The organism is Clostridium sp. Marseille-Q5894 (assembly GCF_946902305.1).
Lineage (GTDB): Bacteria > Bacillota_I > Bacilli_A > Erysipelotrichales > Coprobacillaceae > Thomasclavelia.
This window is the reverse complement of the sequence record NZ_CAMPPT010000010.1, coordinates 1-57,671: the sequence shown is the minus strand read 5'-3', so window position 1 is coordinate 57,671 and position 57,671 is coordinate 1. Positions and strand designations below refer to the sequence as shown.

49 protein-coding genes, 10 tRNA genes and 1 other RNA gene (1 of these 60 running past the window's edge) are annotated in these 57,671 nt (G+C 30.4%); 6 read left to right on the top strand and 54 right to left on the bottom strand.

The window, feature by feature from the left end; translation table 11 throughout:
- The 3 genes in view from OC535_RS13355 to OC535_RS13345 are tightly spaced (at most 2 nt apart) and all read right to left on the bottom strand, a layout consistent with a single transcriptional unit that may run on beyond the window.
- Window positions 1-1,561, bottom strand: partial view of a transglutaminase-like domain-containing protein gene (locus OC535_RS13355; protein ID WP_498824041.1) — the 5' portion only. It extends 476 nt beyond the left edge of the window; 1,561 of the gene's 2,037 nt are visible here — the first part of the coding sequence; its start codon is at window positions 1,559-1,561; the stop codon falls past the left edge of the window.
- Window positions 1,558-2,466: a DUF58 domain-containing protein gene (locus OC535_RS13350; RefSeq protein ID WP_227053684.1), complete on the bottom strand. Its 909-nt coding sequence runs from the start codon at window positions 2,464-2,466 to the stop codon at window positions 1,558-1,560. Before OC535_RS13350 ends, OC535_RS13355 begins: the two co-directional genes overlap by 4 nt.
- 2 nt (window positions 2,467-2,468) lie before the next feature.
- Window positions 2,469-3,401: an AAA family ATPase gene (locus OC535_RS13345; RefSeq protein WP_498824040.1), complete on the bottom strand. Its 933-nt coding sequence runs from the start codon at window positions 3,399-3,401 to the stop codon at window positions 2,469-2,471.
- 298 nt (window positions 3,402-3,699) lie between these two features.
- Here OC535_RS13345 and OC535_RS13340 point away from each other — a divergent pair, with 298 nt between their 5' ends.
- The gene (locus OC535_RS13340) at window positions 3,700-4,647 is read left to right on the top strand and encodes a magnesium transporter CorA family protein (protein ID WP_024721099.1); all 948 of its coding nucleotides are present in this window, start codon (window positions 3,700-3,702) and stop codon (window positions 4,645-4,647) included.
- A gap of 102 nt (window positions 4,648-4,749) precedes the next feature.
- Here OC535_RS13340 and OC535_RS13335 read toward each other — a convergent pair whose 3' ends face one another.
- From OC535_RS13335 to OC535_RS13210, 26 genes are all read right to left on the bottom strand, one after another.
- Window positions 4,750-9,774: an alpha-N-acetylglucosaminidase TIM-barrel domain-containing protein gene (locus OC535_RS13335; RefSeq protein WP_498824039.1), complete on the bottom strand. Its 5,025-nt coding sequence runs from the start codon at window positions 9,772-9,774 to the stop codon at window positions 4,750-4,752.
- A gap of 477 nt (window positions 9,775-10,251) precedes the next feature.
- Window positions 10,252-11,007: a prepilin peptidase gene (locus tag OC535_RS13330; protein ID WP_498824038.1), complete on the bottom strand. Its 756-nt coding sequence runs from the start codon at window positions 11,005-11,007 to the stop codon at window positions 10,252-10,254.
- 140 nt (window positions 11,008-11,147) lie between these two features.
- Window positions 11,148-12,518, bottom strand: coding sequence for a sodium-dependent transporter (locus OC535_RS13325; RefSeq protein ID WP_024721094.1), 1,371 nt, complete (start codon window positions 12,516-12,518; stop codon window positions 11,148-11,150).
- A gap of 288 nt (window positions 12,519-12,806) precedes the next feature.
- Window positions 12,807-13,226, bottom strand: a complete 420-nt coding sequence (locus OC535_RS13320) for a hypothetical protein (RefSeq protein ID WP_024721093.1) — start codon at window positions 13,224-13,226, stop codon at window positions 12,807-12,809.
- Window positions 13,223-14,731: a Y-family DNA polymerase gene (locus tag OC535_RS13315; RefSeq protein WP_498824048.1), complete on the bottom strand. Its 1,509-nt coding sequence runs from the start codon at window positions 14,729-14,731 to the stop codon at window positions 13,223-13,225. Before OC535_RS13315 ends, OC535_RS13320 begins: the two co-directional genes overlap by 4 nt.
- Before the next feature lie 80 nt (window positions 14,732-14,811).
- Entirely contained in the window at window positions 14,812-15,486 is a 675-nt protein-coding gene (locus OC535_RS13310; protein ID WP_498824037.1) for a LytR/AlgR family response regulator transcription factor, read from the bottom strand.
- Window positions 15,487-15,889: 403 nt separating this feature from the next.
- A complete protein-coding gene (locus tag OC535_RS13305; RefSeq protein WP_498824036.1) occupies window positions 15,890-16,900 on the bottom strand; it encodes a HipA domain-containing protein in 1,011 nt (336 codons plus the stop codon).
- Window positions 16,901-17,152: 252 nt separating this feature from the next.
- A complete protein-coding gene (locus OC535_RS13300) occupies window positions 17,153-17,836 on the bottom strand; it encodes a Fic family protein (RefSeq protein ID WP_498824035.1) in 684 nt (227 codons plus the stop codon).
- 488 nt (window positions 17,837-18,324) lie between these two features.
- On the bottom strand, window positions 18,325-18,462 hold the full coding sequence (locus tag OC535_RS13295; RefSeq protein ID WP_498824034.1) for a hypothetical protein: 138 nt from the start codon (window positions 18,460-18,462) through the stop codon (window positions 18,325-18,327).
- Window positions 18,463-18,769: 307 nt separating this feature from the next.
- Window positions 18,770-19,201: a restriction endonuclease gene (locus OC535_RS13290; RefSeq protein WP_498824033.1), complete on the bottom strand. Its 432-nt coding sequence runs from the start codon at window positions 19,199-19,201 to the stop codon at window positions 18,770-18,772.
- Between the two features lie 582 nt (window positions 19,202-19,783).
- Complete coding sequence (locus OC535_RS13285) at window positions 19,784-20,323, bottom strand: serine acetyltransferase (RefSeq protein ID WP_024721091.1); 540 nt, start codon at window positions 20,321-20,323, stop codon at window positions 19,784-19,786.
- A gap of 48 nt (window positions 20,324-20,371) precedes the next feature.
- A complete protein-coding gene (locus tag OC535_RS13280) occupies window positions 20,372-20,608 on the bottom strand; it encodes an alpha/beta hydrolase (RefSeq protein WP_498824047.1) in 237 nt (78 codons plus the stop codon).
- 10 nt (window positions 20,609-20,618) lie between these two features.
- On the bottom strand, window positions 20,619-21,068 hold the full coding sequence (locus OC535_RS13275; RefSeq protein WP_498824046.1) for an alpha/beta hydrolase fold domain-containing protein: 450 nt from the start codon (window positions 21,066-21,068) through the stop codon (window positions 20,619-20,621).
- A gap of 529 nt (window positions 21,069-21,597) precedes the next feature.
- Window positions 21,598-22,284 (bottom strand): Fic family protein, encoded by a 687-nt coding sequence (locus OC535_RS13270; protein ID WP_498824031.1) that lies wholly within the window; start codon window positions 22,282-22,284, stop codon window positions 21,598-21,600.
- A 69-nt stretch (window positions 22,285-22,353) separates the two neighbouring features.
- Window positions 22,354-22,706, bottom strand: a transfer-messenger RNA (tmRNA) gene (gene ssrA / locus OC535_RS13265).
- A gap of 3 nt (window positions 22,707-22,709) precedes the next feature.
- Window positions 22,710-23,156, bottom strand: coding sequence for an SsrA-binding protein SmpB (gene smpB / locus OC535_RS13260; protein WP_024721087.1), 447 nt, complete (start codon window positions 23,154-23,156; stop codon window positions 22,710-22,712).
- 19 nt (window positions 23,157-23,175) lie between these two features.
- A complete protein-coding gene (gene rnr / locus OC535_RS13255; RefSeq protein WP_498824030.1) occupies window positions 23,176-25,434 on the bottom strand; it encodes a ribonuclease R in 2,259 nt (752 codons plus the stop codon).
- Window positions 25,435-25,483: 49 nt separating this feature from the next.
- The gene (gene secG, locus OC535_RS13250; RefSeq protein ID WP_024721085.1) at window positions 25,484-25,714 is read right to left on the bottom strand and encodes a preprotein translocase subunit SecG; all 231 of its coding nucleotides are present in this window, start codon (window positions 25,712-25,714) and stop codon (window positions 25,484-25,486) included.
- Window positions 25,715-25,812: 98 nt separating this feature from the next.
- Complete coding sequence (locus OC535_RS13245) at window positions 25,813-26,292, bottom strand: GNAT family N-acetyltransferase (protein WP_498824029.1); 480 nt, start codon at window positions 26,290-26,292, stop codon at window positions 25,813-25,815.
- Complete coding sequence (locus OC535_RS13240; protein WP_024721083.1) at window positions 26,285-27,961, bottom strand: MraY family glycosyltransferase; 1,677 nt, start codon at window positions 27,959-27,961, stop codon at window positions 26,285-26,287. The genes OC535_RS13245 and OC535_RS13240 overlap by 8 nt, the downstream gene beginning before the upstream one ends.
- A 154-nt stretch (window positions 27,962-28,115) precedes the next feature.
- The gene (locus tag OC535_RS13235; protein WP_498824028.1) at window positions 28,116-28,940 is read right to left on the bottom strand and encodes a MerR family transcriptional regulator; all 825 of its coding nucleotides are present in this window, start codon (window positions 28,938-28,940) and stop codon (window positions 28,116-28,118) included.
- 224 nt (window positions 28,941-29,164) lie between these two features.
- Window positions 29,165-29,677 carry an IS200/IS605 family transposase gene (tnpA, locus tag OC535_RS13230; protein WP_024722880.1) on the bottom strand — a complete coding sequence of 171 codons (513 nt, stop codon included), beginning with the start codon at window positions 29,675-29,677 and terminating at the stop codon, window positions 29,165-29,167.
- Between the two features lie 210 nt (window positions 29,678-29,887).
- A complete protein-coding gene (locus OC535_RS13225) occupies window positions 29,888-30,877 on the bottom strand; it encodes a rod shape-determining protein (RefSeq protein WP_004609485.1) in 990 nt (329 codons plus the stop codon).
- A 114-nt stretch (window positions 30,878-30,991) separates the two neighbouring features.
- On the bottom strand, window positions 30,992-31,636 hold the full coding sequence (locus tag OC535_RS13220; RefSeq protein ID WP_227053273.1) for a M23 family metallopeptidase: 645 nt from the start codon (window positions 31,634-31,636) through the stop codon (window positions 30,992-30,994).
- A gap of 44 nt (window positions 31,637-31,680) precedes the next feature.
- Window positions 31,681-32,571, bottom strand: coding sequence for a stage II sporulation protein D (gene spoIID / locus OC535_RS13215; protein WP_227053272.1), 891 nt, complete (start codon window positions 32,569-32,571; stop codon window positions 31,681-31,683).
- A gap of 43 nt (window positions 32,572-32,614) precedes the next feature.
- Window positions 32,615-32,815 (bottom strand): DUF1146 domain-containing protein, encoded by a 201-nt coding sequence (locus OC535_RS13210; RefSeq protein ID WP_024721080.1) that lies wholly within the window; start codon window positions 32,813-32,815, stop codon window positions 32,615-32,617.
- Window positions 32,816-33,041: 226 nt separating this feature from the next.
- On the opposite strand from OC535_RS13210, the gene OC535_RS13205 reads away from it, so the two are divergent.
- Entirely contained in the window at window positions 33,042-33,437 is a 396-nt protein-coding gene (locus OC535_RS13205; RefSeq protein WP_498824027.1) for a hypothetical protein, read from the top strand.
- Window positions 33,438-33,500: 63 nt separating this feature from the next.
- On the opposite strand, the gene OC535_RS13200 is transcribed toward OC535_RS13205, so the two are convergent.
- The 15 genes from OC535_RS13200 to OC535_RS13130 all read right to left on the bottom strand — a co-directional run bounded on the left by OC535_RS13200 (window position 33,501) and on the right by OC535_RS13130 (window position 38,980).
- A tRNA-Glu gene (locus tag OC535_RS13200) sits at window positions 33,501-33,576 on the bottom strand.
- A gap of 1 nt (window position 33,577) precedes the next feature.
- Window positions 33,578-33,653 (bottom strand) — tRNA-Asn (locus OC535_RS13195).
- Between the two features lie 2 nt (window positions 33,654-33,655).
- Window positions 33,656-33,729, bottom strand: a tRNA-Gly gene (locus tag OC535_RS13190).
- A 208-nt stretch (window positions 33,730-33,937) separates the two neighbouring features.
- Window positions 33,938-34,477: a hypothetical protein gene (locus OC535_RS13185; RefSeq protein WP_498824026.1), complete on the bottom strand. Its 540-nt coding sequence runs from the start codon at window positions 34,475-34,477 to the stop codon at window positions 33,938-33,940.
- A 54-nt stretch (window positions 34,478-34,531) separates the two neighbouring features.
- On the bottom strand, window positions 34,532-35,230 hold the full coding sequence (locus tag OC535_RS13180) for a M15 family metallopeptidase (RefSeq protein ID WP_498824025.1): 699 nt from the start codon (window positions 35,228-35,230) through the stop codon (window positions 34,532-34,534).
- A gap of 71 nt (window positions 35,231-35,301) precedes the next feature.
- Window positions 35,302-35,970, bottom strand: a complete 669-nt coding sequence (locus OC535_RS13175) for a hypothetical protein (protein WP_227053268.1) — start codon at window positions 35,968-35,970, stop codon at window positions 35,302-35,304.
- Window positions 35,957-37,402 (bottom strand): sensor histidine kinase, encoded by a 1,446-nt coding sequence (locus OC535_RS13170; protein WP_227053267.1) that lies wholly within the window; start codon window positions 37,400-37,402, stop codon window positions 35,957-35,959. The genes OC535_RS13175 and OC535_RS13170 overlap by 14 nt, the downstream gene beginning before the upstream one ends.
- Complete coding sequence (locus OC535_RS13165; protein WP_227053266.1) at window positions 37,399-38,058, bottom strand: response regulator transcription factor; 660 nt, start codon at window positions 38,056-38,058, stop codon at window positions 37,399-37,401. Before OC535_RS13165 ends, OC535_RS13170 begins: the two co-directional genes overlap by 4 nt.
- Before the next feature lie 327 nt (window positions 38,059-38,385).
- Window positions 38,386-38,459: transfer RNA gene (locus OC535_RS13160), tRNA-Gly, on the bottom strand.
- 5 nt (window positions 38,460-38,464) lie between these two features.
- Window positions 38,465-38,553 (bottom strand) — tRNA-Leu (locus OC535_RS13155).
- 13 nt (window positions 38,554-38,566) lie between these two features.
- Window positions 38,567-38,642 (bottom strand) — tRNA-Lys (locus OC535_RS13150).
- A gap of 4 nt (window positions 38,643-38,646) precedes the next feature.
- Window positions 38,647-38,722, bottom strand: a tRNA-Gln gene (locus tag OC535_RS13145).
- A gap of 6 nt (window positions 38,723-38,728) precedes the next feature.
- A tRNA-Tyr gene (locus OC535_RS13140) sits at window positions 38,729-38,811 on the bottom strand.
- Window positions 38,812-38,815: 4 nt separating this feature from the next.
- Window positions 38,816-38,891, bottom strand: a tRNA-Thr gene (locus OC535_RS13135).
- Between the two features lie 13 nt (window positions 38,892-38,904).
- Window positions 38,905-38,980 (bottom strand) — tRNA-Val (locus tag OC535_RS13130).
- A 277-nt stretch (window positions 38,981-39,257) separates the two neighbouring features.
- Between OC535_RS13130 and OC535_RS13125 the strand changes: the two genes are divergently transcribed.
- From OC535_RS13125 to OC535_RS13115, 3 genes are all read left to right on the top strand, one after another.
- Window positions 39,258-41,309 (top strand): elongation factor G, encoded by a 2,052-nt coding sequence (locus OC535_RS13125; protein ID WP_498824024.1) that lies wholly within the window; start codon window positions 39,258-39,260, stop codon window positions 41,307-41,309.
- 254 nt (window positions 41,310-41,563) lie between these two features.
- Entirely contained in the window at window positions 41,564-42,562 is a 999-nt protein-coding gene (gene galE / locus OC535_RS13120; protein ID WP_024721074.1) for a UDP-glucose 4-epimerase GalE, read from the top strand.
- Between the two features lie 216 nt (window positions 42,563-42,778).
- Window positions 42,779-43,198, top strand: coding sequence for a hypothetical protein (locus OC535_RS13115; protein ID WP_024721073.1), 420 nt, complete (start codon window positions 42,779-42,781; stop codon window positions 43,196-43,198).
- A gap of 20 nt (window positions 43,199-43,218) precedes the next feature.
- On the opposite strand, the gene alr is transcribed toward OC535_RS13115, so the two are convergent.
- Window positions 43,219-44,292, bottom strand: coding sequence for an alanine racemase (alr, locus tag OC535_RS13110; protein WP_498824023.1), 1,074 nt, complete (start codon window positions 44,290-44,292; stop codon window positions 43,219-43,221).
- A gap of 97 nt (window positions 44,293-44,389) precedes the next feature.
- Complete coding sequence (locus OC535_RS13105) at window positions 44,390-45,376, bottom strand: LolA family protein (protein WP_227053111.1); 987 nt, start codon at window positions 45,374-45,376, stop codon at window positions 44,390-44,392.
- A gap of 83 nt (window positions 45,377-45,459) precedes the next feature.
- On the opposite strand from OC535_RS13105, the gene OC535_RS13100 reads away from it, so the two are divergent.
- Window positions 45,460-45,669: a DUF378 domain-containing protein gene (locus tag OC535_RS13100; protein ID WP_498824022.1), complete on the top strand. Its 210-nt coding sequence runs from the start codon at window positions 45,460-45,462 to the stop codon at window positions 45,667-45,669.
- Window positions 45,670-45,680: 11 nt separating this feature from the next.
- Here the strand turns inward: OC535_RS13100 and OC535_RS13095 are convergent, their stop codons facing one another.
- The 8 genes from OC535_RS13095 to OC535_RS13060 form a co-directional block, all read right to left on the bottom strand.
- A complete protein-coding gene (locus tag OC535_RS13095) occupies window positions 45,681-46,304 on the bottom strand; it encodes an HAD family hydrolase (RefSeq protein ID WP_498824021.1) in 624 nt (207 codons plus the stop codon).
- Window positions 46,304-47,005, bottom strand: coding sequence for a purine-nucleoside phosphorylase (gene deoD, locus OC535_RS13090; protein ID WP_024721070.1), 702 nt, complete (start codon window positions 47,003-47,005; stop codon window positions 46,304-46,306). Before deoD ends, OC535_RS13095 begins: the two co-directional genes overlap by 1 nt.
- 2 nt (window positions 47,006-47,007) lie before the next feature.
- Window positions 47,008-47,475, bottom strand: a complete 468-nt coding sequence (locus OC535_RS13085; protein ID WP_024721069.1) for a hypothetical protein — start codon at window positions 47,473-47,475, stop codon at window positions 47,008-47,010.
- Between the two features lie 130 nt (window positions 47,476-47,605).
- The gene (locus OC535_RS13080) at window positions 47,606-53,260 is read right to left on the bottom strand and encodes a discoidin domain-containing protein (protein ID WP_498824020.1); all 5,655 of its coding nucleotides are present in this window, start codon (window positions 53,258-53,260) and stop codon (window positions 47,606-47,608) included.
- Between the two features lie 135 nt (window positions 53,261-53,395).
- A complete protein-coding gene (locus tag OC535_RS13075) occupies window positions 53,396-53,734 on the bottom strand; it encodes a DUF6618 family protein (RefSeq protein ID WP_498823073.1) in 339 nt (112 codons plus the stop codon).
- 12 nt (window positions 53,735-53,746) lie between these two features.
- Window positions 53,747-54,553 (bottom strand): ExeA family protein, encoded by an 807-nt coding sequence (locus tag OC535_RS13070; protein WP_051592760.1) that lies wholly within the window; start codon window positions 54,551-54,553, stop codon window positions 53,747-53,749.
- Window positions 54,553-55,851: a TnsB C-terminal domain-containing protein gene (locus OC535_RS13065; RefSeq protein ID WP_027089463.1), complete on the bottom strand. Its 1,299-nt coding sequence runs from the start codon at window positions 55,849-55,851 to the stop codon at window positions 54,553-54,555. The genes OC535_RS13070 and OC535_RS13065 overlap by 1 nt, the downstream gene beginning before the upstream one ends.
- 840 nt (window positions 55,852-56,691) lie before the next feature.
- A partial coding sequence (locus tag OC535_RS13060) for a hypothetical protein (RefSeq protein WP_498824019.1) occupies window positions 56,692-57,671 on the bottom strand: 980 nt, incomplete at its 5' end.

The window sequence follows — 57,671 nt, the reverse complement described above, 5'->3', positions numbered from 1 at the left end:
TAGGAATCCAGCCTAAATAATCATCAAAAATTTCAACCCAGGCATGTTCGTTACGATCTCTGATAATCAACTTACCATCAGCATCTTTGCTGCCATCAGCTTGATATCCTAAAACAAATCGCGCAGCTATCCCATTTCTTCTTAACATTAAAGCTAATGCTGAAGCATAATGAACGCAATATCCTTGTTTGTGTACATTTAAAAAGTAATCTAAATAATTTACACCACTAGGCAAATCACCTGGTTTAAGAGTATATGTAGTTTGATTTGCTAAAGCATTTTTACATTGGTCAATCAAATTATAGACATCACCATTATAAACAATATTATTTTCTAATAGAAACTGGTCAATAATCTTAGCATCCTCATCAGAAACAGCTGTTAAAATATCTTTATTTTGATAACGATAAGTCTGCATATTTTTTATATCTTCCAGAGTTCCATTTCTAGCAGCTATCTCTTGAAGTTTTTCTTTTTTTACACTAGCATCAACACTTGATAATAATTCATTAAAATCATTATTTGGGACGATCATTTCATATGTTTCTGGATTTTCACCCATAAAATAATTATTATAATAAGTTAAATTATCGTTTGAAAAATAATATGGTGCATAATTACGATATGTATAACCACTTAATTGTTTGATTCTAATATTTTGAATCGATACTTTAGTTACTTTATTAATTATATCCAAATTCCGATAAACCCAGTCAATATAAGTTCGCTCATCATCAACAATGCTCCATTTACCATTATCGTACTGATCGTAACCAATTCCGCGGATTTTAAAATTCGTTAACTCACTAGCTCCCTCAACAACAAAATCTATTGAATTACGATAATATCGATTTCCTTGTTCTTTTATATCATATTCTTTTTTAAAACTTCCCCCTGCTGTAGTTAGTGGTGTTTTAGCATTATTAAATAAATTTATTGGTGAAACCTGATATGTATGCGGTGAAAAAACTAAATATGTAAAAGTCATCGAAAATAAACAAAGTCCAATTACAGCTATTTTTATCTTATTTCCTTTTTGTAATCCATTAATGAATAAAACTAAAAAATATAGTAAAAAACTGCCAATATAATACCATGGTGGAGTAATTGTAAATAATAATTCAATAAACACTCCTGGCAATAGAGCGAATATCGCTAAAAAGTGTTTGTTTTTATCAATCGCTATTAAAGCTAAAATATACATAGGAATAAACAATAACAAAAACGCACAAATACAAGCAAAAGGGTCATCAAAATAATTTACCATGCTTTGATAACTTAGCTGATAAACCGATACTTCCCGATACTTATGCACGACAACAGAAACTAAATATGAAAAACAAGTTATTGTTTTAGGAAGAATCAATAACCCACCTTCAAAAATCAATCCACCCACTATGAATTTATTTTTATTTTTTATATTCATATAACCAAAATAAATAAACAAACCTACCATAATACAAAAAACAAAAATCAAGTGGGGACTAGTATTAAAATTAAACGAATAAATTAATGATCCAGTTGAACCAATAATTCCCAAGATATAAATCAATAGTTTCATCGTCGATCACCCTCTATTCTTTTAATCCCATGATAATCAATAACAAATTCATAATTACGTTTCATCATAGCCAAATCATAATCTTTATGCCATAACAAATATTCAAATTTTTCTTCATACTCCTGATAACTTGTAATCTCTTTATTTGAAAGAATAAAATCAAGTTTTTTACTCAACATATATTTACAAAAACCCTCAAGATAACTAAAAACTAAATCATTATGACTATCATCATTATCAAATATACAATATATATTAACGATTTCACTGACCGCCAAGGCATTTTCTTTAACTAAGAGGGCATCATATTTAGCACTTAGCTTCCAATGAATATTTTTCAACAAATCCCCTTCTTGATATTTATGAATATCATATATTTCTGTAGGATCATTACCTTTTTGATTAACCGTATATGCTTCTTGTTCATATTTTGGTAAAAATCTTTGATATATTTCAAAATCAAAATCTGTCTCTTTAGGATAGATCGTTATCGGTATTTGATAATTACAGCGTTTTTTTAAACAAAATAAATTTAAACTATCATACTGATAATATTCCTTGATTATCAAATTTCTACCACCACAATGCTTAAATATCAAATCAAGATCCTCATTACTACCTCTTAAAAAATATTTTTTATTATCAATCTTAAACTTGATCGCCCCTAAACCAAGATTATCACGCTTTACAAATATTTTAACTTGTTCATTTTGTCTAACGATTCCCTTATTCACTTTAAATTCTAATTTTATAAATTTCCAAGCTAATAATAAATAAATTACGGAAATAATCGGTAAGAGTAAAACAACTAATAAAAAGTAATAAGAAAAATAACCTATAAAAGTGAAATAGAAAAATACACCAAATCCAATCAACAATAAATAAATTAAACGATATCGAAACATAATCACTTATAAGTAACTGGCGAAATCCGTATCATGATTTCTTCCATTATAATCTGAAAAGCCTTACGATTTTTTTTCATGCCAGGAATAAAAAAGATTCGGTGATTAAGTACTTCATATAAATTCTCATTAATGTCTTCAACAATAACATAATCACGACCATACAAATAAGCGGTCGCCTGAGCTGCTTTTAATAAAGCAATCGAAGCTCGTGGTGAAGCTCCCTGCTCAATTTTTTCATGTTCACGCGTCTGTTGGACTATTTGAACGATGTATCGAACCAAACTTTCCTCAACATAAACATCTTTTATTTCTTCTTGCATTAAAATTAATTCTTCTGGTGTTAAAACAGCATTAATTTTATCAAGGGGATTACCATTTTTCTTACGGTTTAAAATTTCAATCTCGCTTACTTCGTCAGGATAACCTATTGATAAACGCATCATAAAACGATCCAGTTGTGAGTCCGGCAGCATTTGCGTCCCAGCACTTCCAAAAGGATTTTGTGTCGCAATAACAACAAAAGGTTTATTAACAGGATATGTATTACCATCAACACTGATCATCCCCTCTTCCATAACCTGCAATAAAGCTGATTGTGTTTTACTAGATGTACGATTAATTTCATCAGCTAAAAATGTATTTGTAAAAAGTGGTCCTTTTTTAAAACTCATCTCTTTTTTATCAAAATCAAAAGTTGAATAGCCTAGTAGATCACTTGGCAATACATCTGAGGTCAACTGCACCCGCTGATAGTTTAAGGATAAAGCTTTGGTAAAAGCTACCGCTAAATTTGTTTTACCGACCCCAGGGATATCTTCCAATAAAATATGTCCTTGAGCTAGAATAGCTACTACCATTCTTTTAATAACTTCGTCTTTTCCTAAAACTGCCTTTTTAACCTCTTTAATTAAAAGTTCTAATTTATCATTCATAGAGCAACTCCTTTATTATTATCAAAATATTATTAGATATTTTTATTTTATCATAAAGTCGTGTAGTTTCTGTGTAATATTTCTTAATTTGCATTAATTTTTTTCAATTAAAATAAATAACAAAAATATTTACCAAAAATTTAATTATTTTTTAGAAAACTATTTTAATCTATGGTATAATATGGAAGTTGAAAGAAGGTGTTATTATGTCCCCTGAGCCCGAGCAGGTGTATATCAAACAATTAAATAAAAAAATACAGGAGACATAATTAATTAGTCTCCTGGGATGGAGGCTAAGATGTTAGAATATTACAAAACATATGGAACAGTAACAAAAAAAATCGATGCTCCCGAGTTAGGATGTTGGATCAATGTTGTTGCTCCTAGTGAAGAAGAAAAAAATTTTTTAACAGAGAAAATTGGTATTTTACCAGAATTTGTTAAATCATCATTGGACCCTGAAGAAAGTTCGCATATTGATTACGATGAAGATTACAACCAAAGATTAGTCATCATCGATTATCCTAGTGCTGACGAAAATGCTGAAGGTTATGATAAAAATATGCTTCAATATACCACATTACCTTTAGGTATTATTATTATGAAGGGTCATATTGTAACAATATCTTTATATGAAAATCTAAATATTGATGATATGGCGCAAGGAAAAGTTAAGGGTATCAATACTCATTTAAAAACAAGATTTTTATTACTATTGTTACTTAGAATTTCTCAGCGTTATTTGATATATTTACGTCAAATCGATCGAATTTCATCACGTACAGAACAAAGTTTGCATAAGTCTATGCAAAATAAAGAATTGATTCAAATGTTAGGATTAGAGAAATCACTAGTTTATTTTTCTACTTCTTTAAAAACTGATGAAATCACTTTAAATAAAATTATGCGTGGTAAAATCATTAAATTATACGATGAAGATCAAGATTTATTAGAAGATGTGTTAATCGAAATTAAGCAGGCAATAGAGATGTGTAACATCTACTCTAATATTCTTTCAGGAACTATGGATGCGTTTGCTTCCGTTATTTCCAACAATTTAAATATTGTTATGAAAGTATTAACGGTTATTACGATCGTAATGTCAATTCCAAACATCATTTTTAGTTTTTATGGAATGAATGTTACTGGTTTGCCTATTGCTCACTGGTGGTTTCCAACTTTAATCGCCGTTATTGCTTGTATTATTGCAACAATTATATTTATGAAAAAAGATATGTTTCATTAAAAGAATCATTAATTTGATTCTTTTTTATCTTGTTGTAACATTATGACAAAATATTAAATAAGGGAATTATTGATGCAAAACATCAAAATTCCCTTTTTATCATTACTTATCTTTTTTTCTTAATAAACTTAATCCCGCAAAACTTAAAACTGATAAACTAGCAAAGATTCCAATTAAACCATTATCTCCAGTAGCTACACTTGCTGTTGCATCACTGGCTTTTACTGGATTACTTGCTTCAATCATTTCTAATCCAGCCATTGCTTTCGTTAATACTTCTTTAGCATTATCTACTTCTGCCTGGCTTGCTTCTGGATCATTGAATACTGCTTTAGCTTCATCTAAGGCTTTTGTCATCACTGACCATGTCTTAGCACTGTAATTTGTGGCATTTAATGTCTCAGCTTTATTGATCAACCCTTGTAATAGATCCTTATTTGGAATTAATCTTAAGTCTAAGTATGCTCTGATCAATGCTTCATATGCGGCATCTACCTCAGCTTGTGTTGCATCTGGATCATCTAATACGGCCTTAGCAGCTACCATTGGCTCAACTAATCCCGCTACACTGTTTTCAGTATATAGACTCTTATCTAAGCCATCTACTTTGTCATATGCTTCTTGTAATCTTGTTTTATCAGCTCTTAAGACTAAATTTCCAATTGCTTCTGTTAAGTTATTTAACGCTTCATTAACATCACTTTCTAAAGCATTTTCATCATTCATGACATCTCTAGCGGCTTCTATTGCTTCTTTAAATGCTGTCCATGAATCAGTCGTATAATTTCCTTCTTCATATTTTTCGGCTTCATTGATCAAGGCTTCTAAAGCACTCTTATCACCTTTTACAAATTCCAACATATGAATTGCATTAGCTAAACGATAGAAAGCACTGTCAACTGTAGTTTGGTCAGCACCAGTGTCTACTAAAACATCTGCTGCTTCAGTTAACGCAGTTTCAAATTCAGCTGCTACAGCTGGTACGACATTATCCAAAGCCCCTTGAGCTTTTAATATATTTGCTGTATCTACAGCTATTTGTAAGGCTGTTTTGCTTATTTCTATCTCATTACCATAAACCCTAATTTCCTTAATATGGAACGATTCATTTGCTGAATTATATTTACCACTTAATTTTAAATAACGTGCTTGTAAGCCATCATCATATGTGTAAGTATCACCTTCATTTGTCCCAATAGTTTGATCTGTTTTATGCTCAATTTGAATCCAATTTTCGCCATCGTTACTAATATAAAGATCATATAAATAATATCGATTTGCAACATATGGTAAAATATTTATTTTTTCAATTATATATGTTTTTTCCAAATCAATAATGATCCATGGGTCATTTGTTTCCCATTCGCCACCATCCCAATATGTATCAGGATTTCCATCATTTGCATGAGACGCATATCCACCACTTGAACCTGGCGAATTTCTTTCCTCATTTGCCCATATTTTCTTATCAAGTGCAATATTTCCTACATTCTCAGGACGTTCAATAATCACTGAACAATCACTTAATACTCTTTGAGCCACTTCATAGATTTGTTGCGGAGAATCATTTGCTTCTCTCGTATATTCAGGTGTATTCATCACCCATTCCCAATAAAAATGGAAATATTGTGATTGATTTAGTCGATCTACAGGTGTGCTATCAATCAAATATTGTTCTTCTTTATCTAAAAACGTTTGCCATCTTGCTTTATATACATCTATCATCATTCCTTGATAATTACGATATGCATAATCTGGTAGTGCACTTGCACTAGCTGCACCAGCCCAAGTAGTTATTAATGCCTTAGCATTCATTGGTAAAACATTTTTAGAAAAATCATCATCATTTTCAGCCCAATCTTCTGCTTTTCCGATCCATTCTCCAACTAATTGATCTACCTGGGTACCTTCTACTGCATCACATATATCAAAAGCATTTAAAAACTTTTCTTTTTCAATACGGAATTTTTCTAAGTTTTTTTCATTATATGCGGCAATAACATTATTGTATTGAGTAACTGCATAATTATTTACACATTGCCTCATAATTTCTGTCAAATCATACAAATATGCTTCACTTGAACTTAAAATATCAAAATCTTCTAATAAAAGCATTAAAGCTCGCTCAAGCTTTTCAGTATTATAACCAACAGATTGTGTACCTACATTTTCTGGTAATCGTGCCAATGTATATGTAGTATTCCCACTTCTTCGATATACCGATTCTTCTAATAGATCCCAAGCTTTTCTAGCACTTGTACTTTCACTACCGTATCGTCTAACTACATAATCATCTAACCAATCATCTATATCAACCGGTTCACTTTCCCAAGCCATATCCCAAATCAAATCATAAATAACTGGATTATCATATTGAGCTTCAGCAATGATACCAATTCCCTTCATATGCTCTGCCTGTTTATAAGCATTTGGAATATCATTGGCCATTTTAGCTAGCTGTCCATCCATAGATGGATTACCGCCATAATTTTCTAACATACACCATACCCAGTCTGTACCATTAAATTCTGGAGCATCTAACTCGGTACTGCCATAACTTGTTTTATCCCATTTAGGTGCTTCTAATCCTGTCAAATCAAGAATCATCACATGGTCTTGACGATATTCACCCATTCCATTTAATAAATCATTCGTTGGATTACTCCACCAGGCTTGTACCATCCATACTGCATCTTCATCATATTCCAACAATGAGTCAAGTACTTCTGAAGCAATCGTTGTATCAGATAAATCACTTGGTCGAATACCACCTTCATGGAATGGATCTGCAGCATAGTAATTACTAGTTTCACCAAAGGCCCATTCTTGTGCTTTGTAGAAAGTTGCAGCATATTCATCATAAAGTGCACCATCGGTACGAATCATGTCAGGACGATTTAAGCCACACCAGCCACCTTGTTTTAAAATTTCAACATCCGGCTGATGATTTGCAAAATCTGTAGGTATCATTCCTGCATATCCCTGCAAAACTGTATCGATTCCCAAAGAACGTTTCCAGCGCTGATTTTCTCGAGCCATCTCCAACCGTCCCTTTACCCAGCGATCAGATACCGGACCACCAAATATCTCAAGATTATCCATAAATTGCCAAGCATAATAAGAAGGTCCTGCTAACCAGTCTTTTGCTTCATCAAAAGAATAGTTATAATTCATTAAAAAGTTGATCCATACAGCTTCTTGACCAGCTAGATCAAGTACTACATTAACGCCATTTAGCGCTAACCAATCATATTCTTTTTGGAAATCTTCTGCTCCAAAAAATGCAAATGTATAATCCATTGTACAATAATTAAATGCATAACGAACTTTATAAGGTGTTGTTCTTCGTGTTGGCATAACCGCTACAATTGATTCAGGCATTTTATTTTGGATCGTTTGCTCAGAAATGTTTACATTACAATAATTTTTATAGTAATAATTTAACCCTGCTGAAAGCATTACACCTTCATTACCACTTATATGAACTTTACCGTTTTTCATTGTTAGTTCATAAAAATCATCTTCATTTTCTAAATTATCTACCAATTCAAAACTAAACCAGTCCCGATATTGACTACCCACAGTACGATCTATGATACCATATACATTTTCAATCGTTTCATCTTCTGTAATCAATGCAGCATACTCTGTTTCATTAAATGGTTTAATTTCTAAAATATCTTCAATTGATCCTGTTCGTAACTCGCCGGTATTTTCTCCAGTTGGCGTTCCAAAGGCTCTAATCTCACTAACTCGAGCACTACCTCCATCATTACAATACTCAAGATACAAACGAATAAAGCGATATGATTTATTTTTTAAGCCTTCTATAGCTGATAAATCAATAATATCACCATCTAATGTTGTCGATGTTTTATCTCTTTTTTGATAAAGTTCATCAAAAACAGAATAATCATTACTTCCGTATATCGTATAGTAATAATATCTACCTTCCTTTACAGGAAAATTAAGAATTAATTTATTTAAATCATACTCCTCCATCAAATCAACATCAATTGCTGCTGGATAAAATTCTCCAACATAATAAGTCGCATCAGAACCATCTGTCACTCTTTCTATTCCTTCATTTGAAACATGACATCTTGCTGGCTTTCCATAAGCAATATTATCCGGATACTTAGTATCAGAAGTAGCTGGTTCTGGTTCTTTATAATCTGGATCAGGATAACCCCAAGCTTCAAATTCTTTCATATGTACAGATGGATTTGCGGAATTATATGTCATTATAACCTGAATATAACGAATATTTGCTATTTCATCCAACTCATAAATTTCACCACTACTACTAGCTATGTTGTTATTATCCTTTTTAGCTAATAATTCATAATTTAATCCGTCCAAACTACCATAAATTTCGTAATGATAATATCTATTATCGCCATAATATGTTAAAGCTTTAAACCTAGAAATAAAATGACCTGTTCCTAAATCAATAATAAATTCTGCTGGTGCTGCGCCACCGTCCCAAAAGGCACCTGTAGCACCATCTGTTATAACTGCTCCATTAGTGCCAGCACTTACTTCAACCGGCTTATTTAATGCAACATTGGAAATTTCATTTTCATGATTTCCTACATTATCTACTGCATATATTTCAATTTCAGAAACAGCAGGCCAAATAGTTGTCCCTTCAAGTCTTTCTGTAATCGTTACTTTGATATCATCTGTTTTTACTGGTATATCAAAAACAAATTCTGTATCATAGGTATTTGTTTCTTCATTTAGATTTAATCCTTCATAAAATTCTATATATTCTTTTGTAACATTATCTAAATAAGAAAGCGTAAAACGAATTTTTTGGTTAACATCTCTTTGCTTTTCAAAATAAATTTTAACACTGTTAACATCATAAATCCCATCTAATTTAATTCCAGCACTAGCTGGACATGATGAACTAGCAGCAATCCAAAGATTACTAGTATTCCCGTCATTTAAAAAACTTGCTGGATTATTTTCTGAGTCAGCATAAGCTATACCATATTTTGCTACATTTACTAATTCTTCAGCAAAGACACTCGTGCCCATTTTAAAACAGCAGCTGATAGCAAGTAAAAAACTCAAAAAATATAATCCTATACATTTTAATTTAATTCTTATTTTTTTCATAATCTTCTCCTTTCGCATCATATTATCTATCTAAATGCCAAAAAATAATAATTAAGACCTCCTCTCTATTTTTTGTTTAGGCATTGTAAATCCACGTATATTTCCCTTTTAAAACGTACTAAAATATTTTAGTTTATTATAATAATATAATTAGTAACTACCACAAATAGATATGAAAATATCATCAAATATATAATTTTATTACGAAAAACCTAAAGATATGCTATTGAAATATTATGTTTATTATTTTTACGATCATGTGTATCATAAACACTGCTTAAAATAATGTAATTACTATCAAAAATATGATAATATTATCTTTATTTATTTATAGAAATCAAATATTTAAATTAATAATAGCAAATTTATAATTTATATTTATATTATATCATAAAAAAATAGTAAAATAATACAACTTATAGCAAAATAATACACATAAACTCATACTTATTTAAATTTATAAGCATAAATATATATTTATCTTTTATAAAAACTAAATAAGTACCAATTTGCCAATTCAGTTTTATACAACAGTACAATTATTATTCCCACTACAAGAAATAACCCAAAAGCGATATGCTCGCCTATTTTCACTTTATCTCTAAATAATAGATATCCAGCATATATTCCTCCGATAATAAATGCAATAAAAACAGCAAAAATATTACCTTTCCAGCCTAAGAGCATTCCTGAAACAGTTACTAATTGAATATCCCCAAAGCCAAAACTATCAGGAATAATTAAATTAATCATAATCATCGGTATGCTTATACATAACATTCCTGCTAAAAGATCACCAGGATTCATTTGCATGATCAACTGATAAACAATTACTAATATAAACAAAAATAAAATTGTGGATAAATAAATATTCATTGTTTGCTGATCAATAACTGCAATTACAACTAATCCCATTATAATAAAAAACACAATTATCATTTCTACTGTCAATTTCAACTGTTGAAAACACAAAAGCAATAATAAACCTCCTAAACATTCAAATAAAAAATGATTTTTGGATATTCGTTCATTGCAATAACGGCATCTTCCTTTTAAAAAAAGATAACTAATCAATGGCAATAAATCATACCAATGAAGAGTATGATGACACTTTTCACAATAACTCCTTCCTTTTAAAATTGAAATATTTTTAGGCAAGCGGTAAATTACAGCATTTGCAAAACTAGCTACACAACTCCCTACAACAAATAAATAAAAATAAATTAATTTCAAGACTTTTTCCTCCCTTTAAAATTATTAACTTATTATTATTTACTCCATAATTTTTTCAATTACTTCTAAATTTTCTATAAAAAAATAGTAATTCAAAATATTACATTTCAAATTACTATCATCTAAGATAAATTGTTTAATTACATAAATAATTTTTCCCATAATCCAAATAAAAATATAAAAATCACGATCAATGGTAAAATCCAACTAACATAAAATCTAGCTCTTTCAGGAAAGCTCAAGCCTTCACCTGCATTAGCTTCAGTTATAAAATTCTTCCATCCCCAACCTGATTTTCGTGTACAAAAGAATAAAAATACTAATGATCCTAGTGGCATAATTACATTAGAAACTAAAAAGTCTAATAAATCCAACACCGCACTTCCTGCTCCTAAAGGCTGAAATCCAGATAAAATACTAAATCCAATGGCACATGGAATACTACCAATAACAATAATAATAAAATTTAAAATAACACTCTTTTTTCTTGACCATTGAAATAGATCGATCGTAAAAGAAACAATATTTTCAAAAACAGCAATGATCGTTGATAATGCCGCAAAATTCATAAAAACAAAAAATAATGTTCCCCAAATTTGTCCACCATCCATGGCATTAAAAATATTTGGTAATGTAACAAATACTAAACCAGGTCCACTACCAGCATCAACGTTAAATGACATACATGCTGGAAATATGATCAATCCTGCCATAACTGCTACAAAAGTATCTAATATCAACACTCTTAAGCCTTCACCAGTCAATGAATGTTTCTTATCGATATAACTACCAAAAATAGCCATACCACCCATACCGATACTCAAAGTAAAAAATGCTTGACCCATAGCTCCATAAATAGCATTAAAGATTCCATTTTCTTTTAAAACATTAAAATCCGGGATCAAATAAAACTCAACACCCTTCATAGCATCATCTAAACTTAATGATTTTACAACTAATAAAATCATTACACCAAGCAATAATCCCATCATTACCTTAGTTACTTTTTCAACACCGCGCTGTAATCCAACAGCACAGATCCCACAGCCAATAATAACGATCAATATCATCCAAAAAACACTAGCAGCTGGATCTGCTTGTAAAGTTGTAAAAACATTACCTACTTCATTTGGTGACAAACCAATAAAATCTCCTTTTAACATTTTTACAAAATAAGCTAGCATCCACCCTGCAATAGTCGTATAAAACATTACTAATAAATAATTTCCTGCCATGGCAACATATGAAAATAAATGCCATTTTTGTCCCTTTTTCTCTAACACGTGAAAGCTTTGTGCAACACTTTTCTGAGATCCCCGACCAACTGAATATTCCATAACAATAATTGGCAGGCCTAAAATAATTAAAAAGAACAAATAAACTAATACAAATGCTCCTCCACCATATTTACCTACCATATATGGAAACCGCCAAATATTTCCTAAACCAATTGCACAACCCGCGGATAATAAAATAAATCCTAAACGTGAAGATAATTTTTCTCTTTTCATAAATTGTCTCCTTCTTAATTGGTAACTTTATTGTAAAGGATATTATTACTACCGTCAATCAATAAGAAAAAAATGTATCGAAATAAACACATTTAGCATAAATCAACTTTTATTTAAGTAATATCAATAATTCCATTTCATAATAAATCAAAACTAAACTATTTTTATCAAAATCATGTATTATTGATTGCAAAAATTTAAGGATACTAAATATAAGTATCCTTGCTATACAAAATTTGAGCATTCATCTTAAATCGATTAAATTAAAATTAATAAAAAATATACTTCTTAATCCTTAGTTCTAATATCATCAATACTATAAATATCTTCAAATAAAATCTTTATATCATTTTCTAAGATAAGCAATCGTTTATAATCGTTAATTTTTATAACTCTATTACAACCGGTTATATAAGCACCACCGGTTTTTTTATGATCCTGTTGAAAATAAGTAATAGTTATTTCTGGATGTTCTTCAATATATTCTTTGATATAGTTTAGCTGATTATTAATAATAACTATTTGGCTTTCATCTAAATCTAATTTCTGATCAACAAGTCTAGCAGTTTCTTTCACAGCTTCGCTATGCCCAGTTAAAGCTGCAAATGGTGAAAATTGAGCAGCTCGCTCATTCATTGTCATTTTTGGATGAATTTTTGATACATGATGAGGAAGATCAATAATATCACTATAATCTTTTTTTATCATGCTTTATGTCCCCCTATTTGCTTATTTCTATCTATAGTCGTTGCATCTTCTTCAAGATCCATCCCTTTTAAAACACTATTTTTCCCAAATCTCTTTTTAATTTTTATAATAGCTTTTTGCAATTGCTGTTCTTCCTCGAGTTTTACTTTTTCTTTTTCTATTTTTTCTTTATTAATATCAGAATATGAAAAAATATCTAACTGTTCATGAAATTCTTTATTTTCAACAGATTTACTATCAACAAGATGATTTGCTGAAATATTTATTCTTCTTATAAGTAAACTACTATCAATAATACGATCATATAACTTTAAAACAGCTTCTGTTATTAACTTCGTCGATGAAGTTGGAAACTTTAAATTAGCAGTTCCATGCCCATGTTTAGGTAATTTTCTACCATAGCGATCAGTCCCAATTTCACCACGATATGATTCTTTTGTAAGATTTTTAATATCATAGCCAACAGTTAAAACAATTTGATCCGTAACTAGATTTTTATCTACTAAATCTAAAGCTAGCAAATCAATCATTTCTTTAACGACCAGCCTTGCTCTATCATAAGTGTACGGTTCATGTAAGACCTGACCAGAGCCGATACTTTTATCTTGCGGTTTATAAGCTTTAACATCTTTAATAGTACATGATTCATAACCCCAAGCATGATCAATTAGTAATTCAGCATTGACACCAAACATTTTATACAATAATTCTTCATTATAATAATCTTTTTCATCACCTAATGAACATCTTGCAATATCGCCCATAGTATATAATTGTTCCTTTTCCAACCTTTGGGCATAGCCTTTACCAACTCGCCAAAAATCAGTAATTGGTCGATGATTCCATAATAATTTTCGATAAGACATCTCATCAAGTTCAGCAATTCTTACTCCATCTTTATCAGGCATCGTATGTTTAGCTACAATATCCATAGCCACTTTACATAAATACATATTAGTTCCTATACCAGCAGCAGCTGTAATACCTGTTGTTATCAAAACATCTTTAATAATTGTTTTTGCTAATTCATGGGCTGTCATTTTATATGTTTTTAAATAACTTGTTGCATCGATAAAAACTTCGTCAATAGAATAAACATGAATATCTTCTGGAGCAATATATTTTAAATAAACATCATAAATTTTAGTACTATACTCAATGTAATATGCCATTCTTGGTACTGCTGCTATAAATGATACAGAAAGATTAGGATCTTGTTTTAATTTTTCATCATCAAATGATTTAGCAGTTAGTTTTCTTCTAACTTTTCTTTGTCTTTGATAATTAACTTCTTTAACTTTTTGAATGACTTCAAAAAGTCTAGCACGTCCTGAAATGCCATAAGCTTTTAATGAAGGAGAAACAGCAAGACAAATCGTTTTTTCTGTTCGACTAGCATCAGCGACAACAAGATTTGTTGTTAAAGGATTTAAGTGGCGCTCAACACATTCAACTGATGCATAAAATGATTTTAAATCAATTGCAATATAAATACGATCATCCATCATTTATATCCTCCTTCCTTAATTTATTTATATTTTAACAATAATCAATAGTCTTTTCATTATTAAAAATAACATATATTTTACTCAAATCTATATTTTCTATATTCTTTAAATACCTCATCACGATATGCTTTACTAACAGGAATAATGATATTATTTTCTAAAAACACCTGTTTATCATCAATGCCTTTAATATACTTAACATTTATCATGTATAATAAATGACATCTAACAAAATTATACTTTTTTAATTCCGTATTAATTAAAGAAAAATTGTTTTTTTTCTTATATTTTTTATTATCTTTTGTATAGTAATAAGCATGATTCAATCTTAATTTTATATACATAACATCAGTTATCTTGCCTAATTTATCATCAATTATAATTTCTGATCTTTTCCCTTCATTTTTTTGCTTAAGTTCTTTTATACATTTTGCTAGATCATCCTCTAAATCCATTTTTGTGATATAATATACAGGATATTTAATATAAACAAAGTAGTCAAATCCATCATATGGCGAAATAAAAACAACATCTAATTTATCATCTTCCTGATCACGATATTCATTAATAAGAGCAACACCATCTTTACCATTTAATTCCATAGCTAAAAAAAGAATTTCTATGTCGTTATTAACTAAAAATTCATAATCAAAATCCGTTAATATTTTTATCTTATTACTATCATAATATCTTAATAATTTATGTTTCAAAATAGTTGCAAATTGATAATCATCATCAATTACTAGAATCAAAAAAATTCATCCTTTCTTTTATTTCAAAAAAATAAAATTATACTCAACTATATTTTTAACAAATCAAATATAATTATCCTAAAACTTTGAATTTTTTGATTATGCTACGATAATATTATAGATATTAAAAAACTTTTTATATTTATTCATTGATTTCTACTACTGCAACAAATATATTTATCAATATCAAAAGATCAATAACAAGGTAGCAAAGAATATTGATTTTCATCTGCTGATTGTAAATAGCTATCATTAAGATGTTGGCACTTTTAGCATAAACTTATTAAATAATAATTTGCTCAAATTCAAACAAAAAGACTTAGAACTTAATCATTTCATTAATTCTAAGTCTTTTATATTTATTTCCACACAATATTATTTTATTGATCTTACTGAAAAATCATTAATCCAGAAAACTCCTAGCCTGTTTTTGAATCATTTTTTCTAATTGTTTTAATCGTTTATTTGGTAATTCATATCTTACTTTCCTTTCAAAATGAAAATCCAAAAGTTTTCTTACCTTATCTTTTTGTCTATGTGACATTAATGGTTTTACAAATTCTATAAATTCAGTATACGTTGCTGGTTGACGTGTTTCAATGTATCGGCTTTCTTCATCAAAATCACTCTCCATTGCATAACATAATAATGACAAACCGTTATCAAATATTGGTGCAGGAGCAATGATTTTATTTGTATGATTATCTATTAACAATCCAAAGATTCCAAAATGATGATCTTCATTCAAAATAATTGCATCAAAAACCAATATATCAATAAATTCTTGATAATATTCTTCACCTAATTCTCTATAAAATTCTAAAACAGCTTCTATTCCCCCTGTTCTTATTAATCTACCAATAGGAATAAATGATTGATTCAAACTTGTAAATAACTCACAAGTTGAACATAGTTTTCCTTTCCATTTTGATAGATCATATGGAACATAATGAAGTTCCATTACCTTGGCAATTTGACTTGCATAATATTCTGAATATGACTCTAAACCACTATTTGCAAAACCTTCTATTCCACTTTTATAAAGTAAAATTCTCCCTTTTATTCTGCGCCATGATTTTGCTAACATCCCGTTTGTTGTAAACTCTGGTGAAGAACAAAATGTACTTCTTGTATAACTTCCATATCCAGTAAAAGCAATAGAAGCTATATTTGTATTAAATGAATTCATGTATAAATTTTTGTCTTTAAATAAATCTTTGCAATCAGCTTTAACCACCCAATAACAATCATTTAAAGATAATCCTTGACAAATATCTATAATACCTTTCGTATCTTTTTCATTTAATCCTAATCTTGATAAGAAATTTGACACATAAGCTCTATTTCTAGAAACTGTTCTATTTTTTAACCATTTTACCAAAGATTCGTTCGTAAGATCTAAATCTAATGGCAATAGATACTTTTTTTCTTCATTAACAGATTGAATTTGAACAGTTAATCAATTTATTGTATTTTCCATAGAAAAATACAATAAATTGTTTTAATATATAATCCATGGAAAACACCCTCTTTCTCATTTTATTAAAAACGCTTTTCAAAATAAATATTTTTGAAAAACGTACTCTTTTTTATTGGTGGAGCAACAAAACTTATAGAGAACATATCATAATTTTATATATTGATACAAATACTCTATATTTATTAACTACATTTGACTGAAATCACTTATTCGTTCTATTTCCTCTTTTTGCAATTCTTCAAATAATTGAGACAATAAATCAATACTATCATTTTCCATATAATCTAAATATTCTTTTCTTTTTGAAATAGGTACAACGATTGGACACTGATTTTTAATTAATAATAAATAATTAATCAAAAGTCTTCCTGTTCTTCCATTTCCATCGGGGAATGGATGAATATTTTCATATTGAATATGCATTTTTGCAATATCAGTTATTGTTATATCTTTTTCTACTAATTCATTATATTCTAAAATAAATTTACTCATGTAATCATTTAATTCATTTGGATAAGGAAACTTTTTTTGAGATCCAATAATACGTATAGGACCTAATCTATATCCTCCAGTATAGATTATATTTTCATTAATGATTTGATTGATTTGAACAAGTAAATCATGCGATAATCGTTCTTTATCTGTTATTTTATCTAAAAGAATTGTTAATATTTTCTTATGATTAATTGCTTCATAAATCTCCCTAGGTGATGCGTTTTTAATATTACAATGTTGACTATCAAATAATAGAGCATAGGTTTCATGCATACTTAAAGTACTCCCTTCAATTGCATTACTATGATAAGTACTTCTTGTAATAAAATCTTCAAAATAATTTTGATTTGTTTTTATAAAATCTAAATAATTCATATGCTCACCTCTTTCTCATTTTATTTAAAACGCTTTTCATACGAATATGAAAAACGTACATCTTTACATCGATGGAGGTGAATCTATCCTAAACAAATTCACAAATCCACTATAAAAAACATTAAAATCAATATATTGATTTTCTTAACTATATTATATTCAATTTACAATTCGATTACAATATACATATATTCTTCTTAAATTCCTTCTTTTAATCTTTTGCTTAAATCAGAAGAACTATATAATACTCTAATTACATAAACGCAATCATCTTTAATTGTATAAAAGATAGAATAATTATCCACTAATAATTACCTTATTTCTAAAGAATTTTTAGAATCAAATTCTAATGATCTATTGCGTTCAGTAAACACATATAATTTTTCAATTCCACTTGCAATCCTATTATATTGTTTCAAAGCAGTATTTGGCAATTGTAAATTCTCTGATATATAATGATATATCTGTTCCATATCATCTAATGCTTCTTATAACTGAGAGCGTATTTCTTGAATAGTCATCTCATCTGTATTAATTGAAGCAGGAGCTTTTGGCAAAGTTACTGGAAATGGTATACCACCTGTTAATGAAATTTGTTTCAAATAAATATTTATTGCTGTAGACATAGGTATACCTAATTGAGATAATACTTTTTCTGCACTTTTTTAACTTCTGGATTAACTCTTAAATTCAATGTCATTGTTTTTTCCATTTTATCGTCCCCTTTTATATAATTGTAACGTAAACGTAGTTACAATTTAATAGTAGGTTGACTATACAAAATTTTACAACTATTTTATATATTTTACTCATATTGTAATTATTTATTCAATGCTAGAAATTATCAAACTTATGTATCGGTTTCACTAAGTCTTTCATAATTTCATTTATCACCCATAAATATATTTTAAAATCATATTTTTAATCTATGATTTAATTTTCTTTTTCCACTATCTTTGATTTTATATATTCTCCATCCCAAAGCAAAACCCTGTTCACTTGAGCCAATTCTTTTGCTTGTTTAGTAAATTTATTATTGGTTACTACAACAGATTTATCACAATTATAATAATGCCTTGCTGCACATACTTGTTGAACAGCTTCAATACCAACTGAATTTTGCCAATATTTGCATTGAATAGCATATCGAATTTCATCTTTTTCAGCAATAACATCTGCACCAAAATCATGGCTATCCCTAGTTAAGCTTGTAGAATAACCATATTTTCCAAGTAATTTAGCAATAAATTCTTCAAAATCCTTTCCAGTTAATAATTCGTTATATTCTTCATATAAAGTGTTATGATTATTAATATTATTAGTGTTGAATTGTATATTATCTTTGTATTTATTTTTATTCATCATTTTATGATACGCTCTTAAAAATGGATTTATTTTTTTGTCATCAATAAAATATAAAACTGTATAATATATAACCAAACATATATATACAAAAAAAATAAATGACGCTATTAAGCTAATTCCAAACACTATTAAAAAATAATAAATAATTTTATTCAAAGTTTAACAAAACATTTAAAAATAGTAAACATTATTTATAATACTAATAAAAAACAATATATTATATTTTAACAAGGCTATAAATTGAAAAAATATTCTTTTCATATTTAAATGTAATACATAAAAAATTGAAATTTATTAAATACTAATTAATTTATGCAATGAGTAAAAAGACCTAGAATATAGTCATTTTATTGATAAATTCCAGATCTTTTATATTTATTTGAAACGAAAATAATTGATTTTTTCGTGAATATACTAAGTTTGATGCATAGTTTTTGCATAAACGTGCATAATTATACCTAATTAGCATTACCCTAAATAAAATACATGATTACATTTTCATTATTATTTCAAGTTTTAATAACACGTAAACAAACTATTTTATCTAACAAGAAATAACATATTCCTATAAACTGGAATTTGTTATTTTTCTTTCATTTTGTCAAATTCAGCTACTCTTTGTTCATTAATTTTCACAATTTCTTCGCCAGAAATCATATTTTTATTAAATACCAAATCATAATCTGGATTTTTAGGCTTATATTGATTAACTCCATAAGCAATACTATTTTCTGGAATATCTTTTGTAATAATTGCTCCTGCCCCAATTACAGTATTTTTTCCTATGACAATAGGTCCTAATACTTTCGCTCCATCTGCAATTATAACGTTCTCATCAATAATTGGACTCCCCACATTTTCCCATTCATTATTTAGTTTGTTATATTTCATATTTGAGCCAATTGTAACATTTTGATAGATTGCTACATTCTTGCAAATTTTTGCAGCTACGATTGTACAACCTCTTGCATGATGAGCAAAAAGAACACTTTTATCCATATCTTGGCAATGAATTTCACATCCATAACGATATTCCAATAATTCTGATGCTTTTCGCTGTTTTTCTTTATCTTCTGAAAAACAATTTATCTTTAATAATTCTTCAAATGACATATTTTCCATTATTTTACCTCCTTCATCAACTTGATAAATTCTAATTTATTATTAATTTTATTCCATTGAATTTAATATTTCTATTCTTTTCCTTATCGCTGTATTCGTTATATCACATTTTTGTATATCATATCCATGCATTGTTTTTTTAGTTTCAGATAATGATACATCAACTCCACTATTTAATAATTTATTAGCAAATTCTATTCCCTCATCATGCAAACAATCAAATTCTGCTACTTCAATATATGTTGGTGGAATTTCACTTAAGCCTTGCCTTTCATTAGGAGAAATATATTCCCTATTACCTAAATAATATCTCCATTTTTTTATTTAATTTTGCATTCCACATCGGCGTATCAGTATATTTATTCATAGATAATGTCATCATTCTTTTATCTAATACAGGATAAATAAGCATTTGATAATATGGTTTTATTATATTTTCTTGGATCGTTTTTAAAGTAACGTCGACTGCTAAACATCCACCTGCCGAATCTCCTGCAACAATAATTTTATTTATATCAATTTTTAAATAATCAGCATTTTCTATAATCCATTTATATGCACTAAAACAATCATTCAAGGGAATTGGATATTTATATTTAGGTGCAAGGCGATAATCTATATAGATGACTTTGCAATGACACTTATCGGCAAATATTGAACAAAGATGATAATGACTAGCATATCCTTTAAAAACAAATCCTCCGCCATAAATATATAAAATCACTTTATCAGTTTTTATATTTATAGGATTGAAAATATATAAATCTATATTTTTTTATCATCCGTTTTTATTTTTTTCGTATGATTTTTACATCTCCACTACTTTTTAACAACTTTGGGGTTATACCCAATATTAAAGAAGACATGGGAAATATCAACTTATTAAATGGAGGTGAAAAATGGGCAAATAATCCAAAGTCTTTACTTATATTATATTTTTTCATAATTATCCTATCCCCATCAATTTCCATTTATCTTTCTTTGAACAATTTCATCATATCAATTAATAAATATATTGTTTTTACACAAATTTGCTTTATATATATGACAGCCAAACCACGCAAAGTATATATAAAAAAGCCCATTTATAGCCAATAACATCCTCCAAAATATGATGACATCCACGATAAATAGGTATTTTAAAGTTCGGTAAAATAATTGAAAAAACTTCGACAAATCAATTTTTTCAATAACATCAAAACCATGTATTAAATTTGGTGGAGCAAACAAACCTTATGTCGAACACCTCCACTTTGATAATAACAATATATATATTACATATTCTTAAATTCTTGAATTCTTTCTAATTCATATTGCATTAAATCTTTAATCATATAAACAAAAGATTCTTCGTCATAATTAGCAATATATTGAAAATAAGCATCTCTTTTATCAATAGGTATAACAATAGGTGGTAAATTATTTTTTAATAACTCATAATTGATTAATAATCTTCCTGTTCTCCCATTTCCATCTTCAAAAGGATGAATATGTTCAAATTCAATATGAAAATAAGCTATTTTCTTAAAAATATCTTCTTTACTTTGAATTGGGAAATGATTATAGTTATCAATAAAATACATCATCTTTATCGGCACTTCACTACTTTTAGGCGGAATTTCTTGCGCACCTCTTATCATGACATTGACTTTTCTATATCCTGAAGTATCTTTTATATTTTTATTAATTATCTCATTTAATTTAATAATATCCAAAGATATTAGATCCTTATTTAATATCATACTATTTAACATATAATTTAAAGCATACTTATGATTAATAGCTTCATATATTTCTCGAGGTTGTGCATTGATTTTAAAAGAATTATCATTAAAAATAATCGCATAAGTTTCTGCATATGAAAGAGTACTACCTTCTATCGAATTTGTGTGATAAGTACTTCTTGTAATAAAATCTTCAAAATAATTTTGATTTGTTTTTATAAAATCTAAATAATCCATATGACTACCTCATTCTCGTTTTATTTAAAACGCTTTTCATATAAATATAAAAAGCGTGTATCTTTTTAATGGTGGAGGTGAGGGGAATCGAACCCCTGTCCAAGCACAATCCCTCCAAAGCGTCTACAGTTTATCCCATTGAATAAATTTAATTAGGCTACAATCAATGGGCAATTTTCCACCTAACGAGCTTATTAAATTTTCGAAATATCTATCTAAGCTATAGATATCCTTATCCTATGGGTTTATGATACCAGCTATCTAGCTATAGGCACACTAAACAGTGGCAGCTTTCATGTCTATGTCGACTAAGCGAAAGCGTAATTAGTTTGTCTGTTTCCAGTTATTTTTTGGTGCATTTTACGAATGCCTTCGACTGCAGCTAAGGTCAGACATATACCTGTCGAACCCAGGACACCCCCAAATCAATAATTCTTTAAAGCTCTTTGAATTTCTCTTTTTGAATCTCTTTCTTTTAAATCTTGACGTTTATCATAAAGTTTTTTACCACGAGCAAGCCCGATTTCTAATTTAACTTTACTACCCGTATTAAAGTATAACTTAGTTGGTACAACTGTCAAGCCCCCTTCTTTTAATTTATTAGAGATTTTTAAAATCTCTTTTTTATGTAAAAGAAGTTTTCTAGTTCTTCTAGGCTCATGATTAAAGCGATTCCCATGGCTATAAGGAGAAATATGCATGTTTTCAACATAAGCTTCATTATCTTTGATCCGGACAAAAGCATCTTTTAAATTAACATTTCCTAAACGAACAGATTTTATTTCTGTTCCTTTTAGTTCAATTCCTGCTTCATATGTATCCAAAATAAAATAATCATGATATGCTTTTTTGTTGTTTGAAATGATCTTCATGCCTATTCCTCCTTCTTATTTAATGATGTTTACGTTTTTTACTTCGAGATTTATAAAAATCATTTCTTTTGTAGCGTGACTTTTCATGTCTTCTTTTATGTCTTGATTGACTTTTTTTCTTTTTATCATCTCGACGTGTATTCATTATAACAGTTTTTCTTGTCTTTTTGTTGGATTTCATGCCAACAATTTCAAAATCTATTGATTTATCTACTTTCGAAGCACTTATTACTCTTACTTTTACATGATCAGACATTTTAAACACTTTTCCCGTTCTTTGTCCAATATAACGAAGATTTTTTTCATCAAAGAAATAAAAATCATCAGTTAGATCACTAACATGAACTAAACCATCAATAGTATTATCAAGCTCAACAAAAAAACCAAAATTAGTAACTGAACTTATAATTCCCTCAAACTCTTCTCCTATGTGCTTTTCCATATATTCAGCAATCTTCATATCATCAACTTCACGTTCAATATCAATAGCCTCACGTTCTCGATTAGAACTTTGAAGAGCAATTTCCGGCATTATTTCCTGATAATGTCTAATCGTTTGATCATCCAGACGTTTTTCAAACAAATACTTTCTAATTAAACGATGCACGATCAAATCTGGATAACGTCTAATTGGTGATGTAAAGTGGGTATAAAACTCATCGGCTAACCCAAAATGTCCTAAACACTGTTCATCGTAACGCGCTTTTTGCATACAGCGTAACAATAGAGTTGAAATAATCGTATGTTCCGGCGTTTCTTTACTTGCTTCAATAATACTGCTTAATTCATTAGGATAAACATTTTCCAATGATCCTTTGATCGTATATCCCATAATTTTAGCTATTGTGCTAAATTGTTGCAGTTTTTTAGTTTTGGGCTGTTCATGGACCCGATAAATAAATGGCAGTTCTAACCATTTAAAATGCTCAGCAACTGTTTCATTTGCTAATAACATAAATTCTTCAATGATCCGATCACTAGCCCCGCGTTGTCTTAAAACCACATCTGTCGTTTCACCTTTACTATTTACAACAACTTTAGCTTCTTTAACATCAAAATCAATGGCTCCACGTTTAGCTTTTTTCTCTTGTAAAATCAAAGCCAGTTCCTGCATCAAGAAAAATAAATCTTTAACATGATCATATTGTAATTGTAATGCTTGATCACCATCTAATATCTTATTAACATTTGTATATGTCATTCTTTCCGTAGAATTAATTATTCCCGGCACGATTTCATGGTCGACAACTTCACCACGAGGATTAATTTCCATAAAACATGAAATTGTAAAACGATCGACACTAGGATTTAAAGAACAAATTCCATTTGAAAGCTTATGAGGTAACATCGGGATAACCCGATCAGCTAAATATATCGACGTTCCGCGGGCAAAAGCTTCCTTATCCAACGCAGTTCCTTCTTCTACATAATATGACACATCGGCAATATGGACTCCTAAATAATAATTGCCATTAGCTAATTTCTTTAGCGAAATAGCATCATCTAAATCTTTAGCATCATCACCATCAATCGTAACGATCGTTTCATTACGAAGGTCAATACGATTACTTTTATCAATCTCATCTAAAGTATCAGGAATGTTTTCTATTTGTTGATAAACTGCTTTATTAAATTCTACAGGCGTATCATGTTCATAAACAATCGATAAAATATCAATTCCTGGATCATTTTTATGACCGATTATTTTTACAACATCGCCTTTTAAAATTGGTTTATAAACTTTAATTTCAACTAATACTTTATGCCCTAAAACTGCACCATGTAAATGAGCATGATCAACAAAAATAGGTTTTTCAAACTTAGGATCATCTACATCTACATAATAATCCCGTTTACCTTTTTTTATTTCCCCAACTAATCTAGTTTGACCTCGTTTTATGACTCGAATCACTTTACCTTCCGGTCTTTCAAGATCAGTATATTTATTAATTTCTACTAATACAGTATCTCTATTAAAAGCATCCTTCAATGCATCTGGAGCAATAAAAATATCTTTTTCTTGATCATCAACAGCTACAAAACCATAACCTTTTTTGTTGATCGTAAGTGTCCCTAAAACCATTCCAAATTGATTTGGCAAATAGTAATGATTATATTTATTTCTTATTACTTTTCCCGCTTCTTCTAATTCGTTCATTATCTTAACTAATTTAACAAAATTTTCACTAGAAAAACAATCTAATCTTTTAGCTAACAAATCAATCGAGCGATCCATATAATCATCATCACTTAACAATGTTAAGATCTCATCTTTCATTGATCCACCTCCTTAAACAAAAATAAAAATAGGACCAATAGTCCTATTATTATGACATTCTAATAATAATGGCAATAATGAAGAATGCAATTGCTAGCCCTGTCGTAACTCTTGTCATTACCAAATCCGCTCCACGATCTTTTTGTTGAGCAAATAAGTTTGAACTTTGACCAGTTAAGGCATTAACAATCCCATCAGATTTACCACTCTGTAATAGACATAATATAATAAGTGCTATTGATATTATTACTAATAAGACATTTAAAATGGTGTCAAACATAATATACCTCCTAATTGATATTTTGATACATCGCTAAAACATAATAACATAATATTTTTAAAATTTCAATGATTTAGTCAATACTTTGACTAATAGTATTAAATTTTCATCTCTAATATCTCAACTTCTAAATTATTATACATAGAAACAGCAATTTTATTAAATCCTAAAGCTTTCCAAAATGCCATTCCTTTTTCATTGTTCTTTATACAAGCCAATTGCACTAAACAACATCTTTTTCGATATTTATCAATAAAATGTTCAATAATCATTTTACCAAATTTCTTTCTTTGATAATCTTCATCTACTAAAAACAAGCCAATCCAAAGACATTTATCATCATGTTTCATTGAAAAGCGATATCCTAACTGAAAATCTATCAAAGCAATCATCTTATCTTTAAAATACACTTTATAAATATAATGATTACTTTCATCAAAGCCTTCTGGAAGTTTCATATCATTTAAAAGATAATCTCTAGTTGGGATAACATTCTCTAATAAATAATATTGCTTTTGCTTCAAATGAAACTGACACAATTCATCATCAACCTCAAAAATTCGTTTATAATTAAGCATTGTCAACCCCCACAACATAAAAACGATCATTATCTAAAACCAAAACAATATTTGCACTATTTGACAACCCTTCAACCTCACGATTAAACTCTAAAGAAATAAGTACATTATAATACTCATTATCCTCCAATCCTTCAATAACAACTTTAGATGGCGAAAAAGAAATAATTTCATAATCCTCTACTTCTAATTTCGGATATTCTTCTTTATATGTATAAAAAGATTTCAACGCAAATGAATTAAACTCACTTTGTAATTTAGGATAAATATAATCCAATCCCCCAACCTGATTATCCTCTTTACCCTTCAAAGTAAAATAATCAACAGCAAAATACGCTGCAGCCAGCTGACATTCATCATTTAAAAGTTTACTTTGATAAGCTTTATCTAATCTTACATAAATATCATTCAGCAACTCACTAGATCCAGTTTTAAGATATGGTGTAACTCGCTGCTCTTTAATAATAGGTTTTTCTTGATTTAAATGAATATACGTTACACTACCACCAATAATTAATAACAAGCAGCTAATCATGACCAGCTGATCAATAACGGCTCTCTTTTTAGATCTTTTAGATCTATAGCGTTCCAATATCTTGATCTTTGGTAAATGATCACTCTGCACAAAAATATTAATTATAGTAAGCAAAGGTTTATATTTACGACTGACCATGTTTGTCATTTCTACAAACAATTCAAAAATAAGCATTAAAATAATAAACATAATCGTTCCTAAAGTTGGATCGTATAAATATATGTATGATGTTAACGAAAATAAGAATGTTACCCCATAAAGTACAATTACACTTTTACGATGTCCCAGCTTTAATTTAAACATTAAGTTATGATGCAAATGTGCTTTATCAGCCTCACTAAACTTTTTATGATGCACTTTTCTACGAATAATCGCAATTAAAGTATCCATGATTGGAACCATTAATACAACTATCGGAGCTCCCAATGTAAAAAAAGTAGAGACATTATAACCAAACCCCAGCAAAGAGATAACAGAGATCATAAAACCAATATACAAAGCACCACAATCTCCTAAAAAAACCTTAGCTGGATGAAAATTATAAAATAAAAATCCCATGATCGAACCTGCTAAAACTAATGAAAGTGATGCAATATCAGTTCTGCCACTAGTCAATGATGTCATTGATATAGTAAATAAAACAATGATTGAGATCCCTGATGATAAACCATCAAGACCATCGATTAAATTGATGGCATTGGTTATCCCAACGATCCATAAAACTGTAATCATTCCGGGAATTATCGGTACCCAGTTTTCAGGTACAAAATCAAAGCCTTTTAAATAAATATTTCCATATCCAATCACAATTAAAGCCGCAGCTAGTTCAACTATTAATTTAGTTTTTGGTGACAAATCATGAACATCATCCAAAAGCCCAACAAAAAAAACTAAAAATCCTGCAATTAAAATTGCATTTATTTGTGGATCAGTTTTTAAAAAAATAACCGCACCTATTAAAGAGCTGATATAAATTGCATAACCGCCAATACGTGGAACTTCGATTTTATGAACAGTTCGTTTATTTTTATGTGCTACGATTCCTAATTTTTTTCCCACCTTAATAACTATAGGAATTAACAAAGCAGAAATCATCATTGTAACAACAAAAGACATTATTAAACTAGGTTTCATCTTATCACTTCCTATCTCTTGTATATTATCAATTATTTTACCCTAAAATACAAGATAAATAAATCATTTAGTCTGATATTGTTGTTCAAGCATCTAAAAAAACGCTCCCGTCATTTAACAAGAGCGTCTTAAATAATCCAAATAAAAAATATTTTTATTGACCTTTTTTTACTGGGGAATATACTTCTGTTACAAGTTCACTTTCTTTTGAAACACACGAAGGGTCTGTTACATATACTTCAAAAAGTGCGTCTCGACATACATATCCCTCATCTTCCATCCATTTTCGATGTTTAGCATATATAGATGGTAAATTTGAATATGAACCCTGTAAAACTGTTTTCAAACATAATCCTGGACAAAATTCTCTAGTATCAATAGTTTTTTCTTTTACAGGAATTGCAAACTCGGTATCTAAACCAAGTGCCCCAAATTCTGCATCATGAAATAGTACCATCGGCGGGGCAAAAACATTTAAATTATTGGTTTGGATTCGCTTCAACAATTCGCCAAAATAACTACTATACGCTTCAACAAATTCATCTTCACGAACTATTTTACGAATCGAAATAAGATTCATCTCTGGTACTTCAACCAATTCGATATCAAAATCTTCTAAATACGACATAATTGACCTCCCTTGTTGTAAACATAGCATATCTTCATTTAATCTCTCTAAAATAGTATTAGATTTATCTATTTGTTCTTTAACTTCTTTTTTCTTTCTTGCAAGCGCTGCATAAAGCTTCTCGTTTTGTAATTTGCCTAAATTAAGAATTACTTTGATTTCTTCCAAAGAAAAATTATAAGATTTTAAACGTTCAATAAATAACATCGTTTCCAATTGATCAATAGAATAATATCTATAGCCATTTTCCGGACTGATCTTATCAGGCAAAAGCAACCCAATTTTTGCATAGTATCGAAGCGTTTTTGTTGAAACTTTGCATATATTTGAAAATTCACCAATAGTCAGCATAGTCATTCCTCCTTTCAAACATCTTTAACACTACTGTACACCTTGACCTAACGGTAAAGTCAATACGATTTTAAAATTATTTATTTTAAATAAAAACCACGCCTAAAAGACGTGGTTTTCTCTGAGGCTATAAGCCTTTGTTACTTGCTCGCGTCTCAAGGCGCTGCTTTCACTTCGCTCAAGCTATTGCTTTTGACTCTCGCTATCCCTCAAAGGGATTATTTTCATTTTTTTACTTTTTTCTTCTTAACTTCTTGTTTTTTCTTTTCTTCCTCTATTTCCTTATCCTCGAATGGATTTTGGTATTCCTTCACACTCAATTTGTCCATCGCAATATCATGTCGTTCCTGTTCCCTTATATACTTTGCGACTGTTGCATCATTCAATCCTACTGTACTCACATAATATCCTTCTGCCCAGAAATGTCTATTCCCATATTTATATTTTAAATTCGCATGTCTATCGAAAATCATTAATGCTGATTTTCCTTTCAAATATCCCATGAACTTTGATACACTTTCCTTTGGTGGAATCATTACTAACATATGTACATGATCAGACATTAAGTGCCCTTCGATTATTTCCACTCCTTTATATCTGCATAGCGTCCTTAAAATTTCACCTATATCTTTTCTTAGTTGATTATAAATCACTTTTCGTCTATACTTGGGTGTGAAGACGATGTGATATTTACACATCCACTTTGTATGTGCCAATGAATTTGCTTTTTGAGCCATACTTCTATCACCTTTCCTTTCATATATGATAGCTTGAACAACTTTAATATATATCGGAAAGGTGAATATTTGTATAACTTTTTTATCGCTCCACCCGCATAGCAGGTGGTTTTTTATTTCGCATACTTCGTATGCTCAACTGACTTAAGTCTATATATTCATACAAGTATGAATATTAAAAAAAAAAACATGAGATTTTCATCTCATGTATTATTTTACATAATGTGTATTTTCTAACATAACCCCACAACCATTAGCAACACAATTTAATGCATCATCAGCTACAAATACAGGTACTCCTAATTCATTTTCTAATAAACGATCAAGTCCGCTTAATAAAGCTCCGCCACCTGTTAAGAAAATTCCTCTAGATACAATATCAGCTGCTAATTCTGGTGGTGTTTGTTCTAGGACATGTTTTGTTTCTCTTACAATAGTTTGACAAGTCTCTCTTAGAGCCAATTCTGTTTCATCAGCAGTAATTGTAATTGTATGAGGTAATCCTGTTACTAAATCACGACCTCTTACTTCGAAGATTTCTTCACTGATTCCTTTGATTGCTGTACCAATTTGCATTTTAATTTGTTCAGCAGTACGATCACCAATCAATAATTTATATTTATCTTTTACAAATTTAATAATATCTTCATCCATAACATCACCAGCAATTTTAAGTGAACTACTAGTAACAATATCACCTAAAGACAATACCGCAATATCAGTAGTTCCACCACCAATATCAATTACCATGTTACCTGTAGGTTTTGAAATTTCTAATCCAGCTCCAACTGCTGCCACTTTAGGTTCTTCTTCAATGAAGACACGTTTAGCACCACATCTTTCAGCAACATCTTTAATTGCACTTTTTTCAATTGATGTAATATTTGATGGGCAACAAATTAGAATTGTTGGTCTTGAAAAAATTCCTTTTAAATTTAATTTATTAATAAAATGAGTAATTAAGATTTCAGTAATTCTAAAATCCGCAATAACTCCATCTTTTAAAGGACGAATCGCTTTTACTCTTCCAGGTGTTTTACCTAACATATCTTTAGCTTCTTGGCCAACAGCTAAAGGTTTTTTTGTTTCATCATCTATCGCTACTACAGAAGGTTCATTTACAACGATACCTTCACCCTTGACATAAATTAAAATATTTGCTGTACCTAAGTCGATACCTATTTCTTTTGATAATGCCATCATTAGTCCTCCTTATTTTTCTTAACTATTGTACCATGATTTTTGATATTTACAAGGTAAAAAACAAAATAAAACCAAATAGCAATAATTTTTTTATTATTGCCATTTGGTTGATTATACCGCTATTTTTGTGACTTCTTGATCAAAATAAGATTCTGGATTCAAAGCTTGATTATCTTTTTCTAAAATAAAGTGCAAGTGATTCTTTAATTCCGATTCATAAACATTTTCACCACTGACCCCAATTTTGTCACCTTGCTTAATAACCGTATCCTTTTCAACACTAACTTCACTCAATGACTGATATGTGGTACTAAAGCCATTTTCATTAGTTACAGTTACAATCCAACCAAGTAAAGCATCATTATCTTTTTTAGTTACCGTACCTGAACATGCCGCCTTAACTTCAAACGTCTTTCCATCTTTAGAAAAATCTACTCCCAAGTTAGGTCGATATACTCCTTCAAAATACACTAATGCTTTTTCTAATTCTGCATCACTTAAGGATGCATCATAAAATTTTTTTACAATCGTTACATCATCATCAACAGGTTTGATCAATTTCTCTGTTGCTACAGTTGGCTGATCTTCTTCGCTTTTATCTTCTTCTTTATTATCTTCTACTTTTACAACAGCAGTATCTTTAAACGGCTGATATTGATTCATAACCAGCTGAACTATCCCAACACCAGCTAAAAACAGCATTACTACCACACTAAATACTAAAACACGTCGATTACGTTTCATAAATAATTTCATTATTTCACCTCATTTGTAGTGTTTCCACTAAAATAAGGTTTATACTAATTATTTACAATTTCGATACCTGTATAATAATGATTCAAAATCTCTTTATAATTTGAGCCTTCTAAAGCCATTCCTTGAGCACCATACTGGCTCATTCCAACTCCATGGCCGCTTCCTTTAGTTGTAAAAACATAATTATTGTTGACATATTCAATCGTAAAACAGCTTGAAGACAGTCCCAATATTTCTCTGACCTGCCGACCACTGTAATTTTTACCATCAACACTTAAAGTAGCTACACGACCACTTTTTTTATATGCAATTATATTAAAATTCAAATCTTGACAATTAAATTTTTCTTTTAGTTCCTGTTTTGTAAATGTAGTTTGCCTTGTATTTTTAGGATCGATCGTTAAATCCCAATGACTATCAACACTTCTTAGATAAGGTAAGGGACTAGATTCAAAATAATCTTCTACATTTTCAGTATAGCCATTACTAGAAGAAAAAAATAACGCCGAAATATATTCGCCCTGATATTTCATTACTTCATTATCAGTTTCTTTAATTGCCTCACTAATTTTTTGGTGATACTCATTATACTTATCACCCCAATTTTTTTTCATCTCATCTTCACTTAAATAAACTTGACTATTAACAGTATTATCGACACTTAAATTTCGATTATAAACAAAAGTTCGACTAGCTACAACTTGTGCCTTCAATGCTTCCAATTCAAAATTAGCAGGCATTTCACCAGCAACAACACCTAAAAGATAGTCATCTAAATCCACATAATTAACATTGTCATCAATTGTTACTGCTACTTTTACAGCTTCCTCTTTTTTACCCTGAATCACTTCTTCTTTAACCTGATAATAATTCATTGATAAAAAAATGATTCCTACCAATACAACAATTCCTAATTTTACACTTATCTCTTTCATATAATTACCTCACATAATTATATGTACAGTTATTTAAAATATGTTAAAAATGAATTGTCGCAAACTCCAAAATAAAAGAACCCAATAAATATCCCAAAGCTAATGATGCAATCAAAAAGAACAAATAAAATTCACGTAATTTAGCTTTTCTAATTACATTATCAAAATTAAAACAACTTAGCCCCCACATCGAAAGCATGACCGAAATAACATATACAAAAGCTTTAATAATTTGATAAGACATTAATATCACCTCGACTATTATAAATTTAAATACTATTTTATCACTTAGTATATCATAGTTCTAGTCATTATACACTTTACTAATTTAGAGCTTAAGATCAATAACTAAAACTATAAACATTTTTTCATCAAAAATGCATAGACTGTATTAGATATAAAAAGCTTTGACTTCTTATAGTCAAAGCCAAACATCTACTTATATCGTAAAGAAAGGAACGTAAAATTATATGGATACTTCACTTATAGAAACTTTGATTTATAATCAGCTTTATCTTGCAGCTATATATGATTTGATCTTAACTATCGCTCCAGATGAAATCACAAAAATCAGACTTCACAATTTTTCAGCTGATTGCAAAAATAACGCTATTTATCTTGATCATTTTTACCAAGATATAAATACTACCAGTTTTTTTCCACTTCTTGAAAAGCCTGTGTTTCATGGTAATTTTCAAGAATCAATATTATGGCTATTAAACTATATCGAAAATTCATATCGAATGTTTCACATCAATTCTCATAACAGTAAATTTCCCAATAACCAAACTACATTATTAAAATATATAGCCGGAAATCTAATTAATCAAAGTATCGGTCTTATTCATATATCACTAACAAAATAATTATTAGTGATATTTTTTTATAAAATAAAAAATCCAGAAATTGATTCTGGACTAATTTACAATTGGTGACCTGTACGGGATTCGAACCCGTGAATGCATGCGTGAAAGGCATGTGAGTTAACCGTTTCTCCAACAGGCCATGGCGCTTGAAGTAGGACTCGAACCTACGACCGATCGGTTAACAGCCGATTGCTCTACCAACTGAGCTATTCAAGCAATGGAGCGGGTGATGGGAATCGAACCCACGTAGTCAGCTTGGAAGGCTGAAGTTCTACCATTGAACTACACCCGCATTTTCTTCTTAGCAGCACCCCTAACGACTACTGCTCGTCTATAATAACATTTAATATTAACTATTGCAAGTCTTTTTTTAATTTTTTTTACATTTTTTCTACAATTCAAAACATTAAAAGAAAAAACACTGATATAATGATACGATTCTTCTTAATAAACTGTATTTTTATACTATCTACTAATTTAGATCATATCATAATCGTGTTTTATTCATTTTCTTCTACTTGATCACCATTACTAGAAGGATTTTCATCTTCTGGTAAATCATCAGTTGATTCATTAGTCGATTCATCTGTTTTATTTTCATCAGAACTCTGATCATCATCTTTATTTACATCTTTTTTTGTTTCATCACTTTCTTTTGAATCACTATTTTCTCTTGAATTATTATTTTCTTTTTTTGTATTATCAAGCTGTTCTTGAAGATCATCTATTTGATTTTGTTGATCCTGATAATATTCATATGCAAAATATGCACCTACACAACCACCAGTAATAATTACTAAAATCAATAAAAATAATAATATCGTTGAAAAAACAGAACGTCCTTCTTTTTCTTTTTTTACTTTTGTTTTAGTCTTACGTTTTGTTTTGGTTACTTTCTTTTTCTTAGTTTTTTGACGACCTTTATTTGTCGCAGCATCTGTAGTAGCATCTTCTAAATCATCTTCATCTGTCGCTTTGGAATCTAATTCAAAATCAGTTGCATCTAAATCACTGTCATCAAACTCAAATCTCTTAGTCATTTTTTCACCTCACATATATAATATTATACACTGATGTGAATTTTATATAAACTTTTAACCATTTGACAAATTATTCAGATATTCCTCCAAACATACACCCTGCTCTGTGATCTTTTTTGCGTGTTCCTTTCCTACAAAACGATAATGCCATGGTTCATAACCAACTTTTGTCAAATCACTTTTATTTGATGGATAGCGTAAAATAAAACCATATCGCCAACAATTTTTAATCAGCCATTGTTGTTCAGCAGTTCTTTCCTGACTATCATCTAACCTTTGATTTTTCTTAGAAACCAAGTCAACTGCCAATCCCAACTGATGTTCACTTGTATTAGGCTTAGCTACCCACATACTAGCAGCCTCTTGAGCTTCGTTATAACCATAACCTTCCTTTAAATACTCTTTAACTTTATTTACAAAAAGTTCTTTTTGTTTATCATATGTACGATAAGATGAACATACTATTATGTTTAACCCCTGCTTTTTAGCATCATTCAGCATATTTTTCAATTCTTGATAAGCACGTTGATCAATTGATTGTTGATCATTTAAAGAAACCAAATCAACTTTCCAATCATCAGGAATTTTATTTTTATAATTAACCAGCGTTAACAACTCATCATTTATTATTTGTTTTTCTTCAATCGCCCTTGTTTTTAATACGTTATTTTTACTACTATTTTCTCTAATAAAATAATTAAAACCTATAATATATCCAATAATAACCACCAGACAAATCACTATTTTTTTCACATTCACACCTCCTTCTTAAATCATATAAAAAACTAACATAAAAACTGCCACATTTTTGAATCAAAACTGCATCAATTAATAATTCCGATATCAATTCTTTTTTTACTAGCCATAACCGTACAATATTTCATCATTTCCTCTTCAGACAATCCTAAATAGTTTATTCCATAATTAAGCAAAACATTTTCATCAAAAATACCAGTTGCTTCAAAATCAACTAAATTTTCACCATAATAACTACAGCGATAAATAGTACTATCATTTCCATCAAACCAAATGCTCAAACTACTCTTATCATCATAAAATCCCATCTGCATCACAACGACACAACTTTCAGGATCTGTCATTTCAGCATATGTTAATATTTCAATCGTATATTCTTTTTGATTATCATTAAAATTAAACTCTGGCAGTATCTTTAAATCCTGCAGTTCTTTTACTTCTTTTATCACACTTTCTTTTATCTTTTCAAACTCTTCTTTAGATTTAGTTTGTTGTTGACTTACAAGAACAAACTTTTGATTTTTATAATTATAATCATACAATAAAGCTATTTTTTCCTTCACACTCAACTTACTTGGATGTACCATCGAACTATCGTTATCTTCAACCTTATCTATTACCACACTCGCTAACATCCTTTCATCATTCCATTTAGCCAGCACGATCGGCATAAAAGCCACGATCACCAATAAAGCAATTGTAGTCAGTACTATCAAAAAAGTTTTAACTTTCTTCATGAATCTCACCGCCTTTAAATAAAACCGTCACCTTAGTACCTTGTCCTTTAATACTTTCAATCACAATTTCACCTTGGTGGATTTTAATAATCTGATCACATATCGCTAATCCTAAACCAGCGCCTCCCGCCTTACGAGAACGCGACTTATCTACCATATAAAACGCTTCTTTAATTTTATCAACTTCTTTATCCTCGATCCCACAACCATTATCTTCAATTATAATTTTATAACCATTATCATCTTTCACTCCCAAAAACTTAATTAACCCTTCATTTTCTATTGCTTTACGAGCATTATCTAGTAAATTTAAACAAACTGTCTTCAACAAATCCCGTTCACCAATGATTTCTCCATCTGCAACCATAACTTTAAAATCAACTTTTGAATTTTTCATCACCGGAGCAACAACCGCACTTATTTCTCCAAAAAAATCACTAGCATTAATTCTTTCAAAAACAAAATCCTGCTTTTTTAATACAATTAATTCCATTAATTTCATTGACATTTTTTCAAGTCTTTTACCTTCTTGAACAATTAAATCAGCATAACTTATGATCTGTTCCTCAGTATTTTTTTTACTTCTAAGCATGTCACCATAACCAATCATTGACGTTAATGGCGTTTTTAATTCATGCGCAAAATTTCCAACGAAAATTTCCTGACGCTTTAAAGCATCCTGCAATTCTTCCATCGATGTCATTAAGCGCTTCATCATTATATTAAAATCTCTCGTTAATTGCCCTATCTCATCATTACTACGAACCTTTATTTCATCACCCAAACCACCATCTGCCGTAATTTGTTTAGTCGCCTGTGATAATGTTTTAATTGGTTTTACCAGCCATCTTGTTACAATAAAAATCACTACCGTTCCAACTAAAAACAACAGTCCAATACTATATAAAAAACTTCGATACTGATCTTTTCTTCCCTCAAATAAAGATGAAATATCACGGCAATTTTCTAAATAAACATCACTATCTTCAATATCAAGTTTTCTTAACACATGAATTTTATATTTATTATCGTCTTCAACGATCTTATATCCTCGAGTTCCCGAGTCCACTTTTTTTATTAAACTAGAATCATTAGTAAAGCCTCCGTTTTGATATATCATCTGCCCCTCATTATTTCGCAAACAAAATGAGATCATCCCATTAAAACTTTGAATCGTTAATGTTGTTATAGATTCATGAATAATCTCAATCTTTTCCGCATCAGTAAAAGCACTTGCATTATAACCATTAAACGGCGATAATAATTCCCTTGTAAAAGATGAATATAAAATATTATTTTCCTGATACGCCATCTCCACTTCACGTCGCAGTGAAGAATTAAATCCTGATTCAATCAGCATATATCCACCCGCACTAAAACAAGAAACAACCATCAGCATAATTACTAAATACAATTTCCAAAAAAACTTCACTCGTCAACCTCCAAGCGATAACCTATTTTATACACCGAAACAATCTTATCTTCTAACCCAATTTTTTTACGTAACCGCTGAACATGTAAATCGACAGTACGACTATCACCACGATAATTTTCCTGCCAAATCAATTCATATATGCGATCTCTAAATAAAGCGATATTCTTATTTTGCAAAAAAAGCAGCAATAACTCATATTCTTTAACCGTTAAATTAATAACCTGATTCCCCTTCTTTACAATTCGAGACAGTGTATCCACACTAACATCATAAACCGATAAATAACGAGATACCTTATCAAATCTTCTCAGTACGGTTTCAACACGAGCTAAAAGTTCGATAATTTCAAACGGTTTAACGATATAGTCTTCAGCACCCATTTTGAGTCCTTTAACCCGATCTTTTACATCGGCTTTTGCAGTTAAAAAAATAACCGGAATATTTAAGGGATAAATATATTCCATCAATTCATATCCATCAATTTTTGGCAGCATAATATCTAACAATATCAAATCAAAAGATTCTTTTTCTATCAAATCCGCCCCTTGCAAACCATCATAAGCACATTTACATAAATATCCCGCATCACTTAAACTTATCCTAATCAATTCATTGATTGCTTTTTCATCTTCGATAATCAAAATTTTATTCATATGTATTCACCCCTCTAATCATACAACGTAATTGCATCATTTTTACATCAAAACATAACAATTTATAACAAAATCTTCTCCATTAAAAAAGATCATTTAATAAAGTTAATGTCAAGATCATATCAATATTTAAATTTAAAGCAAAATAAAAAGCATCTTTATTTTCAATAGCGAAACTATAGAACCTTAATTACTTTGATACTTTTATCTATAAATATTTTATTCTGCCTTCAATGAATGTAATGATATAACCCAACAAAAAATTATATTTAGTTATTAAAACAAAAAGAGTTTCTTTAAAAGAAACTCTAATTATCTTTCAAACTATGGAGCGGGTGATGGGAATCGAACCCACGTAGTCAGCTTGGAAGGCTGAAGTTCTACCATTGAACTACACCCGCGAGAATGGTGCCCAGGGCCGGAATCGAACCGGCACGGATTTTAAGGTCCGCAGGATTTTAAGTCCTGTGCGTCTACCAGTTTCGCCACCTGGGCAAATATTAAGAGATGGTGACCCGCAGGCGATTCGAACGCCTGACCCTCTGATTAAAAGTCAGATGCTCTACCGGCTGAGCTAGCGGGTCATCTTGGCTGGGGTACCTGGATTCGAACCAGGGAGATGACAGAGTCAAAGTCTGTTGCCTTACCGCTTGGCTATACCCCAATTAGATGGTGGAGGAGGGCGGATTCGAACCACCGAACCAAAGGAACTGAGTTACAGTCAGCCGCGTTTAGCCACTTCGCTACTCCTCCATCATGGTGCCGGCTAAAGGACTTGAACCCTCAACCTACTGATTACAAGTCAGTTGCTCTACCAGTTGAGCTAAGCCGGCTTATTTATTTTTATGGTGGAGGTTAACGGGCTCGAACCGCTGACCCTCTGCTTGTAAGGCAGATGCTCTCCCAACTGAGCTAAACCTCCATAAATGCTACCTCATTAATATATCATCATTTCAAACAAAGGTCAACACTTTTTTTGTTTTTCTACCCTTTATTTAATCTAATCGATATCTCATGATTTAGGCAAGATTTATAGTAACATAATTTTAGTTATTAATCAATATGAAAATTACTTTTTTCCTCATTATTTTCACATATTAATGTAAGCGTTATCTTTTATTATTAAATTAATCCTTTTTTCTACTCATATATGTTAAAATAAAATTAAGAAGTTCATTTAAAGAAAGGTGGTTATTTTAATGAGAACTTATCATGCAAATGAAATCGGTAATGTAGCTGTTTTAGGGCATTCTGGTTGTGGTAAAACAAGTATTGTTGAAGCTATGGCTTACCGAAGCGGTCTAATTAACCGTATTGGCAACGTTAATGATGGAAATACATTAAGTGATTATAGTATTGAAGAAATCAATCGTAAATCATCTGTCAATCTATCTGTTGTCCCTATCGAATGGAACAATTGCAAAATCAACTTAATCGATGTTCCTGGTATTTTTGACTTTACAGGCGAATGCGAATCTGCCTTGAGTGTATGTGAATCTGCTTTAATTGTTGTTCCATCATCTTCAGGTATCAACGCCGGAACTAAACAGGCTATGTATAAAGCCAAAGATAAAGCAAAAATCATTTATGTCAATGGATTAGATAACCCTAATAGTGATTATACAACTAAATTACAGCAATTAAAAGATACTTATGGTAAAGCTATTGCTCCTATTCAGGTTCCTATCATGAATAATAATAAAATGATCGGTTATGTTAATGTTGCAAAAATGGAAGGTCGTATTTTTGAAGGAACACAGACAAAACCGGTGGATATTCCCGAGGAATTATTGGATGAGATCCAGCCAATCAAAGATATGATCGATGAGGCAGTAGCAAATACTAGCGATGAATTATTAGAAAAATATATTAATGAAGAACCATTTACAAAAGAAGAAATTTCCTTAGCTTTACGAAAAGGTGTTATTGAAAAAACTTTGATTCCAGTCTTATGCGGAACTGATCAAATTGGAATTCAAATCATTTTAAATTCGATGGTAGCTTTCTTCAGCGCTGCTGGAGATATGACTAATTCTTTGATCGTTAATAATATTGATAAAAATGAAGAGGAAATTATTGGCTATGATGAAAGTTTACCTGCCAGCATCTTTATTTTCAAAACAGTTGCAGACCCTTTTGTTGGACGTACATCTTTATTTAAAGTTGTTACCGGAACTATATATAGCGGAACTTCTCTATATAATGTCAAAAGAAAAGAAGTTGAACGAATCGCTAAACTATACCAGCCTTGCGGTAAAGAATTAATTGAAGTTGACTGTTTACACGCTGGCGATATCGGAGTAGTAACAAAGCTAAATGCTTCAAAAACAAATGATACTTTATGTATTGCTGGATATCAAATCATCGTACCAGAAATAAAATTTTCAACACCTTACTATGGTAAAGCAATCGTTCCAATCGGTAAAAGCAACGAAGAAAAAATCACTAACGCTATCAATAAACTATTAGAGGAAGATCCGACTTTACAATTTAAATCAAATGCAGAAACTAAACAGCAGTGCATTTATGGTGTTGGTGACATTCATTTAGATATTTTATTAACAAAACTAAAAAACAAATTCAAAGTTGAAGCAACTCTTGAAGATATCAAGATTCCTTATCGCGAAACAATAAAAAAGAGCATTACCCAAAGAACAAGATTCAAAAAACAATCAGGTGGTCATGGTCAATTCGGTGAAGTTGAAATTACATTTGAACCTACTTATGACTATAGCAAAGCATATGTATTTGAAGAAAAAATATTTGGTGGTGCTGTTCCAAAATCATATCTCCCTGCTGTCGAAAAAGGATTGATCGAAAGTGTCAAAAGTGGTGTTTTAGCAGGATATCCAGTACTTGGAATCAAAGCTACTTTGATCGATGGTTCTTATCATAATGTCGACTCATCAGAAATGGCTTTTAAAACAGCTACTTCAATGTGTTTTAAAGAAGCTATTCCTAAAGCTAGTCCAGCATTACTTGAGCCATATATGAAAATGAAAGTTGTTGTTGACGAACAATATACAGGCGATATAATGAGTAATTTCAATACCAAACGAGCTCGTGTAATCGGTAGTGATGTCTTAGATGACGGTTTAATTAAAATCGTTGCTGAAGCGCCTATGAATGAAGTTATGAACTATGCTGTTGATTTACGTTCTATAACTCAAGGTCAAGGTATCTTTGAAATGGAATTTTTAGATTATGAGTTTGCCCCTGATAATATCACAAAAAGAATTATCAACAAATAAGATAACGAGAGATATTTAAATCTTTATTTCTCTCTTTATAAGGAAGATTTTAAATTATTGATCCATCAATAAAATAAATTCTTCCTTTTTATATTTCAACCGACCAATATTATATAATTACTTTATTAATTATTAAAATATTATCTTCAACCTTTCATTACCATTACCTATATTTTACACAAAATAAAAAATACTTTTCTTTAATTTAGTATCTAAAAGTGTTATTATAGAAGCATATATAGGAGGAAAAAATAATGAATGTACTTGTTTGTGGTGGAGCAGGCTATATTGGAAGTCATATTTGTGTTGAATTATTAAATGCTGATTACAATGTAATAGTAATTGATGATTTTTCTAATTCAAAACCTGAAGTTTTGGGATATATTAAAGAAATCACTGGAAAAGAAGTAAAATTCTATGAATTTAATATATTAGATGAAGCTAAAACTGAAGCAGTTTTTAAAGAAAATAAAATAGATGCGGTTATTCATTGTGCTGCGTTTAAAGCTGTTGGTGAATCAGTAGAAAAACCTATAGAGTATTATACAAACAATTTAACTACGACATTGATTGTCAGCAAGATGATGAAAAAATATCACGTTAATCAAATCGTCTTTTCATCAAGCGCTACAGTATATGGAGATCCCGAAGTTGTTCCAATAACTGAGGATTGCAAATTAGGAGACACTACTAATCCATATGGTACAAGTAAAGCAATGATGGAAAGAATATTAACAGATGTACAACATGCTTGTCCTGAAATGTCAGTAACTTTATTACGTTACTTTAACCCTATCGGAGCTCATGAATCAGGATTAATTGGTGAAGATCCTAAAGGTATTCCAAACAATTTAATGCCTTATATCATGAAAGTAGCAACAGGTGAACTAGAATGTCTTGGTGTTTTCGGTGATGATTACGATACTCCTGACGGTACAGGTGTTCGTGATTATATTCATGTAGTAGACTTAGCCAAAGGACATGTTAAAGCGATTGAACGTTATCGTAAACCAGGCGTTCATATTTGTAATCTTGGTACCGGAACTGGTTATAGTGTACTTGATTTAGTAAAAACATTTGAAAAAGTAAACAATGTAAAAGTAAATTATAAAATAAAAGATCGTCGTCCTGGAGATATTGCAATTTGTTATGCCGACCCTTCTCGAGCTAAAGAAGAATTAGACTGGGTGGCTACAAAAGGAATTGAAGATATGTGCCGCGATACTTGGAACTATGCTTTAAAACATAAATAATTTACTAACAAAACATACCAGAAGCAAAATATTGCTTCTGGTTTTTATTTTTATATAACGTTTTAAACAAAACACAAAAATAAAAAGCATTTTTTTAGTATTTTTAACACGATCAACAATAAAAAAGATTATGTGATTAATCGATATCCTTTTTTAAATATTGTTTTTAGACAATTTTTTTGGTATTATATAAAAGTACTGTTATGGAGGCTAATCATGGAAAAAGTAAAAAAATTATGGAAAGAAATTAGCATCTTTGGAATTGTAATCGTAGTTTTTCTTGGGTTATTCGTTTATCGAAAAATTACTCACGTTGAATTTACAACAATCACTCAAAGTGCACTTGTAGAAAAAGTAGAAGATAAAGATAGTTTTGTAGTAGTAATCGGGAATAATAGCGATAGTGCAACATTATCTTATCAAGATACAATGACTACATATTTAGAAAAACACCGTGGTAAATCTTTATACTATGTTGATATCTCTAGCGATAGTGATTACACTACCTGGTTAGAAGAAAAGCTTGACATCACAGATGGAACAGTGCCTCAAACAATAGTATATAAAGATGGCAAGGTATCTAAAAATAAAACAGGAGCATTATCATATTATCGACTTGCTCAATTATTTAAATAAAAATCAGCTAATGCTGATTTTTATTTTATATATAAACGTTCTACTCTTTTTGATATTAAACAAATTATTTCATAAGGGATCGTTTCCAAATCTTTAGCCATACTAGCGAGACTAATATGTTCCCCAAAAATTTCAACTTTATCTCCCGCTTTTACCCTTTCATCAACTCTTACCATTGTCTGATCCATACATACTCTTCCTACGATCTCAAAATAAGAATCATTGATATAAACTTTTCGTCCCTGATTTTTTCTAATTAATCCATCAGCATAACCAATTGGCAAAGTAGCAATAAATTCATCCTGTTTAGCAGTATAAGTTAAACCATAACCAATTCGTTCACCAGCTTTGACTTTTTTTACCATTGAAACTTTTGAAAACAAAGACATCACTTGTTTATATTCATTTGATTCATCTCCAGCAGGATCAACTCCATACATCACGATTCCAATTCTTCCTAAATTAGAACCATTATCTTGATGATATATCATTGCCGCACTATTACAACAATGTATATACTTAAATTCAGTTAGATCGATCAAATCATAAAACATTTCCTGCTGCTGTTTGAAAGCCTCCATTTCCCCATCAGCTGTAGCATAATGAGTAAAAATCCCTTCTAAAATAAATTTATCATGATCGATCGTTTTCAACAACTCATCTAACTCATCTTTGCTTGTCAAACCAATACGATGCATTCCGGTATCTAACTTAACATGAATCTTTAACGGCTGATTATCAATCAATGTTTGTAAATGATGCATGTAATCTAAAGAAATCATTGTTAAAGAAATATCATAACTAATTGCTAATTCAATTTCTTCTTTAGTAGTCGGAACAGCACCCAATATCAAAATTCCTTTTTTTATCCCTAATTCGCGAAGTTCAATCGCTTCTGGTAATGTCGCTACAGCAAACATTTCAATATAATCAATATCCTTTATATAACTAGCAACTTCCTTATATCCATGACCATAAGCATCCGCCTTGATTACAGCCATTAAAGGACGTTTAAACTTTTTATAAGTCAGCTCTATATTTTCTTTTAAGTACTTTAAATTAATAACAGCATATGTATCACGATGTAAACTCATACAAACCCTCCATACTGTCTTAGTATAATCCAAACATTATAATATTTCAATTAACTCTTAAATAATTTTAATAATTATGTAGATAGAGGCTAAGCCCCTATTTCAAACTAGATGTTTGCATACTACTAATAACACTTACCATTTCTTCCTTACTCAAATCTTCTGAATATAACTTACATAAAATTCCTGATTTCATCATTGTTAATTGTCCTTCATTATAAAACGCCACACCATCAACAAGATCAATAACTTCACCACTAATTTCTTCAATATTGATCTCATCAGTTGCTACTACTGGTGTTTCAATAACTGTAAAATTCTTATCTCCAGTAAATTTTAAAATGTGATTAACGGTACCATCAATCGTCGATACTTTTTCACTATTTAAAGAACTTCCCATCAAAGCAATCGGATATAGAGGCAATTCACTTGATACATTTGAATATTCACTTGTACTTTTTTCAAGAACTTTTTTCTCATCAAAACTATCTTTACTTAATTTAACCTCCGTTTTAAAATCTGTGAAATTTGCAGTTATAATTTCGGCATCATCTTTATCTAACACAGTAACTTGTTTAGGCACCAATTCTTTATCAAAAATCATTTCTTGGCTAGTTATTCTCGAATCGTTAGGATAAGTAACATCACATTTTACCTGATAACCTGTTTTTATTTTTTCTACTTCGCCTTTTTCTAATAATTCAATCAAAGATTGATAAATATATGGTTTAGGGGAATTATTAGGCCATTCACTTTGAAATTTAAAAATTTGATTTAATGTTGGTGTTAACACAAATACGCCATCAAGATTCTTTACAATAATTTGTGATTGATTTAACGATTTATCATAAAGTTCTACTTTATAATACTCATCCTTCTTTTCTTTAAAATAGCTTACATTGACCAAATAACTTTTCAATTCATCATTTTCTACCATTTCCATATTACATGTAAGTGTATATTTATCATAAGCTTTTACTTTTTCAACGGTCTTATCTAAAGAGCTATCTTTAAATTTAAAAAATATTAGTGATGCCACAACTAATGCAATAGCAACTGCAATTCCAATATATATTTTTTTCAAAATTACACCCCCATTAATAAATATGTTTAAATTTTAATATTATGTATAAAGTTATTTATCTTGGATACACTTTAATAAGGAGGATGAAAATAATGAATATAATACAAAAAATTTCCTTAATACTAACAATTATTGGTGCACTAAATTGGGGGTTGATTGGTTTATTCAATTTCAACCTAGTAGATTCGTTATTTGGTGTTGATAGTTTTTTATCAATGTTGATCTATATATTAGTAGGTATTGCTGGTATTATCAACATCATGTTATTATTTGTAGATTTAGATACAAAATAAAGAGCAGTTTCCTACTCTTCAATAATAAATGGGGTCATTTCTCCATTTTTTTTATTTATTTTTACTCTGTTTTTAACCATTTTTAACATTGGAATATCGTGGACAGAATCTGAATAAGCATATGAATTTTCATAATCGATTACTAGATTCAATTGTTTAATAACCCTATTTAATCGAACTACTTTTTCTTCATTTTTACAATTCTTACCAATCATTTTACTAGTATATTTACCATTAACAACTTCTGTTTTAGTTCCTAAAATACCATCAACTGGTAAGTCACAAAAACGAAGATATCCTTCAATCGAAGCTGAACAAATATAGACTTTATAACCTTCACGCTTTTTATTTTTCAATTCCGCAATAACATTTGAATAATATTTAGGAACTAGACACGTTTGATAAAACTCATTGATTTCATCATCATTTAAATGATCCATAGGAAATAGCCATGATGATTTAACTGTCTGAAACTTTACAATCCCTATTAAATACAAAGGAAATAAAACTACGATCTTTAACAATCTAAAAACAGCCAAAGGATGTTTTTTGATATAATATTTCAATAACGCTTTACCAGAATCACCATGAATTAATGTATCATCAAAATCAAAAAAAGCAAACTTCTGTTTCATCAAGCAATCTCCAATGCGATTTCCATCATTGCCGTAAAACTTTTTTCACGTTCTTCAGCACTAGTTTGTTCGTTAGATACTAATGAATCAGAAACAGTCAATAAAGTTAGCGCCTTTTTATTTAAATATGCAGCTGTCGCAAACAATGCATAAGACTCCATTTCAACACCTAAACAACCCATCGACGCCCACTTATCTGCCGTTTTCTGATCAGCATGATAAAAGATATCTGATGATAAAATATTTCCCACGTGATAATTAACATCTTTTTCTTTAGCTTTATTTACTGCATTTTCTAATAACCCATAATCACTTATCGCACTATAAGTACCTGGCAATTCATATTGGTGAGCAAAATTTGAATCCGTACAGCAACCTTGAACAATAATAATATCACGTAATCGCACTGCCTCTTTAAAAGAACCACATGATCCAATCCTAATAATATTCTCTACACCATAATGGCTAAATAATTCATAACTGTAAATCCCAATTGATGGCATTCCCATCCCAGAGCCCATAATAGAAACTTTTTTCCCCTTATATGTCCCTGTATATCCAAACATATTTCTAACACTATTAAACTGTTTTACATCTTGTAAATAGGTTTTTGCTAAAAACTTTGCCCTAAGCGGATCACCTGGCATCAAAACAGTTTTTGCAATTTCACCCATTAAAGCTTGATTATGCGGTGTAGCCATTGTTATTCCTCCTTGATTTTACCATCTTTAAAATAATAATATGTTTCACTACCCTCAGGTTCATTCAATTTCTTACCATTTACAGCCAAAATCAGATTATCTAAAAACTTCTCAGCATCGTCAGCTCCTAATTGAGCATAATAACCATCCAGCACTAAAAAAGGGCCGAAACCATAATCATCTTGATCAAAATCAATAATTTTATCAACAATTTCATCATATGCAGTTTTAACTTCTTCAACACTTTCGCGATCGTCCATATCATACTTGATTATTTTCATATGTTCACCAAACTCTTCTTCAACTAGTGGCAAAACATTATTAGTAACATATTCACAATTTGAGCATCCTTCAACATAAAAATATTTTAATGTGTATGTTTCAGTATATACATTTTTTTCCTTTTTTTGACACCCAACAAAACTAAAACATAATATCATAACAATAAACAACTTAACTATTTTTTTCATATTCCACCTCTTGCTTTATTATAAACCAAAAATCCATAAAAGTATACTAATCATTATTAAGTCCCAAATATAACACTTTTATCACAAAAAAAGGAAATAGCTATTTCAAACTATTTCCCTTTTAAAATCATTAGTCTTCTTTCTTTTTCTTAGTTCCATAGAACGCTAGAGCAGCAATTGCTAGTCCTGCAAGTGGATATAACATATTTGTCGTATCTCCAGTAGCTACACTTGCTGTTGTATCACCGGCTTTTACTGGATTACTTGCTTCAATCATTTCTAATCCAGCCATTGCTTTCGTTAATACTTCTTTAGCATTATCTACTTCTGCCTGGGTTGCTTCTGGATCAGCTAATGTTGCTTTTGCTTCATTTAATGCTTCCATCATTACTGACCATGTCTTAGCACTGTAATTTGTGGCATTTAATGTCTCAGCTTTATTGATCAATCCTTGTAATAGATCCTTATTTGGAATTAATCTTAAGTCTAAGTATGCTCTGATCAATGCTTCATATGCGGCATCTACCTCAGCTTGTGTTGCATCTGGATCATCTAATACAGCCTTAGCAGCTGCCATTGGGTCAACTAATCCCGCTACACTGTTTTCAGTATATAGACTCTTATCTAAGCCATCTACCATATCATATGCTTCTTGTAATCTTGTTTTATCTGTTCTTAAGACTAAGTTTCCAATTGCTTCTGTTAAGTTATTTAACGCTTTGTTAACATCACTTTCTAAAGCATTTTCATCATTCATGACATCTCTAGCTGCATCTAAGGCTTCTTTAAATGCTGTCCATGAATCAGTCGTATAATTTCCTTCTTCATATTTTTCAGCTTCATTGATCAAGGCTTCTAAAGCGCTCTTATCACCTTTTACAAATTCCAACATATGAATTGCATTAGCTAAACGATAGAAAGCACTGTCAACTGTAGTTTGGTCAGCACCAGTGTCTACTAAAACATCTGCTGCTTCTTGTAAAGCGGCTTCAAATTCAGCTGCTACAGCTGGTACGACATTATCCAAAGCCCCTTGAGCTTTTAATGTATTTGCAGTATCTACCGCTATTTGTAATGCTGTTTTATCTGTATCAAGCTCAGCTTTAAAAGTGATATCTGCAAAGAACATATTATGATCTGATAATCTATTATCAATCATTTGTACTACTTCAATATCAATATTTTTTGATACGATTATATTATCTACACAATTTACATTCATTGTAGCATCTACACCATTAAATGTATCGAAGAAAATATCATTCATACCATTAGCTATATTATAGTTATCACCAAAGATTTCAGCAAACTCTTCTCGATATTGATCTGCATTGAAATCCCCTACAACAATTCGATATGATAATGGATCAGCATCCATCGCCGCTTTTAATGTTTTCATTTGTTGATGACGTAGTTCTGTATCTTCATAAGATAAATGAGTATTATAGAAAGCAACTTTATGTCCAGCTAATTCCACAACACTGCGTTGATAGATACGTTGTTCATTACCAGCACTTTCCAACATAGCTGATGATCCATCATTTAATGGTGATTTTGATACTGTACCAATACCATATTCACCACCAGCATAGTCTATAGCTTTACTGAAGAAAATATTACCATAGACATCACCTTTGAACCCTGCAAGCATATCATAGTTATTTCTACTTGTATACTTATCAACTTCTTGGATACCTGCTATATCAACATCATATTTTTCTAATTGTTCACGAATTTTGTCAACATCAGGATTTTTATTTGCAGCGATATTATATGAACCAATTCTGACTTTACCTTCTTCTTTTGCCATAAATGAATCATAGGCTTCATCTAAAGCTGCAAGATTTTCATCTTTTAATGTATAATCATCAGCTTTAGCCTTAACATCATCAATAACTTCTTGTAATGCTGTCATTTTTGCTTCAGTATTGATTGATCCTGTTAATAATTTTTCTAATTCTGAAATACGATCATAAACTGCTGATGTATCTGTATCAGCTACATCTTTTAAACTAATTCTATCGATCCAATAACTTGCTTCTGGACGTTCGTTATTGAATAAATATATCTTACCGATATTTGAAGGAGCGGCAGCCGAACTACGATAACCATAATTTTCAGCAAATGCAACTTCCTCACCACCTGGCACTGTTACATATGCACTATAAGTACCTTCTTTTAAATTAACTTCAATTCTAATATGATATTTAACATTTTGCTCATATTTAACTGTACTTTGAACATAACCTTTATTACCATTATAAGCACCAAAAGTACCTTGATACATACGGATAATAACCGGAACTTGTCCATAAGCTGTATAATTTGAACCACTATTACCAAGTCCTACAGCAGTATTTGTTTGATCTGGTGCAAGAGTTGTCACCATATCAAATTCTACATCAACTAAATATGTTGTACTTGGTCCAATTTCTCTATTTGCTGAAACTGCTCCGGCACTGTTAGGTGCTTTTGCAATCAAAGCATCACTTGCTGGCTTCAATTCTGTTTCTAATGGTCCGTAAACTTCAAATTCATAAATACTTCCACTATACCATTGTCCATTTCCAGTATGACGCCATCTTTGTTTTTGAATATATTTTACATAACGAGCTTCAACTGCATCAAAATTGATAACCTCATCAATTTCAGGTCCATTATTAGCCGTTGTTTCATCTTTAACATAAACTGTTGTAAATTCTACACCATCTTCAGAAACTTGAATTTCATATTTATCAACAGCTGATTCATAGCGAATATTGATTTCATCGATAACTCTTGTTTCTTCTAAATCTACTAATAACCATTGTTCATCTTTATCTTTAGCAAATGAAACGCGTGATTCTTTACTTACAAGACCATCAACTGCTTTATCAGCAGTAAAACGTCCATCATTTACTTCTAATCCCGATACTGAAACTGGTCTATTTAATGCATAGTTTTCTGATTTATATCCTAAAATATCAGCAATTTCTTCTGTTGTCATTGCCTTATTATACACAGATATACTTGACAATGTTCCTGTTGCATTTTCAAATACTTTTTCAACTGGAAGAACAAACGTTGAGCTTTGTTGTGTTTTTCCTGCAATCGTTGTATTTGTTAACTTACCATTTCCAATCTTCTTTCCATTAATATACAATGTTAAATCTTTGTTATTGCAAGCTAAAACTAAATCAATATCTTTATCTGTTTCTAAAGTATAATCAAATGTAAATGAATATTGATCACGTGAATAACCAAGTTTCCCATTCATATCAGCAAAGAATGTTCCATCTTTACCAGTAAATAAAATTGTATTTTCAGTAACTTCACTTAAATTAAACTTCATAAATACAGTATAAGGATAACCTATACTATCCATTGGTAATGATAAATATCCATCACCATTAAAAATAACTTGTCCCTCATTTACTTGTCCATTGACAATAGTTCCATCATAACCATTTCCACTTAAATCTGTTACAATATCACTTACATCTTCAAAATCATAAGATACTAATTGATCTGTTTTACTTTCGACATATCTTCCTGGATTTGCGTTAGGAACTTTATTTTGTAAAGCATCAATTCTTTCTCTAAATTGTTCATATGTTTGATCTGCTTCATCTTCTCCATACCAGGTTTTTTCAGCTACGATTGAAACAGCATCTTTTATACGATCATAAATATCGAACCATGAAAATCCCGTTTTAAATGATGTCATATCATTCCATAAAGCAAATTCAGCCCCTTTTGTTTGTGGATGAGCCACTGGCATAATTGCTTCACCAGAAGGATTTCTTCCAGATTTAAAGTTATTGACCTCAAATTCTTCATATAATCTTTCTGTATCAATACGATCTGGATATCCAGCATTTGCAGCAGGAACAATGTATAACCATCCACCATATGTATTAATTATATCATATCCAGCATCATATGTTTCTTGAACATCAGCCCAATATGGAGCCCATAAGTTCATAGTTGCTTCATTAGTTACTGGAGTTGTTCCGTTAAATCCATTTTTACCTAATGAGGCCCATACACGACTTTCATAGCCTTTACTATTAACATATTTAATAAGCTCATCAGTCCATTTACGCATTTGTTCACCATATGCTTTATCGTATTCATCTGTACCGATATGGAATTTATCGCTTTGAATAACTGGATCATCACCATCCAAATATTCATCGAATAAATTTTTAATAATCGCTATATTAGCATTGTAGGCTTCTTCAGTTGTAATATCCAAATAACCTGCTTTATTAGCTAACATCTGGACTCCAGGAATATCTCTAAACGCTTCAGAATGATATGGTGTATCGATTTCAGTGATAACATCAATACCATAATTTTTCATATCTTTTTGATATTGTTTGTATTCTTCTTTTGTATAATACCCATCAGATGCTACAATCGATGGATAAACTTCACTTTCTAAACGGAAAGCACTATACCCAGATTGTCCCCAGTAATCATTAATATGAATACGTGCTTCGTTTAACTTATACCATGACATATAAACTGTCATTTCTTCTAAGTATTCTAAAGGAATATACATTCTTCCTACATCGATCATACCTGCACGTACTTCATATTGAGGATAATCTCTCGCAAGTCCTTTAGGAGCAGTGTTATTATTTTGATAAAGAATTTGTGTAATAGAAGCACCACCATAAATCATCCCTTTATAAGTAGGAGCTTCGATCGTTACATAATTAGCAATATCTAAATAATATCCTTCTTCTCCCAATTCATCAATAGTACTACCAGTTTTTAACACAATATCTCCAGTTTGTGGTTGCCCACTTACAACTTCGATATCACGTCCTAACATATCTTTAAAATATGTCTGGATCATCTTAGCGCTATCTAACCATTCATCATCTAAAACAACGATGCGAGAAGCAGCTGTTAACTGATAATCTCCTGTTGCTCCTTTCCATTCTCTAAGACCTGGAACAACATTTGGTTTTTCATTATCTTGTTGTTCAACATCATATTTTCCATTAACAACAAATGCAATATCATCTGATAGGGCAGTATCTGTTTCATCATCAACATTTTCAACCTTATACATGATATTAACTGGCATATCAACTAATGGTTGCGTAACTTTTCCAGTTTTTGAAACAACTTGTTCATTATCTGTCCCATATAATGAAATTTTATATCCATCTGGTACTGATGGTATAACAAGTGATTGTCCATCATCTGACAATACTGGCGTTTCTTTTTCGATTTCATCAATAATACTTCCAGCATTGTAAACTTGTTGAGAATAAACCTCTAATTCATAAATAGAATATCCATATCTTGCAGTTTTTGGTGTTTGACACAAAATACGAATATATCTAGCTGTAAACACTTCAAAGTCTTTATGTTCTTGCATTCCTGCATCATTAGCACCTGATACTAAAACATCAAAGAAGTTTTCACCATCTAAAGATCCTTGAATTGTATACTTTGTAGCCGTTGCTGCTTCCCAATTGATATTAATTTGAGAAATTGGATACTCTTCTAATAAATCAACCATCATCCATTGCTCAAAATTAGAATCCCATTGTTCTGCAGGTGTCCCAGTTCCTAGTCTTTTTGTTGACCATCTTGATTCATTACTAACAATTCCATCAACAGCTTTTGATGCATCCCAACTTGAACCAGGATATACACTTGATTCTGTTGCCGGCTTGTTTAAAGCAAGATTTTCAGCAGTCGATGCATATGCTGGTGAAATTTGAATCAACCCAATAACCATCAAACATGATAACAAAAAGCTTACTAGTTTTTTACCTTTCATTTTCCTCCATCCTTTCATTAATTTTGCATCAGCGCACAATCTAAGCGCTTAATTGTTAAACTGCAAACTCTCCCCACTTTGCAACTGCAAATTAAAATAATCAGATTTTTATACTTTTTGAATTGTAACCGCAAATTATTTTAACTTGTTATCTGTTAAATAAAAAAAGAATGCAATTATGCATTCTCTTGTTTTTTCATATATCGCTTTTATTCCATATGCTATTTTTAAACTTATTTCAATATCTTCAAATACTTCATATATCGCTTTCATATTCCAATAGACATCTCTTGGATGTGCAAGTTCTACATTTTTTCTAATATCAATAAAATGTATGCACCATTCATTTAATAAATGCTCCATCTGACACCATATTATTTTATCTTTTATTTTTATTGAAAAATCATATACTGGTGTTATTACCAGTCCTTCTATTGTTCCTACACACTTTTCTTCTTGTGAATTTCTATATATAATCCATAATCATTACCCAATCATCAATTCCTTGCTTGCTTTCATTATTAATTCACTATCTATTACATCTTTTTTATAATGCATTCCCAGTATCAGACTCTTGTTTATTAAAAGGTTGAGTATTCTTACAGAAGTATTCATTAATGAATATAGTGTATGATAACATTCTTCTTTGAAAAGATCGCTTCTGCAGTTAACTGATTTGAGTCTTGAGACAACATAGTTTTTGACCTCTTCTTCATTGAAGCCAGTAAATGTATAATTCATATTGATGCGTTGTCTAAATGGTTCAAGTGATTTGAGTCTTAATGTTCTTAAAAATTCATTCTGCCCTACAAATATAAGTGTGCAGTAATCTTTAGAATCATAATCAAAATTCATAAGCATGATGAATTCTCTGAGTACTTCTTTTCTTAAAAACTGTGCCTCATCAACAGCTATGATGACTTCCATCTTGTTTTCTGATGTCAGTCTTTTGAGTTCTTCCTGTATCTGATTGAACATTTGCGATTTCTTCGTTGTTTCTTCCAGACCAAGTGCATCATTAAGCATACGATAAAAATCAATCGCTGTTATAGTTGTCATGCATATATAGATGACGACATAACGATTTGGATTGAGTGATTCAAGTGTCTTTCTTAAACATGTCGTCTTTCCCATTCCTGGACTGCTTAAAAATACACCAATACCCCTTGAACGTATGATAAAATCCAGTCTATTTGTCATCTGATTGAAATCATTCGATGCATAAAGTGTTGAAACTGTTGCATCCTTGGTAAAAGGATTTTTATCCATTCCATAATATGTTGTCATTTCCATCAGTAAATGATCTCCTCTCTTCTTGTTTTTCCATTTTCAACTCTATCTGTTCTCTTTAGGAATACTTTTTTCTTTTGTGATGTATCATAAAGATATGTTCCTTCAAAAGTACGAGGATTATAACGAATAATAACTCGAATCCCTATATAAACAGAAGGAACATCAAATAATACATTCTCTATAAGAACTGTTGAATCTCCATTAACCTTTCTTGTCGTTTCATGAAGAAATACATCATCAAGCCATGAAGAATAATCAGCCGGTGATTTATTGGAAAGTCTTGATACTTCAATATCTCTCATATCATACATATACCTTTCAAATGGTGTATGATTATCGTGTTCATCATCTTTCATGGATGAATGGACCGTTCTGTTGTATTCATTGATCCATTTATTGAGATCATCATTCAATTGATGGAGTGACTGATAATCACTTCCTTTATGTACATCTAAAAATCTCATTTTCATGGTATGAAAAAATCTTTCAATAACAGCTTTTCCCGTTGGAGAATAAGGGGGATTATAGATAATCTTAGTTCCCAATTTTGCTTCTATTTCTTTTGTGCTCTTATTTTTATAGCTGCTTCCATTATCTAAGATAATGACTTTGCTTCTCCCATACCTTAAAACAGCATCATGCCACACTTTTTGAAAGTTGACTGCATTATCATTGAAAAAGAATTCAGCACCAACGATCATCCTTGAATGATTATCAATAATAGCTATCAGATATGTTTTTCGATATTCTCCATTTTTATCAAAAATATAAAATGTATGACATGTATCAGCTTCATATCCATCACATGAATGGGCAAATTCCCAAGCCCTTCTTTCTTTGGTCAGTGTTTTACCCTGTCCGTTTCTTAAACCACTGTTTTTGATATAACGCTGAACCGTATCTACCGAACAGTCTCCTTGATTTAACACACCATCTTCGATCATTTTTTCATAGATCATAACTCCTGTTATTTTAGGATATTCTTTAATGAGATTAGCGATATATTTCTTATGTTCCTCATCAAGTTTCCTGACTCTCCCAAGATCGAGTCTATCTTTAGGCATAAGTCCTTCAAAGCCAAATTTTCTGTAAATATGGAGCCAGTATTTCATTGTCTGTCCAGAAAAGTGGCGTTTTGTACCATCAGGCCATTCAATTTCACTGTTTCCAATGCGCTTGAAATAGGCAGTTATAGAATCATCAGTAAATGTATGTGAAACAACTGGCGCAATCATCGAAAATTTGACCTGTGCTACAAGCTTTCGATACTCATAGCTGTCTGTTTTTTGTATATTCATATTATTTTACCTCCTGATTTGAGTATAGAACAGACAATCATGAAATGACATTGCCAACATATTTATTTGATTATCTTTCAAGAACGATCAGGATATTGATTGAAACAGCTTGCGACTGTTTTGAAAAAGAGTATGAAGAGTCATACCGAAAATATCACTGATGAGACTTTCGTAGTCATAGATCAAATGAATGAAGAAATGCATATGATATTTATTTTTTAAAAAGCTGAATATCCTTAAATAATATGAATATTTTTTTATCCAGCGGTAAAGTGTTGAAACAGATATCTGAAATATATTGACGATTTTTTCAATGGTCAATGAAGAAAACATCTTCAAAGAGAGGACATGAAGTACAAAAAATATGGAATATGATGAATGAGGTATGATAAAAGAAGCAGGCAAAATAGAATGAAAATGACCGTCATTACGGCAGTACATCACAGGGACTTCAAGCATCTGATCATCAATTTGGCCATTATGAAAAGAGATATAATGTCTCTGATAGGACTGATAATATTTGATATTGGAAGATTTACAGACGATGCCGTTATGAGTATGTAAAGATGACAGCTCCAAATGATTGAGACAGTAGAATTCGAAATCGCGGATTTGTGAAAAAGAAGGTTCATTATAGAATTTAATATTTTGAGAATCAAAAGCTGACTTGATATTGAGTATAAAATCCTGTATCATATAATTTGTATCATCAGTATCAACTGACGATTGAAAAGGGACAGTGTTAGAGGGTGAGAAGCTTTAACGGGCTGTTTCTTTTCTTTTTCCTTTCATAATATTGATCGATAGATATCATACACTATTCTGCAAATAAAAAACAGATTAAGGTTGATGCAGTGCAGTTTGAAACGGCATCTTTCTTAATCCGTTTGTTTTTTTTATTTGCAGTTTTTGTATTATTTTTTTTGTAGAGAATTTGCGGTTTAACAATCTTACTGCTATTTCTTCACTTCCTGGATATCTTTCATTTAGCTTTTCTATTCTTGTTACTATTTTTTCTATCTTCTCTGATTCCTGCTCTACTGTTAGATTAACTAGTAATTTTGCTAATTCTACTGCTATTTCTTCACTTTCGAGATATCTTTCATTTAGCTCTTCTATTCTTGTTACTGTTTTTTCTATCTCATCTGATTCTTGTTCCGCCGTTAAATTAACTAGTGATTTTGCTAATGATTCTGCTATTTCTTCACTTTCGGGATATCTTTCATTCAGCTTTTCTATTCTTGTTACTGTTTTTTCTATCTCATCTGATTTCTGTTCTACTGCTAGATTAAATAGTGATTTTGCTAATGATTCTGCTATTTCTTCACTTTCGGGATATCTTTCATTCAGCTTTTCTATTCTTGTTACCGTTTTTTCTATCTCATCTGATTCCTGTTCTACTGCTAGATTAAATAGTGAGTTCGCTAATGATTCTGCTATTTCTTCACTTCCTGGATATCTTTCATTCAGCTTTTCTATTCTTGCTACTGTTTTTTCTATCTCCTCTGATTCCTGTTCTACTGCAAGATTAAATAGTGAGTTTGCTAATCTTACTGCTATTTCTTCACTTCCTGGATATCTTTCATTCAGCTTTTCTATTCTTGTTACCGTTTTTTCTATCTCATCTGATCCTTGTTCCGCCGTTAAATTAACTAGTGATCTTGCTAATCTTACTGCTATTTCTTCACTTCCTGGATATCTTTCATTCAGCTTTTCTATTCTTGTTACTGTTTTTTCTATCTCATCTGATTTCTGTTCTACTGCTAGATTAAATAGTGATTTTGCTAATGATTCTGCTATTTCTTCACTTTCGGGATATC

Bases quoted from the DNA above. Each gene is read 5' to 3' on its own strand.
- OC535_RS13350 (WP_227053684.1), bottom strand. From the start codon at position 2,466: ATGTTTCGATATCGTTTAATTTATTTATTGTTGATTGGATTTGGTGTA.
- OC535_RS13345 (WP_498824040.1), bottom strand. From the start codon at position 3,401: ATGAATGATAAATTAGAACTTTTAATTAAAGAGGTTAAAAAGGCAGTT.
- OC535_RS13340 (WP_024721099.1), top strand. From the start codon at position 3,700: ATGTTAGAATATTACAAAACATATGGAACAGTAACAAAAAAAATCGAT.
- OC535_RS13335 (WP_498824039.1), bottom strand. From the start codon at position 9,774: ATGAAAAAAATAAGAATTAAATTAAAATGTATAGGATTATATTTTTTG.
- OC535_RS13325 (WP_024721094.1), bottom strand. From the start codon at position 12,518: ATGAAAAGAGAAAAATTATCTTCACGTTTAGGATTTATTTTATTATCC.
- OC535_RS13320 (WP_024721093.1), bottom strand. From the start codon at position 13,226: ATGATAAAAAAAGATTATAGTGATATTATTGATCTTCCTCATCATGTA.
- OC535_RS13315 (WP_498824048.1), bottom strand. From the start codon at position 14,731: ATGGATGATCGTATTTATATTGCAATTGATTTAAAATCATTTTATGCA.
- OC535_RS13300 (WP_498824035.1), bottom strand. From the start codon at position 17,836: ATGAATTATTTAGATTTTATAAAAACAAATCAAAATTATTTTGAAGAT.
- OC535_RS13295 (WP_498824034.1), bottom strand. From the start codon at position 18,462: ATGTCTACAGCAATAAATATTTATTTGAAACAAATTTCATTAACAGGT.
- OC535_RS13290 (WP_498824033.1), bottom strand. From the start codon at position 19,201: ATGATGAATAAAAATAAATACAAAGATAATATACAATTCAACACTAAT.
- OC535_RS13285 (WP_024721091.1), bottom strand. From the start codon at position 20,323: ATGGAAAATATGTCATTTGAAGAATTATTAAAGATAAATTGTTTTTCA.
- OC535_RS13270 (WP_498824031.1), bottom strand. From the start codon at position 22,284: ATGGATTATTTAGATTTTATAAAAACAAATCAAAATTATTTTGAAGAT.
- smpB (WP_024721087.1), bottom strand. From the start codon at position 23,156: ATGAAGATCATTTCAAACAACAAAAAAGCATATCATGATTATTTTATT.
- rnr (WP_498824030.1), bottom strand. From the start codon at position 25,434: ATGAAAGATGAGATCTTAACATTGTTAAGTGATGATGATTATATGGAT.
- secG (WP_024721085.1), bottom strand. From the start codon at position 25,714: ATGTTTGACACCATTTTAAATGTCTTATTAGTAATAATATCAATAGCA.
- OC535_RS13245 (WP_498824029.1), bottom strand. From the start codon at position 26,292: ATGCTTAATTATAAACGAATTTTTGAGGTTGATGATGAATTGTGTCAG.
- OC535_RS13240 (WP_024721083.1), bottom strand. From the start codon at position 27,961: ATGAAACCTAGTTTAATAATGTCTTTTGTTGTTACAATGATGATTTCT.
- OC535_RS13235 (WP_498824028.1), bottom strand. From the start codon at position 28,940: ATGCTGACTATTGGTGAATTTTCAAATATATGCAAAGTTTCAACAAAA.
- tnpA (WP_024722880.1), bottom strand. From the start codon at position 29,677: ATGGCTCAAAAAGCAAATTCATTGGCACATACAAAGTGGATGTGTAAA.
- OC535_RS13225 (WP_004609485.1), bottom strand. From the start codon at position 30,877: ATGGCATTATCAAAAGAAATAGGTATCGACTTAGGTACAGCAAATATT.
- OC535_RS13220 (WP_227053273.1), bottom strand. From the start codon at position 31,636: ATGAAATTATTTATGAAACGTAATCGACGTGTTTTAGTATTTAGTGTG.
- spoIID (WP_227053272.1), bottom strand. From the start codon at position 32,571: ATGAAAGAGATAAGTGTAAAATTAGGAATTGTTGTATTGGTAGGAATC.
- OC535_RS13210 (WP_024721080.1), bottom strand. From the start codon at position 32,815: ATGTCTTATCAAATTATTAAAGCTTTTGTATATGTTATTTCGGTCATG.
- OC535_RS13205 (WP_498824027.1), top strand. From the start codon at position 33,042: ATGGATACTTCACTTATAGAAACTTTGATTTATAATCAGCTTTATCTT.
- OC535_RS13185 (WP_498824026.1), bottom strand. From the start codon at position 34,477: ATGACTAAGAGATTTGAGTTTGATGACAGTGATTTAGATGCAACTGAT.
- OC535_RS13175 (WP_227053268.1), bottom strand. From the start codon at position 35,970: ATGAAGAAAGTTAAAACTTTTTTGATAGTACTGACTACAATTGCTTTA.
- OC535_RS13165 (WP_227053266.1), bottom strand. From the start codon at position 38,058: ATGAATAAAATTTTGATTATCGAAGATGAAAAAGCAATCAATGAATTG.
- OC535_RS13125 (WP_498824024.1), top strand. From the start codon at position 39,258: ATGAGAACTTATCATGCAAATGAAATCGGTAATGTAGCTGTTTTAGGG.
- galE (WP_024721074.1), top strand. From the start codon at position 41,564: ATGAATGTACTTGTTTGTGGTGGAGCAGGCTATATTGGAAGTCATATT.
- OC535_RS13115 (WP_024721073.1), top strand. From the start codon at position 42,779: ATGGAAAAAGTAAAAAAATTATGGAAAGAAATTAGCATCTTTGGAATT.
- alr (WP_498824023.1), bottom strand. From the start codon at position 44,292: ATGAGTTTACATCGTGATACATATGCTGTTATTAATTTAAAGTACTTA.
- OC535_RS13100 (WP_498824022.1), top strand. From the start codon at position 45,460: ATGAAAATAATGAATATAATACAAAAAATTTCCTTAATACTAACAATT.
- OC535_RS13095 (WP_498824021.1), bottom strand. From the start codon at position 46,304: ATGAAACAGAAGTTTGCTTTTTTTGATTTTGATGATACATTAATTCAT.
- deoD (WP_024721070.1), bottom strand. From the start codon at position 47,005: ATGGCTACACCGCATAATCAAGCTTTAATGGGTGAAATTGCAAAAACT.
- OC535_RS13085 (WP_024721069.1), bottom strand. From the start codon at position 47,475: ATGAAAAAAATAGTTAAGTTGTTTATTGTTATGATATTATGTTTTAGT.
- OC535_RS13080 (WP_498824020.1), bottom strand. From the start codon at position 53,260: ATGAAAGGTAAAAAACTAGTAAGCTTTTTGTTATCATGTTTGATGGTT.
- OC535_RS13070 (WP_051592760.1), bottom strand. From the start codon at position 54,553: ATGGAAATGACAACATATTATGGAATGGATAAAAATCCTTTTACCAAG.
- OC535_RS13065 (WP_027089463.1), bottom strand. From the start codon at position 55,851: ATGAATATACAAAAAACAGACAGCTATGAGTATCGAAAGCTTGTAGCA.